At 28.7% G+C, this 57,671-nt stretch carries 52 protein-coding genes and 1 riboswitch (2 of these 53 running past the window's edge); of the genes, 3 read left to right on the plus strand and 49 right to left on the minus strand.

Annotated elements, in window-relative coordinates; all coding sequences use genetic code 11:
* The 8 genes from NG901_RS05925 to NG901_RS05960 form a co-directional block, all read right to left on the minus strand.
* On the minus strand, positions 1-1,479 hold the 5' portion of the coding sequence (locus NG901_RS05925) for a solute:sodium symporter family transporter (protein ID WP_252212823.1). 114 nt of this gene lie to the left of the window's left edge; the window shows 1,479 of its 1,593 coding nt (coding positions 1-1,479); it begins with the start codon at positions 1,477-1,479; the stop codon falls past the left edge of the window.
* 117 nt (positions 1,480-1,596) lie between these two features.
* Positions 1,597-2,493 carry a myo-inosose-2 dehydratase gene (iolE, locus tag NG901_RS05930; protein ID WP_252212824.1) on the minus strand — a complete coding sequence of 299 codons (897 nt, stop codon included), beginning with the start codon at positions 2,491-2,493 and terminating at the stop codon, positions 1,597-1,599.
* A 95-nt stretch (positions 2,494-2,588) separates the two neighbouring features.
* Positions 2,589-3,602, minus strand: coding sequence for an inositol 2-dehydrogenase (gene iolG, locus NG901_RS05935; protein ID WP_252212825.1), 1,014 nt, complete (start codon positions 3,600-3,602; stop codon positions 2,589-2,591).
* Between the two features lie 16 nt (positions 3,603-3,618).
* Complete coding sequence (gene iolD / locus NG901_RS05940) at positions 3,619-5,550, minus strand: 3D-(3,5/4)-trihydroxycyclohexane-1,2-dione acylhydrolase (decyclizing) (protein ID WP_252212826.1); 1,932 nt, start codon at positions 5,548-5,550, stop codon at positions 3,619-3,621.
* A 153-nt stretch (positions 5,551-5,703) separates the two neighbouring features.
* The gene (locus tag NG901_RS05945) at positions 5,704-6,495 is read right to left on the minus strand and encodes a 5-deoxy-glucuronate isomerase (protein ID WP_252213061.1); all 792 of its coding nucleotides are present in this window, start codon (positions 6,493-6,495) and stop codon (positions 5,704-5,706) included.
* Between the two features lie 13 nt (positions 6,496-6,508).
* Positions 6,509-7,528, minus strand: coding sequence for a 5-dehydro-2-deoxygluconokinase (gene iolC, locus NG901_RS05950; RefSeq protein ID WP_252212827.1), 1,020 nt, complete (start codon positions 7,526-7,528; stop codon positions 6,509-6,511).
* A 77-nt stretch (positions 7,529-7,605) separates the two neighbouring features.
* Positions 7,606-8,451: a class II fructose-bisphosphate aldolase gene (locus tag NG901_RS05955; protein ID WP_252212828.1), complete on the minus strand. Its 846-nt coding sequence runs from the start codon at positions 8,449-8,451 to the stop codon at positions 7,606-7,608.
* Positions 8,452-8,456: 5 nt separating this feature from the next.
* The gene (locus tag NG901_RS05960) at positions 8,457-9,611 is read right to left on the minus strand and encodes an iron-containing alcohol dehydrogenase (RefSeq protein WP_252212829.1); all 1,155 of its coding nucleotides are present in this window, start codon (positions 9,609-9,611) and stop codon (positions 8,457-8,459) included.
* A gap of 231 nt (positions 9,612-9,842) precedes the next feature.
* Between NG901_RS05960 and NG901_RS05965 the strand changes: the two genes are divergently transcribed.
* Entirely contained in the window at positions 9,843-10,604 is a 762-nt protein-coding gene (locus NG901_RS05965; protein WP_252212830.1) for a DeoR/GlpR family DNA-binding transcription regulator, read from the plus strand.
* 141 nt (positions 10,605-10,745) lie between these two features.
* Here NG901_RS05965 and ribH read toward each other — a convergent pair whose 3' ends face one another.
* The 5 genes from ribH to NG901_RS05990 form a co-directional block, all read right to left on the minus strand.
* On the minus strand, positions 10,746-11,207 hold the full coding sequence (ribH, locus tag NG901_RS05970; protein ID WP_252212831.1) for a 6,7-dimethyl-8-ribityllumazine synthase: 462 nt from the start codon (positions 11,205-11,207) through the stop codon (positions 10,746-10,748).
* Positions 11,208-11,298: 91 nt separating this feature from the next.
* On the minus strand, positions 11,299-12,492 hold the full coding sequence (locus tag NG901_RS05975) for a bifunctional 3,4-dihydroxy-2-butanone-4-phosphate synthase/GTP cyclohydrolase II (RefSeq protein WP_252212832.1): 1,194 nt from the start codon (positions 12,490-12,492) through the stop codon (positions 11,299-11,301).
* 261 nt (positions 12,493-12,753) lie between these two features.
* Entirely contained in the window at positions 12,754-13,404 is a 651-nt protein-coding gene (locus NG901_RS05980; RefSeq protein WP_252212833.1) for a riboflavin synthase, read from the minus strand.
* A 14-nt stretch (positions 13,405-13,418) separates the two neighbouring features.
* Positions 13,419-14,510 (minus strand): bifunctional diaminohydroxyphosphoribosylaminopyrimidine deaminase/5-amino-6-(5-phosphoribosylamino)uracil reductase RibD, encoded by a 1,092-nt coding sequence (gene ribD / locus NG901_RS05985; protein WP_252212834.1) that lies wholly within the window; start codon positions 14,508-14,510, stop codon positions 13,419-13,421.
* A gap of 361 nt (positions 14,511-14,871) precedes the next feature.
* Positions 14,872-14,987, minus strand: a riboswitch (FMN riboswitch).
* A gap of 86 nt (positions 14,988-15,073) precedes the next feature.
* Positions 15,074-16,264: a DUF6398 domain-containing protein gene (locus NG901_RS05990; RefSeq protein WP_252213063.1), complete on the minus strand. Its 1,191-nt coding sequence runs from the start codon at positions 16,262-16,264 to the stop codon at positions 15,074-15,076.
* A gap of 302 nt (positions 16,265-16,566) precedes the next feature.
* Between NG901_RS05990 and NG901_RS05995 the strand changes: the two genes are divergently transcribed.
* On the plus strand, positions 16,567-17,550 hold the full coding sequence (locus tag NG901_RS05995) for an amidase domain-containing protein (protein ID WP_252212835.1): 984 nt from the start codon (positions 16,567-16,569) through the stop codon (positions 17,548-17,550).
* 128 nt (positions 17,551-17,678) lie between these two features.
* On the opposite strand, the gene purB is transcribed toward NG901_RS05995, so the two are convergent.
* A complete protein-coding gene (gene purB, locus NG901_RS06000; protein ID WP_252212836.1) occupies positions 17,679-19,109 on the minus strand; it encodes an adenylosuccinate lyase in 1,431 nt (476 codons plus the stop codon).
* Positions 19,110-19,279: 170 nt separating this feature from the next.
* Between purB and NG901_RS06005 the strand changes: the two genes are divergently transcribed.
* Positions 19,280-19,504, plus strand: a complete 225-nt coding sequence (locus NG901_RS06005) for a DUF378 domain-containing protein (RefSeq protein ID WP_252212837.1) — start codon at positions 19,280-19,282, stop codon at positions 19,502-19,504.
* A 153-nt stretch (positions 19,505-19,657) separates the two neighbouring features.
* Here the strand turns inward: NG901_RS06005 and NG901_RS06010 are convergent, their stop codons facing one another.
* From NG901_RS06010 to topA, 35 genes are all read right to left on the minus strand, one after another.
* Entirely contained in the window at positions 19,658-19,918 is a 261-nt protein-coding gene (locus NG901_RS06010) for an HPr family phosphocarrier protein (protein WP_003373177.1), read from the minus strand.
* Positions 19,919-20,044: 126 nt separating this feature from the next.
* Positions 20,045-20,305, minus strand: coding sequence for a stage V sporulation protein S (locus NG901_RS06015; RefSeq protein WP_252212838.1), 261 nt, complete (start codon positions 20,303-20,305; stop codon positions 20,045-20,047).
* 147 nt (positions 20,306-20,452) lie between these two features.
* Complete coding sequence (gene rny / locus NG901_RS06020) at positions 20,453-21,997, minus strand: ribonuclease Y (protein ID WP_252212839.1); 1,545 nt, start codon at positions 21,995-21,997, stop codon at positions 20,453-20,455.
* A gap of 337 nt (positions 21,998-22,334) precedes the next feature.
* Positions 22,335-23,405, minus strand: a complete 1,071-nt coding sequence (recA, locus tag NG901_RS06025) for a recombinase RecA (protein WP_252212840.1) — start codon at positions 23,403-23,405, stop codon at positions 22,335-22,337.
* A gap of 157 nt (positions 23,406-23,562) precedes the next feature.
* Positions 23,563-24,153 (minus strand): CDP-diacylglycerol--glycerol-3-phosphate 3-phosphatidyltransferase, encoded by a 591-nt coding sequence (gene pgsA, locus NG901_RS06030; protein ID WP_252212841.1) that lies wholly within the window; start codon positions 24,151-24,153, stop codon positions 23,563-23,565.
* The gene (gene rimO, locus NG901_RS06035; RefSeq protein WP_252212842.1) at positions 24,137-25,477 is read right to left on the minus strand and encodes a 30S ribosomal protein S12 methylthiotransferase RimO; all 1,341 of its coding nucleotides are present in this window, start codon (positions 25,475-25,477) and stop codon (positions 24,137-24,139) included. Before rimO ends, pgsA begins: the two co-directional genes overlap by 17 nt.
* 101 nt (positions 25,478-25,578) lie before the next feature.
* Positions 25,579-27,933: an FtsK/SpoIIIE family DNA translocase gene (locus NG901_RS06040; protein WP_252212843.1), complete on the minus strand. Its 2,355-nt coding sequence runs from the start codon at positions 27,931-27,933 to the stop codon at positions 25,579-25,581.
* A gap of 118 nt (positions 27,934-28,051) precedes the next feature.
* Positions 28,052-28,750, minus strand: a complete 699-nt coding sequence (locus NG901_RS06045; protein WP_252212844.1) for a ClpP family protease — start codon at positions 28,748-28,750, stop codon at positions 28,052-28,054.
* Between the two features lie 64 nt (positions 28,751-28,814).
* The gene (gene dapG / locus NG901_RS06050) at positions 28,815-30,014 is read right to left on the minus strand and encodes an aspartate kinase (protein WP_252212845.1); all 1,200 of its coding nucleotides are present in this window, start codon (positions 30,012-30,014) and stop codon (positions 28,815-28,817) included.
* Between the two features lie 139 nt (positions 30,015-30,153).
* Entirely contained in the window at positions 30,154-30,435 is a 282-nt protein-coding gene (locus tag NG901_RS06055) for a YlmC/YmxH family sporulation protein (RefSeq protein WP_252212846.1), read from the minus strand.
* A gap of 68 nt (positions 30,436-30,503) precedes the next feature.
* Positions 30,504-31,811: a M16 family metallopeptidase gene (locus NG901_RS06060; protein ID WP_252212847.1), complete on the minus strand. Its 1,308-nt coding sequence runs from the start codon at positions 31,809-31,811 to the stop codon at positions 30,504-30,506.
* 258 nt (positions 31,812-32,069) lie between these two features.
* A complete protein-coding gene (locus NG901_RS06065; protein ID WP_252212848.1) occupies positions 32,070-34,175 on the minus strand; it encodes a polyribonucleotide nucleotidyltransferase in 2,106 nt (701 codons plus the stop codon).
* Between the two features lie 81 nt (positions 34,176-34,256).
* Entirely contained in the window at positions 34,257-34,520 is a 264-nt protein-coding gene (rpsO, locus tag NG901_RS06070) for a 30S ribosomal protein S15 (RefSeq protein WP_003373351.1), read from the minus strand.
* Positions 34,521-34,636: 116 nt separating this feature from the next.
* Positions 34,637-35,563: a bifunctional riboflavin kinase/FAD synthetase gene (locus NG901_RS06075; RefSeq protein WP_252212849.1), complete on the minus strand. Its 927-nt coding sequence runs from the start codon at positions 35,561-35,563 to the stop codon at positions 34,637-34,639.
* A gap of 16 nt (positions 35,564-35,579) precedes the next feature.
* A complete protein-coding gene (truB, locus tag NG901_RS06080) occupies positions 35,580-36,455 on the minus strand; it encodes a tRNA pseudouridine(55) synthase TruB (RefSeq protein ID WP_252212850.1) in 876 nt (291 codons plus the stop codon).
* Positions 36,452-37,429, minus strand: a complete 978-nt coding sequence (locus NG901_RS06085) for a DHH family phosphoesterase (RefSeq protein ID WP_252212851.1) — start codon at positions 37,427-37,429, stop codon at positions 36,452-36,454. Before NG901_RS06085 ends, truB begins: the two co-directional genes overlap by 4 nt.
* Positions 37,429-37,779 (minus strand): 30S ribosome-binding factor RbfA, encoded by a 351-nt coding sequence (gene rbfA, locus NG901_RS06090; RefSeq protein WP_003374634.1) that lies wholly within the window; start codon positions 37,777-37,779, stop codon positions 37,429-37,431. The genes NG901_RS06085 and rbfA overlap by 1 nt, the downstream gene beginning before the upstream one ends.
* Positions 37,780-37,792: 13 nt before the next feature.
* The gene (infB, locus tag NG901_RS06095) at positions 37,793-39,856 is read right to left on the minus strand and encodes a translation initiation factor IF-2 (protein WP_252212852.1); all 2,064 of its coding nucleotides are present in this window, start codon (positions 39,854-39,856) and stop codon (positions 37,793-37,795) included.
* Between the two features lie 19 nt (positions 39,857-39,875).
* Complete coding sequence (locus tag NG901_RS06100; protein WP_252212853.1) at positions 39,876-40,196, minus strand: ribosomal L7Ae/L30e/S12e/Gadd45 family protein; 321 nt, start codon at positions 40,194-40,196, stop codon at positions 39,876-39,878.
* A complete protein-coding gene (gene rnpM, locus NG901_RS06105; protein ID WP_252212854.1) occupies positions 40,189-40,455 on the minus strand; it encodes an RNase P modulator RnpM in 267 nt (88 codons plus the stop codon). Before rnpM ends, NG901_RS06100 begins: the two co-directional genes overlap by 8 nt.
* Before the next feature lie 14 nt (positions 40,456-40,469).
* The gene (nusA, locus tag NG901_RS06110) at positions 40,470-41,624 is read right to left on the minus strand and encodes a transcription termination factor NusA (RefSeq protein WP_252212855.1); all 1,155 of its coding nucleotides are present in this window, start codon (positions 41,622-41,624) and stop codon (positions 40,470-40,472) included.
* Positions 41,625-41,641: 17 nt separating this feature from the next.
* The gene (gene rimP, locus NG901_RS06115) at positions 41,642-42,103 is read right to left on the minus strand and encodes a ribosome maturation factor RimP (RefSeq protein WP_252212856.1); all 462 of its coding nucleotides are present in this window, start codon (positions 42,101-42,103) and stop codon (positions 41,642-41,644) included.
* Positions 42,104-42,385: 282 nt separating this feature from the next.
* Complete coding sequence (locus NG901_RS06120; protein WP_502800120.1) at positions 42,386-46,744, minus strand: PolC-type DNA polymerase III; 4,359 nt, start codon at positions 46,742-46,744, stop codon at positions 42,386-42,388.
* 105 nt (positions 46,745-46,849) lie between these two features.
* Complete coding sequence (gene ispG / locus NG901_RS06125; protein ID WP_252212857.1) at positions 46,850-47,899, minus strand: flavodoxin-dependent (E)-4-hydroxy-3-methylbut-2-enyl-diphosphate synthase; 1,050 nt, start codon at positions 47,897-47,899, stop codon at positions 46,850-46,852.
* 11 nt (positions 47,900-47,910) lie between these two features.
* Positions 47,911-48,930, minus strand: a complete 1,020-nt coding sequence (locus NG901_RS06130) for a M50 family metallopeptidase (RefSeq protein ID WP_252212858.1) — start codon at positions 48,928-48,930, stop codon at positions 47,911-47,913.
* A 16-nt stretch (positions 48,931-48,946) separates the two neighbouring features.
* Positions 48,947-50,104: a 1-deoxy-D-xylulose-5-phosphate reductoisomerase gene (dxr, locus tag NG901_RS06135; RefSeq protein WP_252212859.1), complete on the minus strand. Its 1,158-nt coding sequence runs from the start codon at positions 50,102-50,104 to the stop codon at positions 48,947-48,949.
* A 51-nt stretch (positions 50,105-50,155) separates the two neighbouring features.
* Positions 50,156-51,124: an AI-2E family transporter gene (locus NG901_RS06140; RefSeq protein WP_252212860.1), complete on the minus strand. Its 969-nt coding sequence runs from the start codon at positions 51,122-51,124 to the stop codon at positions 50,156-50,158.
* A gap of 142 nt (positions 51,125-51,266) precedes the next feature.
* Positions 51,267-52,061 carry a phosphatidate cytidylyltransferase gene (locus NG901_RS06145; RefSeq protein ID WP_252212861.1) on the minus strand — a complete coding sequence of 265 codons (795 nt, stop codon included), beginning with the start codon at positions 52,059-52,061 and terminating at the stop codon, positions 51,267-51,269.
* Positions 52,062-52,075: 14 nt separating this feature from the next.
* Complete coding sequence (gene uppS, locus NG901_RS06150; RefSeq protein ID WP_286673995.1) at positions 52,076-52,834, minus strand: undecaprenyl pyrophosphate synthase; 759 nt, start codon at positions 52,832-52,834, stop codon at positions 52,076-52,078.
* A gap of 100 nt (positions 52,835-52,934) precedes the next feature.
* Positions 52,935-53,492, minus strand: a complete 558-nt coding sequence (gene frr / locus NG901_RS06155) for a ribosome recycling factor (protein WP_252212863.1) — start codon at positions 53,490-53,492, stop codon at positions 52,935-52,937.
* Between the two features lie 10 nt (positions 53,493-53,502).
* On the minus strand, positions 53,503-54,216 hold the full coding sequence (pyrH, locus tag NG901_RS06160) for a UMP kinase (RefSeq protein ID WP_012425060.1): 714 nt from the start codon (positions 54,214-54,216) through the stop codon (positions 53,503-53,505).
* A 109-nt stretch (positions 54,217-54,325) separates the two neighbouring features.
* Positions 54,326-55,237: a translation elongation factor Ts gene (tsf, locus tag NG901_RS06165; RefSeq protein ID WP_252212864.1), complete on the minus strand. Its 912-nt coding sequence runs from the start codon at positions 55,235-55,237 to the stop codon at positions 54,326-54,328.
* Positions 55,238-55,418: 181 nt separating this feature from the next.
* Positions 55,419-56,120 carry a 30S ribosomal protein S2 gene (gene rpsB, locus NG901_RS06170; RefSeq protein ID WP_252212865.1) on the minus strand — a complete coding sequence of 234 codons (702 nt, stop codon included), beginning with the start codon at positions 56,118-56,120 and terminating at the stop codon, positions 55,419-55,421.
* 231 nt (positions 56,121-56,351) lie between these two features.
* Positions 56,352-57,128 (minus strand): GTP-sensing pleiotropic transcriptional regulator CodY, encoded by a 777-nt coding sequence (gene codY / locus NG901_RS06175; RefSeq protein WP_252212866.1) that lies wholly within the window; start codon positions 57,126-57,128, stop codon positions 56,352-56,354.
* A gap of 193 nt (positions 57,129-57,321) precedes the next feature.
* On the minus strand, positions 57,322-57,671 hold the 3' portion of the coding sequence (gene topA, locus NG901_RS06180; protein ID WP_252212867.1) for a type I DNA topoisomerase. The gene runs 1,738 nt beyond the window's last position; the window shows 350 of its 2,088 coding nt (coding positions 1,739-2,088); its start codon lies beyond the right edge, outside the window — the gene reads right to left on this strand; it ends in the stop codon at positions 57,322-57,324.

Consider the following 57,671-nt stretch of genomic DNA (forward strand, 5'->3'; position numbering starts at 1 on the left):
TTTATTTTCTTGTACAAAATCGGTTTCTCTAGGATTTAATTTTCCTATTATAAGCATAACGATTACACATGTTGGGAATAAAACTCCCAATACGTAAAGAAAATGAACATCTTTTATTAAAAATTTTGATAATGTATATAAAGCTATATGAACAAAAAATGCAATTTTAGGTGCAATCTTAGGAACTCTTTTAGAATAAAATCCTACAACTACAGCTGCTAAAATCGGTACATTATAAAAACCAAAACATTCTTGTAAAAATCCATATAATCCCGTAGGTGCATATAATATAAATGGTGCAACACATGTAGCTATTATTGCAATTATTATATTAAATTTTCTACCAATATGAACTAATTCTTTATCACTAGCTTTTGGTTTCATAAGTGGTTTATAAAGATCTAATGTAAATAAAGTAGCCGAACTATTTAACGCTCCATTAAATGAACTCATAATAGCTCCAAATAAAACTGCAGCGAAAAATCCTAATAATGGTTTTGGTAATACATCTATTAATAATGTAGGATATGCCATATCTGCATTTTCTAATCTTGTTCCATACTTAGCAAATGCAATTACACCTGGTAATACTAAAAAGAAAGGTCCTATTAATTTTAAAAACCCTGCATATATAGCGCCTTTTTGTGCTTCTTCTAAATTTTTAGCACCTAAAGCTCTTTGAACAATTGATTGGTTTGTACAAAAATAGAATAAATTATTAAATAATAATCCAGTCATTAAAACTGGCCATGGAACTAGTGGAGATAGGGAATTTGCTGGATTTATTGCATTTAATTTTTGAGGATTGGCTAGTAAAACATTAAATCCATCTACAAAATTCCCATGTCCAACTGATATTATTCCAAGTACAGGTACCATTAATCCACCCACAAGCAGACCTATTCCATTAATGGTATCTGATACAGCACATAGTTTTAATCCACCATATACTGCATATATACAACCTATTACTGATATCATAAATCCAGTTATTGCTATTGCTTGAAAAGTTGTTATTCCTAAAATATCTGATATTCCAAATATTTTATTTATAACTATAGCACCTGAATACAATACTGTAGGAATGTATGTTACTATATATCCTAAAAGAAGCAACAACGATACTATTCTTTTTGTTGTTGAATCATATCTTTCCTCTAAAAAATCTGGTATTGTTGTAATTCCACTTTTAAAGTACTTAGGTAAAAATATTAAAGCTAAAATTCCTAATGATACACAAGCCGTAGCTTCCCATGCCATTGGTCCCATATTAGTCATATAACTTTGTCCATTTAACCCTATTATTTGTTCTGTTGATAAATTTGTAAGCATTATTGAACTGGCTATTACAACACCTGATAATCCTCTGCCAGCTAAAAAGTATCCATCTGCTGATTCAGTGTTAGAACCTCTAGTCTTATAGAATGATATTACACCTACTAAAACTACAAAAAATATAAAGGTAATTAACGTAAACATATTCAATCCTCCTTCTATTTTAAGATAAAAGGATTCCATATTATATATATTTATAAAATACTAATTATTATAAAATATAACATGGAATCCTAAAGATAAAATGATAAATTAAATGCTTTAAATACTAGCTTTTTCTTTTATATACTGTCTTCCTTTAATTGCGTATTCAAGAGGATTTGCAATAGATGGATCTTGTTCTGCTTCTATCATTAACCATCCTTCATAATTATTTTCTGCTAATATCTTAAATATTGGTTCAAAATCTATTGAGCCATCTCCAGGAACTGTAAATGCTCCAGCTCTTACACCTTTTAAGAAACTTAATTTTTCATTTTTAACCTTACTCACAATTTCAGGTCTTATATCTTTTAAATGAACATGTTTTATTCTGTGAACATACTTTTTTAGTATTTCAACTGGATTTTCACCTGAGTACACTAAATGACCTGTATCAAATAATAAATATACTAAATTTTCATCAGTAACACTCATTAACTTATCAATTTCTTCTGTTGTTTGCACTCCAGTTCCCATATGATGATGATAAACAATCTTCATTCCTTTATCAGCTGCTAATTGTCCCAATTTATTAAGTCCATGGGCTAATAGCTTCCATTCTTCTTCATTAAAATGATGCTTTCCATCAAATATAGGAGTTTCCATTTGTCCTTGAATGCTATGACCTTGTTCTGAAACTACTATAACTTTAGAACCCATTGCATGTAAAAAATCTCTATGAGCTATAAATTCTTTTTCAGTTTCTTCATAAGGTTTAGTAGTTAAAAATGAGCTAAACCAAGCACTTGCGATTTGAAGATTTCTCATTTCTAAAGCCCTCTTTAAAACCTTTACATCTTTAGGATATTTATTTCCGATTTCAGTACCCTTAAATCCTGCAAGAGCCATTTCGCTTACGGCTTGTTCAAATGTATTTTCTTTTCCTAAGTCTGGCATATCATCATTAGTCCAACCAATTGGACATATTCCTATTTTAACTTTGTCCCTATTAAACATATTAATTCCCCCTAAAATTTCACGAAATATTAAACTATTCTTTCATAAATTATATACAGAATTTTTAAGTGTTAAATATATATTTTCTTTTAATATTAATATTGAATTTCTGATATCTTAACAGGTCTATTTTCTTTTAAAGATTTTGTTGCTGCCTTACCTATTAGAACAGCTTTTAATCCATCATCAGCATTTACACAAACTTCTTTATCATTTACAATTGCATCAATAAATTCAGTTATTTCTTCTGCATAAGCTTGCATATATCTTTCTAAGAAGAAGAATAGTGGTTTTTCTCCATTTACTCCATCCTTTGTTGATACAACTGCACTTGAAGTACTATCATTAGCTACAGCTACTTGTCCAAGTGATCCAAATACTTCTGCTCTTTGGTCATATCCATAAGCTGATTGTCTTGAGTTATCAATTACAGCCATTGCTCCATTTTCCATTTTTAATGTAACTATTGCAGTATCTATATCTCCTGCTTCTCCAATAGCTTTATCTACTAATACATTTCCAGCTGCATAAACTTCTTCAACATCATTTCCTAAAAGATATCTTGCCATATCAAAATCATGAATAGCCATATCAAGGAATAGTCCACCTGAAACTTTAACGTAATCAATTGATGGTGGTTCTGGATCTCTTGAAGTTATTTTAAGAATGTGTGGTTCTCCAATTTTACCTTCTACAACTGCTTTTCTAACTGCTTTAAAATTATGGTCATATCTTCTATTAAATCCTACTTGATATTTAACATTTGATTTCTTAAGTTCATCTATAACTTCTTTAATTCTACTTAGCTCATGATCAATTGGTTTTTCACAGAATACATGCTTGCCAGCTCTTATAGCTTCTATAGAAATTGGTGAATGAGTATCTGTTGATGAACATATAAGTACCGCATCTATTTCTGGATCTTCAAGAATTTTCTTGTAGTCATTATAAACATTATCTATTCCCATTTCTTTAGCCCATTTTTTAGTATCATCATTTAAAAATACATCTGCTATTGCCTTTACTTCTGCATTTTTAACGTACTTAGAAATACTTTCTCCATGAACTTTACCTATTCTTCCTGCTCCAATGATTCCAACTTTTAACATAAAAAACATCTCCCTTTTAATATTTTCTTGCACTTTTTAATACTTTTTTATTATTTTCAAAAGCTTTATTAACAGATTCTTTTTCTGATACTTCAGCTAATCCTACATGCCACCATGATTCATATCCATCAGTCATAGTTTTAGGTAATACTTTAATATCAATTAAAGTAGAAACCTTTTGTTTTTTTGCATCTATTAATGCATTCTTTAATTCTTCTAAGTTTTTAGCTGTGTATGTTTTTAAACCATATCCTTCAGCTGCTTTTGCAAAATCTATTGGTATTAATTTACCATTAAGTTTATTTGTTTCATCATTTCTATATCTAAATTCAGTTGCTAAATTTCCTATTCCATTAGACATTTGTAGATTATTTATACAACCAAATCCACAGTTATCAAATAATAATACATTTACTTTTTTATTCTCTTGAATTGAAGTTATAAGTTCTGAATGTAACATTAAATAACTTCCATCACCTAAAATTGAATAAACTTCTTTTTCTGGATCTGCTAACTTTGCACCAAATCCTGCCGCTATTTCATATCCCATACATGAGTATCCGTATTCCATATGATAAGAATTTAAATATTCTGTTTCCCACATTCTTTGAAGATCTCCTGGTAAACTTCCTGATGCTCCAACAATAATTGCATCATCATCAATACATTCTCTAATTAATCCCAATGCCGATGTTTGAGTTATTGTTGTATCAGTTAATTTTTTAAATTCTTCTAAGCTTTCTTTATTTCTAAATTTTATAATTGGCTCAAAATTCTCTTCATATTTTATATTAGTTAGTCTTTTCATTTCTTCTTTCCATACAATTTTTGCATTTTTTATCTCATCTTTATATGAAGAAATATAATTTTCTTTTTCAAGTAATTTATAAAGATATTCTAAACATTCTTTAGCATCTCCAACCATCTTACATGAGTCCAATTTACTAGCATGAAATTTTGATAAATTAATTGTTACAAATTCTACATCTGGATTTTTAAACAATGATTTTGATGCAGTTGTAAAATCTGAAAATCTTGTACCAACTCCAATTACTAAATCAGCATCTTTAGCTATGATATTTGCAGCTAAATTTCCTGTAACTCCAATACCACCTAAATTCATATGATCGCTTGATTTTATTGAGCTTTTTCCAGCTTGTGTTTCACCTATAGGTATATTAAATCTATTAGCAAATTTAGATAAGGCATCTCCAGCTTCTGAATACCTTACTCCACCGCCACAAATTATTATAGGTTTCTTTTTATTTTTCATTATATTTAAACATTCATAAAATTCCTCTTCTACAGCTAAAGGTCTAGTAATTTTGTGAACACGTTTTTTAAAGAAGTATTCTGGAAACTCAAAACTTTCTCCTTGAACATCCTGTGGAAGTGCTATACATACTGCTCCTGTTTCAGCTGGATCAGTTAATACCCTCATTGCATTGATCATTGCAGACATTAATTGTTCAGGTCTATTTACTCTATCCCAATACTTGCATACAGGCTTAAATACATCATTTGTAGTGATTCCAAGGTTATAAGATTGCTCAATTTGTTGAAGTACTGGATCTGGTTGTCTAGTTGCAAATGAATCACCTGGAAGTAAAAGTAATGGTATATTATTTACTGTTGCTGTTGCTGCTGCTGTGACCATATTTGCAGCTCCTGGTCCTATTGATGAAGAACAAGCTATAATCTTTCTTCTATTATTTTGCTTAGCAAATGCTGTTGCTGCATGTGCCATACCTTGCTCATTTCTTCCTTGATAAACTCTTAAACCTCTTGGATTCTCATCAAGCGCTTGTCCTAAACCAACCACTATTCCATGACCAAAGATAGTAAATATTCCATGAACAAACTTTTCTTCTTTTCCATCAAATGAAACATATTGATTATCTAAAAATTTAACTAACGCTTGTGCTGTTGTCATTTTTGTACTCTTCATAAACTCACCTTCTCATAATTATTTAGACACATAAACATAAATAACAAGTCTAAAATTGCAATGTATATTTTCAAATTGCCATGGCCTATTAGGTCAATTTTCCGACGCAACATGATGAAAAATAGGCGGCAAATGAACTTGTTACTTTTCTGATTATGCCTTATCCGGCCATATTTTAACGTCTTTATCCCAAAGCCATTTGTGTTCTTCTACATCTATCCTGTCAGTCCATGGATTATTTTCAAGATGTCTAATCATCCAACAATAATACATTGCATATCCTGGTGCTGATGTTTGTGGATGAACATCTCCACCTGTTATTGTTGAAAAACTATTATTAGAGATCTTATATGCATTATCTCCATTTAAACAAAATCCAAAGCCTTGTTCTTTGTTAAATTTATAAAAATATACTTCTGGTTGTGGATGATAATGTGGTGGATAACTTGACCACTTTCCTGGAAATGTTATAACTTCTCCAATTACCATATTAGAATATGGTGCATTGTTATAATCAAATACGGTTCTTACAATTCTTCTTGCAGTTCCATTCCAAGTTCCTTCACCAAAAATATCACTTCTACACTTATCCGGTGAATATAATTTTGCTTCAAAATCATTTTGATTATCTGTGCTTTGTATTATTAATTCACTTTCTTCTAAACATTCAACTGTTACTTTTATATTCTTAGGTACATGTAAACACCATGGATCTTCATCAAAAACAGATTTTCTCTCTATTATTTCAGAATCTTTATTCCAGGCTATTTTAAGCTTTCCTGTTAAAAGAAGTACTGCTATTTCTTTATCAGCATTGTGGTACTCTTTTATTTCATCTTTTCTTAATTTTTCAACTACAATATCCATTAGCATTTCTTTATTTTTACCGCTAATTTCACATAATACGTTTTCACCATATTGTAAATCATGTAATTCATGAATCATCATTAATCCTCCCTTATCCTCTTGCTATCATTTCTCCATATTGTTTTTTCTTCTCTTTTATAAATTCATTTATCTCTTTTACAGTTGGCATATCTTGTGAACAGCTATGACTTGCTACTAACATAGCTGCTGAAGCACTTCCAAATTCTAATGCATCCATAATATCCCATTCTTCTAATATTCCATATATAAATGCTGAAGCGTATGCATCTCCACCGCCAAATGATTTTAAGAGTTTTACTGGAAATGGCTTTATTTTATATGATTTTCCGTCATTAGTATAAGCTGTAGAACCCTCTTTTCCATGTTTAATTACAACTATTTTATTACCAAAATCTAACCATCTTTTAGCACTTTCTTCATCAGTGCTTTTTTCCTTAACAATTAGACTTTCCATCAAATCAAATTCTTCTCTTGATCCCATAACAATGTCACTTTGCTTTCCAACTATTGAATAATAAATAGCTATTTCATCTTTATTTTTCCAATTATATTCTCTATAATCTACATCAAAAATTACAACTGTATTATTCTTTTTGGCAAACTCTAATGCTTTTAATGCAGCTTCTCTAGATGGACTTTTAGCAAGTGCTGTTCCTGATATTACTATTGCCTTTGTATTTTTTATATATTCTTCATCTATCTCATTAACATCTAACTCTAAATCAGCTATTCCATTTCTATACATCAAAATACTGCTTTCTGTTGGACTTGCTATTTCTGTAAATGTAAGTCCCAAAGACTCGCCATTTTCTGCATACTTTATTTGTGAAGTATCTATTCCATCATTATCAAAGTAATCAACTACAAACTTTCCAAATTGATCCTTTGAAACCTTACCTATAAAGCCAACTTTTTTGCCAAGTCTTGAAAGCCCAACTGCTATATTAGCTGGTGATCCCCCTAAATATTTTTTGAAAGTCGTACTTTCTGAAAGTGGTCTATTTATATCTATTGGATTAAAATCAATTGCTACTCTTCCAATAGGAACTATCTCAAATTTTCTATCTTTTTGAAATTTAATATATCCCATGTTTTAAAACCTCCTTGTTTAATGTTTCTGTAATATTTAATGCAAACATTATCTGATTCTAGCTAAAATTACATTTATTATGCTTTATTCTCACTGCCAAAAATTTTTATATGTTTCTTTACATTCTCATATGCCCCTTGTATTTCAGTCTCATGTAAAGTAAAGTAATCATAGTCTTTTGAATTACTATTTAGATTTTTTACAGAATCTCTTACTTTATTAAAAGTAGCAGTTGCTATATTTATTTTTCTTATTCCCATAGTTGCACATTTTTTAAAGTCATCTTCTGATATTCCTGATCCACCATGTAATACTAATGGTATTTTTAAGTTATCATTTAGTTTTGTTAAAATATCAAATCTTAATTTAGGTTCACCTTTGTAAACCCCATGGGAATTTCCTATTGCTACCGCAAGAGCATCTATTTCAGTATCGTTTATAAATTTCCTAGCCTCATCTAAATCAGTAACTTTTATATTTACCTTTTCACTACCATCTTCACTACCGCCAACATGGCCAATTTCGCCTTCCACAGCAGCTCCATAATCTCTAGCCAATTTTTCTACTAAGCTCGTTATTTTTATATTTTCTAAAAAATCTAGAGATGATCCATCTATCATTACTGAAGTAAACCCTAAGCTTAATGCTTTTTTTATATTATCTATTGTTAAGCCATGGTCAAAGTGAACAGCTACAGGTACTTTAGCTTTTTCTGCTGCTTTTATCATTGATGGCCCTATTATATCTAATGGTGAATGTTTTAATCTCACTTCTGCTATTTGTAATATAATTGGAGAATTTAATTCTTCTGCTGCTTTTATAGCACCAATTATCATTTCCATATTAGCTACACTAAAACTTCCAACTGCATAATTTTCATTGTCTGCTTTTAGTAATAGTTCATTCATATTTACTAATGGCATCTTCATCACCTCCAAAGTGATTTATAAACTTCGACAATATCATCATATTTAACTGTTTTTAAAGTATTTTGAGGACTTCCACTTTCCAGTGCATCCTTAGCCATTTTATCTAAATTATTGAAAAACTTTTCTTTATCTATTCCATACTCTTTTAAAGTAGGTATAAATAAGATTTTACAAAGCTTATCTACTTCTTCTACAAATTTTCTAGCTGCTATTTCATTCTCTTCATCTTCATTAGATATTCTAATGGCTCTAGCAAGATCTGCAAATTTAATATAAGCCCCATCTAATACAAAATTAAAACATTCCTTTAATAACATAGCATTTGATATTCCATGAGGTACATGGAATAATGCTCCTATTGGTCTACTCATACCATGTACTATTGTTACTGATGAGTTATTAAAAGCGATTCCTGCTTCTAATGCTGCAATTGTCATTTGAGTTCTAGCTTCTTCATTCTTTCCCTCATTAAATGCTATTGGCAAATATTTAAATATCTTCTTTATTGCTGATAGTGCAAATGTGTCAGAAAGTGGTTGAGACTTTTTAGATGTATAAGCTTCTATAGCATGTGTTAATGCATCTAATCCTGTTGCAGCTGTTATTTTAGGTGGTGCTGTCATAGTAAATCTTGAATCTATAATTGCTAATGTTGGCATTAATGAACTTCCCTTTATTAACATCTTTACATCAGTTTTAGTATCAGAAATTATAGTAAACTTTGTTGCCTCAGATCCTGTTCCAGCAGTTGTTGGTATTGCAACTATTGGTGGTAATTTGTTTTCTATTTGTTTTCCCATATAATCAGATATTTTGCCTTCATTATTTACCATCATTGCTATTGCTTTAGCTGAATCTATTGAACTTCCCCCTCCAACAGCTACTAAGTAATCACAATTTTCTTTTTTATATAAATCTACACCTCTGTCTATCATCACATCTGTTGGTTCACCATTTATTTCGTCATATATAAAATAATTAATTTTTTCTTTATCTAAAATATCAATTACAGCTTGTACATTACCTAACTTAACCATAATGTTATCTGTAACTATTAAAACTTTTCCACCAAATAATTTTAAATCTTCTACACTATCTTCTAATGAATTTTTCCCTGTTAAAATTTTATTTGGAATTATGAATTCATTTGACATTTTACCGTCTCCTTTCAGGTATATTATGATTAACTTCTTGTTATCTTATGGTTATATTATAAGTACCTGTTTTCTGATTGTCAATATTTTCCTTGTATATTTTTTACTTTTTTTAAATTTTAAGGATATTTATGGTATAATGATGATAATGTCTTTTACTTTATAATTTCATAGTTTATAATTAATATTAGATTCCATATTTTTGAAATAAAATAAAAAGGGGGTATTTAGATGCGTTTAAAAAGACTTGATTTATTAGAAGAATTTATTTATAAACATAGAACCGTATCAATAGATAAACTTTGCGAAGAATTTAAGATGTCAAAAAATACAATTCGTAGAGATATAGATGCCTTAGTTGATAAAGGCGTAATAAAAAAAGTATATGGGGGCGTTACAGTAAATACTCAAAGTAATGAGCTGCTTCCATTTGAAGAAAGAACAATAAAAAATAACAGTGCTAAAATAGATATTGCTAAAAAAGCTGCTGAATTTATTGAAGATGGGGATTCTATATTCATAGATTCTGGTACTACCACATTAAATATAATTGATTATTTAAATGATAAAGATAATATAACGTTATTTACCAATAGTATTAATGTTATTTTAAAAGCAATTCCTCATGATAATATTGATATAATATGTTTATCTGGTAGGTTTAATAGAACTACTTTTTCTTTTACTGGGCTAACTTCTAGTGATGTCTTATCAACTTATAATATAAATAAATCTTTTATGGCTTGTACTGGAATTTCATTAGAAAATGGCCTTACTCACACCTCACCTAATGAATTTAAAATAAAGAAAGTAGCTGTTTCTAAAAGTCATAAAACATTTTTACTTGCAGATAGTTCAAAATTTAATATAGTCTCTTTAATGACCTTTTGTGATGTAAAAGATCTAGATTATCTAATTACAGATAAGTGTCCTTCAGCCAAATATATTGATTATTTTAATAATTATAATGTTGAACTTATAGTTCCTAATTAAATTAAAGAATATTATTAGATATGGTTAATAAAAAATAACAAAAAATCACCTCGTTAAATATATTAAGCTTTTTATTTTTAGCTTGTATATATTTAACGAGGTTGAATTATTCTATTCTGTATATATTAATTTGTCATCTCATTATAGTTCTTTTATTAAATTAGCCATTTCAATTGCACCAACTGCACATTCATAGCCTTTATTTCCTGCTTTAGTTCCGGCTCTTTCTATGGCTTGTTCTATATTATTTGTTGTAAGCACTCCAAACATTACTGGTTTTCCAGTTTCTAATGATACATTTGCAATTCCTTTAGAAACTTCTGAACAAACATAATCGTAATGTGATGTTGATCCTTTTATTACTGCACCTAAACATATAACTGCATCGTATTTAGGACTTTTTGCCATTTTCTTTGCTATTAATGGCATTTCAAATGCTCCTGGTACCCAAGCTACGTCTATATCTTCTACATTTACTCCATGTCTCTTAAGTCCATCTATAGCTCCATCCAAAAGCTTACTACCTATAAATTCATTGAATCTTCCTACTATTATTCCAACTTTTAATCCTTCTGCAACTAATTGTCCTTCAAAAATATTCATTATTAATTCCTCCTAATTTTTTACTTTTTTAATTACTTCGCCCACTTTACTTATGCATATATCAACGCTCTGCTAAAACATAGCCTAATAATTATATATTTAATAAATGATTCATTTTTTCTTTTTTAATCTTTAAATAAAATTCATCATTTTTGTTTAATGGCATTTCTATAGAAATTCTTTTTACTACATCAATATCATTTTCTCTAAGTCCATCTATTTTTTCCGGGTTATTTGTTATTAATTTAATTCTATTTATCCCTAAGTTTTTTAACATATCTGCACTAGATTTATATTCTCTTAAATCTGGTGCAAATCCTAAAGCTAAGTTAGCTTCAACTGTATCTAATCCTTCATCTTGAAGTGAATATGCTTTTAATTTGTTTAAAAGACCAATACCTCTTCCTTCTTGTTTCATATACAGTAAAATACCTCTTCCTTCTTGTGCGATCATTTTCATAGCTGCATCATATTGTTCTCCACAATCACATTTTTTTGATCCTAAACTATCCCCGGTTAAGCATTCTGAATGAACTCTAACAAGTACTGGTTCTTCTCCTGAAATATCTCCCTTTATTAAAGCTAAATGACATTTTTCACTATCATTTTCTTTAAATCCTATAACCTTAAAGTCTCCATATTTTGTTGGAAGTTTTGCTTCCACTTCTTTAGTAACACTTCTTTCATTTCTTAGTCTATATCTTATTAATTCTTCTATAGTTAATATTTTCAAATCATGTTCCTTAGCAAATTTTATTAAATCATCTCTTCTTGCCATACTTCCATCATCTTTTATTATTTCACATATTGCAGCAGCTCCTTTAAAGCCTGCAATTTTCGCTAAATCTACTGAAGCTTCTGTATGTCCTGTTCTTTCTAATACACCTTTTTTCTTTGCTATAAGAGGAAATACATGTCCAGGTCTTCTAAAGTCCTGTGGTCTTTCACTTTGTACTAACATTTTTATAGTGTCAGATCTTTCGAATGCTGAAATTCCAGTAGTTGTATCTATGTAGTCAACAGCTACTGTAAATGCTGTTTCATGATTGTCTGTATTTTTTTCAACCATAGGATTTAATCCTAATTTTAATGCTATTTCTTCTTCTACAGGTGCACACAACAGTCCTCTTGCATATTTAATCATAAAATTCACATTTTCAGGAGTTGCTTTCTCTGCTGGAATAACTAAATCACCTTCATTTTCTCTTCCCTCATCATCAACAATAATAATCATTTTTCCATTTCTTATATCTTTTACACATTCTTCAACAGTACTAAATTTCATCTTCTCTCACCTCATACATAATTTTATTTTAGGATTTGTTTTAAAGTTTTAAATATGTATTGATATCTGCAATAGGCAAAATGGCGTTGTAATTGGACTTTGAGAATTCTTAATGAGTATTGTCACATTTACTGCTTGTCTCAATTTTATATTGGGAGCAAGCTAAAATGGGACTATAGTCATTTTAGTATTCCTAAGTTCAATTGCTCTGTCCAGTTTGCTTATGCATATATCAATACCCCCTTAAAACGCATTTTATTATTAAAAACCATTTTCTCTTAAAAACTCCATGGTTACATTGCTTTCATTTTTTATTTCTTCATCCTTGTTATTTACTAATTTTTCAATATATTTTCCAACCACATCACATTCTAAATTTACAACTGACTGAACTTTTTTCTCATATAAAATTGTATTTTCTAAAGTATGCGGTATAACAGATACTTTAAACTTTTCATCATCAACATATGCAACTGTTAGACTTATGCCATCAATGGCTATTGAACCTTTGTATATAATATATTTCAAAATCTCTTTTGATGCAGATATAGTAACCCATGTACCATCGACCTTTTTTTCTATATCGGTTATTTTACCTACTCCATCTATATGACCACTTACTATATGTCCACCAAATCTATCTTCTAATTTCATTGCTCTTTCAAGATTAATTTTATTTCCTGATTTCAAACTTCCCAGTGAACTTTTTTCTAAGGTTTCTCCCATTACATTAGCTTTAAATGAAGATTTAGTCATTTCCAAAACTGTTAAACATACACCATTTGATGCAATACTATCTCCTATTTTAGTATTTTCCAGTACCTTATTGGCTCTTATTTCTATTACTCCAAAGCCTCCCCCTAATGTAAGTTTCTCTAAACTACCTACTTCTTCAACAATTCCAGTAAACAATTAATCACATCCTTTTACTTCAATTTATTTATATATCCTTCTATAACTATCTCCTCTGATAATTTTTCATAAGTTAAATCTCTAAGTTTTACAGCATCACTTAATTTAGAAAATCCCTGTCCACCTATACTACTTTTACTTGTTTCACCACCTAATATTTTAGGTGCTATATAAAATCTTACCTTATCAACTATATTTTCTTCTAATGCAGAAAAGTTTAATGTTCCTCCACCTTCAATTAATATAGAATCTATTTTTAAATTACCTAAATATATCATCAATTCTTTTAAATCAACTTTTTTATTTTTATCAATTATTTCTATTACTCTTGCACCTTTATTAACTAATTTTTGTTTTTTTAATTTGTCAGCATATTTAGTTGTTGCTACTATGGTTAATCTATCAGAGTTATTTACTATCTTTGAATCTAATGGAATTCTTAAGGTGCTATCAACAATAATTCTTATTGGATTTCTCCCATTTTCTATTCTGCATGTAAGTTCTGGATTATCCTTAATAACAGTATTTACCCCTACCATAATAGCTGACAATTTATTTCTTAATAAATGCCCATCTCTCCTTGCTTCTTTTGATGTAATCCACTTTGACTCTCCTATAGCTGTAGCTATTTTCCCATCTAATGATATTGCACTTTTTAAAATAACAAATGGTAAATTTGATGTTATATATTTAATAAATGATTCATTTAATTTTTTACATTTCTCTTCTTCTATACCAACTATAACTTCTATATCATTCTCTTTTAGTTTTTTTACACTTTTTCCTGATACCATTGGATTTGGATCCAACATTCCTATTACTACTTTTTTTATTTTTTTCTCTATTATTAAATTTACACATGGAGGAGTTTTTCCATAATGTGCACATGGCTCTAATGTTATGTATATCGTACTTCCTTCTAATAACTTAGTAGCGTTGTTAATGGCATTTACTTCTGCATGTGGTCCTCCATACTGCTCATGATATCCTATTCCAATTATCTCATCGTCCTTTACAATTACTGCACCCACTAAAGGGTTTGGATTAACCTTTCCTATTCCTTTTTTAGCCAATTCTAATGCTAACCCCATATACTTCTCATTCACTAAATTCACCTTCTTCTTAATATAAAAATCATAGCAACCACTTATAGGCATGAGTTATTTATTTTCATTTGCCTAAATTAATTATGATTTGAATTTTTATGAAATTTTCCTTTTTTACAATGTTCTAAAGAAAAAAATCCCTGAAGTGTAATACTTCAGGGATTAATAATAATCTTATTTATAATGAATTATGATTTTAACGTATCAAAATAAAGATATATGATTTTAATATTATTTAGATATAATTAAAAATCATATTTTATCTTATAAATTAAAAAACCCTGAACTAAAATATAAGTTCAGGGTAAAAATCAATTTAAATAATACGAATTAAAACCTAATAATCATTAGATCAAATAAGTAATTTCTTCTTTCATCCAGACTTTACTGTCGGCTTCGGAATTTAACCGAATCTGCTATTTCTAGCTCGCGGGCTTTACCGCCGGTAGGGAATTTCACCCTGCCCTGAAGATTAATATTTAATTTATATTTTTATATTATCATATTCTTCTAATTATGTAAAGGTCAACACGTAATCTTTTTTCATATTTTACAATAATCTATTAATTTGATTTTTGAATTTTAAAATTTATATTCATTTCCTTTATCCAGTTAATAGTTTCTTTAGATTCATTCCATGCTTCTAAACTATATTTTATATAATGCATAGCTTCTGCATCACTTCCAAATCTAGATATTCTAGGTAATACTTTAGGAATTTTCTTTTGTTTCAATATATATGGTATTACAAATGAATTTTTCTTGTATGCTTTTCTTATAGCATCTTCTGCTTCTTTTATTTTTCCTGTTTTATAACGTAATAAAGCCTTATTATATGATACTGCTGCTAAATAATCATTATCATATTTTTTAAATAACTTTTCTGCATCATCATATCTTTTTTCAATTAATAACCAACTAGACAATATTCCTCTTACCATTAAGTTGTCTTTTTCATTAAATTCTAATATTTCAAATGCATTATCTATAGCATCATTTTTTTTACCCATTTTCCATAATTGAATAGCCAAAGTATATTTAGCTCCAAAAAATGGTTGAGCTTCTTTTTTATTAAAACATTCTTTAGATGCAGTTTTTAAACTGTCAATGCCCAATATGTATTTACCTGAATCAACTGCTTTTTCTAATAACTCTTTCTTATCATTATGAGTTAAACTTACATCTTTAGATAAAATTATATATGCATCTGAGCAATACTCACAAACACTTAAAGCCTCTTTTGCAAGTTTTACCTTCTTATTAAAATTCTTTTCAGACCATGCTTTTCTCATTATTTTTTGAGCTTTTATAAATTCTTCAGTAATTCTAATATTTTCTTCTTTCTCAGCTTCTACTTCTTTTTTATCATTTAAAGAATCGCTCTTATCATTAGAATTTACTATCCATATTTCATCATCTTTTGATATATTTAATAAGTTTCTTATTTCTTTTGATTTCATAGAGCCCGTACTATTACTTACTCCAAATTCTTTATATAAATCAAGAGCTTTAATATATGGCTCCTCTTTAACATCAAATAAATTATTTACTGTTCCAATTGCATGAACAACTCCTGCTGCCCATGAAGAGCTTTTCCCTTTTTTCAATGAATCTTCATGGCTCATTCCTAAGTCATGTAACGCTTTTATACAAACTTTTTCATATTGTTCATTAAGATATTGATTTGAAAAGACTTTTATCTTTCCAAGAATTTCTTCATATTTTTCAACTATTGAGTTAGGTAAATTTTGCATTATTTCTATAACTCCTTTTTTTAAATCTCTCATAAGGTTTCATTATTCACTAATATAATTAAAATATCTTATAATTAAAATATTATTCTTTATTTTTTAATACCTTTATATTATATATTTTAATTATATTATCAGCAAGTGTTATACGTAATAGAACCACTTAATTATATCACATTATATGAGAATATATATTTTAATACTTTTTAGCAATATATATAAACTTTGTTCATATATATCTGTAAACGTATTTTTATAAATTAATTATAATTTATAAAAAACTACTTTCTTTAGGCGGTGATATATTGTTATCAATAGATTTATATTATTTTCATAAAATTTTATCTACTACATATGATAAATTCAATTTAATTCAAAAAGAAAAATGTAATGTAAACGACAATATTTTTGAAGATTTATATTTAAAAAAATGCTTTAATTCTTTATGGCTAAAAAAATTGAACTTACAAATAAACAATATAAAAACTAAATATAAATTTAACATACTTGAAAAAAATCACAATTTACTCAAAATAAAATTTAACTACCTACAATCCTTCACTTTAAATAATTCACCCAAAGGTATAATATCATATTCATTAGATGAATATATACTTATATCAAATAAAAGTAATCACAAATTAAAAATAATGTTTTTAGTTAATAAAGAGGAAGATCCTAATTTATATGAAGATATACTAAAAAAAGATTTACTACAAATAATGAATATTATTTCATCTAATAAAATAGGTATTTGGAGTTCTAAAATAAAGGTTTTAGATCGTCTATATAAAAAATATCTTGAAAGTAATAATTGTTACAGAACACCTTATACTTCTGATAGAAGTTTTTCTTATGATCCATTAAAAGCTTGTGAATACGCCGAAAAATTTGCTTTGACTCCTAATAAAGATTATACATCCTTTGATGGTATAGGTGGAGATTGTACAAATTTTATTTCTCAATCAATTCATTTTGGTGGGTTAAAGACTTCAAATTCATGGAAACCCTATAGTAATGCTTGGGTTAGAGTTGAAGAGCTACATTCATATATTATAAAAAATAAACTTGGATTTGAAATTAATAAAAATTCTCCTTTAAAGAAGGGTACTATAATACAATTTTATACACCTAAAATAGGTCGATTCTTCCACTCAGGTTTAATAACTCATATTCTTCCAGATGGAGATTACTTATACTGCTGTCATAGCTATAACAAATTAAACTATCCTTTAAGTTTAACCTACCCTATATTATATCCTAGAATAAGAAACTTAGAAATATATTAAAATTTGTTCTTAATTTTGCACTTTGTTTTAAGTATAACTTTATGTATGTACTAGGTTAAATAGACTTCTCAATAATATAGGATACCTTAGAATGATTCAAACTAAGATATCCTATATATTTAAATTATTTAAACTGTTATTTCACTCTTAATTTTTAAAGCTTTTTCATTACTTTCTATAATAGGATTTACATATTCATCAATAAATTCTACTACTTGACTTGGTGCTCTACCAACAAATTTTTTAGCATCTATTATTGATAATATTTCATCCTTAGTAAGTCCAAAAGAATTATCATTTATTATTCTTTCTATTAAATCATTATCTAATCCTTCACCTTTAACTCTTTGAGCTGCTGCCATAGAATGAACTCGTATTTTTTCATGTAATTCTTGTCTATCTTTTCCTCTTTTTACTGCTTCCATCATTATATTTTCAGTAGCCATAAATGGCAGTTCACTAGCTACATGTGATGCTATGACTTTATCATATACTACCATGTTTTCAGCTATGTTCATATAAAGATTTAATACTCCATCTAAAGCCAAGAATCCTTCTGCAACTGATAATCTCTTATTAGCTGAATCATCTAACGTTCTTTCAAACCATTGAGTTCCTGCTGTTATTGCTGGATTTAAAGCATCTACTATTACGTATCTAGCTAGTGCACTAATTCTTTCACTTCTCATAGGATTTCTCTTATAAGCCATTGCTGATGATCCTATTTGATTTTTTTCAAAAGGTTCTTCCATCTCTTTCATACTTTGAAGTAATCTTAAGTCATTACTAAATTTATAAGCACTTTGTGCAATTTCTGATAATGTATTTAAAACTATTGAATCAAGTTTTCTTGGATAAGTTTGACCTGTAACGCCAAAACTCTTATCAAATCCCATTTTTTCTGCTATCATTTTATCTAATTTTTTAACTTTTTCTTCATCACCATCAAATAATTCCATAAAACTAGCTTGAGTTCCAGTTGTTCCTTTTACTCCTCTTAGTTTTAAACTATGTATTACAAAATCTATATTTTCAATGTCCATAACTAAATCTTGCATCCATAAAGTCGCTCTTTTTCCTACTGTAGTTAATTGAGCTGGTTGATAATGTGTAAATCCTAATGTAGGTAAATCTTTATATTCAATGGCAAAATTCTTTAAGTGATTTAATACTGTTACTATCTTATCTTTTATTAATAAAAGTGCATCTCTCATTATTATTACATCTGTGTTATCGCCTACGTAACAAGAAGTAGCTCCAAGATGAATTATACCCTTAGCAGCTGGACATTGTAACCCATATGCGTACACATGACTCATTACATCGTGTCTTACTTCTTTTTCTTTTTTTATAGCTTCTTCATAATTTATATTATTAATATTTGATTTTAATTCATTTACTTGTTCCTCTGTTATATTTAAGCCTAGTTCTCTTTCACCTTCAGCAAGAGCTACCCATAGCTTTCTCCAAGTTGTAAATTTCATATCATCTGAAAAAATAAAACTCATTTCTTTAGATGCATATCTTGAATTTAATGGTGTGCTATATAAATTTCTCATACAAAAACCTCCACACGAATATATTTTATTTTTTTTATTTCAACATTCGTATTATAACATATTTTTTATATTTTCATAGTATTTTATTGAAAAATTTACTTAATGTTATTATTTTTTATTTTAAATCATATATATAAACATAATGTATTCTAAAGTTAGGAGTGAATAAAATGTATAAATTAAATATATTCGATAAAATTTCTTTTATTTTAGTTATTCTAGGTGCCTTTAATTGGGGATTAATAGGTTTACTAAATATTAATTTAGTAACTATATTTTCTTTTGGAATACCTATAATTCAAAGAATAATATATATAATAATTTTTTTATCATCATTAAATTTACTGTCATTGCTATTTAAATGCAATAATAATTTAAATAAAAAAATTAATTAAAATACCTATTATAATATTTTCCCAATAAGTAAATAATATTATTCTTCTATTTGCTTATGGGGAAAATTATATTTTAATTAGAATATTATACATAACAAAAGAGATGTCTCCTAAATTTATATACTTTTTAGGGACATCTCTTTTTAATAAATATTAATCGTCTAAAGATTGAACTAAACTTACTAATTCTTCAACTGCTAGAGCTTCATCATCTCCAGATGCTGAAATTTTTATTGCAGCATCTTTAGTTACAGCTAAAGATAAAACTCCTATTAAGCTCTTAACGTTTGCTTTCTTACCATTGTATTCTATGCTAACGTCTGACTTAAATCCTGAAGCTTTCTTAACTAATAATGTTGCTGGTCTAGCATGAAGACCTGATGAACTTTTTACTATAACTTCTTTTGATACCATTATATCCACCTCTTTACAAAAAATTAATTAATAAATATAGCATCCAACCATTTTAGTATATACTGTTTTGTAATTAATTTCAACTTAAAAATAATTAAGATGCCCATTACCAAGCTCTTCTTTATCTTATCTAGGTTGTACTATAAGTTTTATTGCTGTTCTCTCTTCTCCATCTATTTGTATATCCGTAAAAGCTGGTACACAAATAATATCCTTTCCACTTGGTGCCACAAATCCTCTAGCTATTGCTATAGCTTTAACTGCTTGATTTATTGCTCCAGCTCCCACTGCTTGTATTTCCGCTATGTTCTTTTCTTTTATTATTGCCGCTAATGCGCCTGCTACCGAATTAGGATTTGATTTACTTGATACCTTTAATACTTCCATTTTTATTATTCCTCCTAGAATCATTATACAAAATCGTTTACATTAATATATATTCTATACAATCTATTAAATTCCTTTTATTTAGTATAATATTTTATAAAGAAAAAAGATAAAATGTATAATAATTATACATTTTATCTTTTAATTTTATTTAGCAAAGTCTACTGTTCTAGTTTCTCTTATTACATTAATCTTAATTTGTCCTGGATATTCAAGTTGTTCTTCTACGCTCTTCACTAAATTTCTAGCTAATTCAGCAGTACCAGCATCGTCAACTTTATCTGGTTTAACAATAATTCTTATTTCTCTTCCAGCTTGAATGGCATATGACTTTTCTACACCCTCATAAGAATTTGCGATTTCTTCTAATTTTTCCAATCTCTTAATATATGCTTCTAATGTTTCTCTTCTTGCCCCCGGTCTAGCTGCTGATATAGCATCTGCCGCTTGAACCAATACTGCTTCTAAAGATTGCATTTCCACATCTCCATGATGGGCTGCTACAGCATTTATCACCAATGGTTGCTCATGATATTTCTTAGCAAGGTCTCCTCCAATTAGTGCATGAGGACCTTCTTGCTCCTGATCTACAGCTTTACCGATATCATGTAGTAATCCTGCTCTTTTAGCTAGAGTAACATCTAAACCTAATTCTGAAGCCATTAAACCAGCTAAATATGAAACTTCTATGGAATGTTTTAATACATTTTGACCATAACTAGTTCTATACTTTAATCTGCCAAGTAGTCTTATAAGTTCTGGATGTAATCCATTTATTCCAGTTTCTAGGGTCGCTTGTTCCCCTTCTTCTTTTATATCATTTTCTACATCTTTAACTGCTCTTTCGACCATCTCTTCGATTCTTGCTGGATGTATTCTACCATCCACTATCAACTTTTCAAGTGCTATTCTTGCAACTTCTCTCCTTATTGGATCAAAGCTTGAAAGAATAACTGCTTCTGGAGTATCATCTATTATTAAATCTACTCCGGTTAATGTTTCTAGAGTTCTAATGTTTCTTCCTTCTCTACCTATTATTCTACCCTTCATTTCATCATTTGGTAGCGCAACAACATGCACAGTAGTTTCAGACACATGATCCGCAGCACATCTTTGAATAGCAGTCGTGATTATTTCTCTTGATCTTTTGTCTGCTTCTTCTTTTGCTTTGCTTTCGATTTCTTTTATCATCAATGCAGCATCATGTGAAATTTCTCTTTTAATTTCGTCTAAAAGAATTTTACGAGCTTCTTCACTAGAAAGAGATGAAATTCTTTCCAATTCTTCTCTTCTTTGAGTATATATTTCTTTTACATTGGCTTCTACTTGATCTATATCAAGCATTCTTTGATTAATTTTTTCTTCTCTTTTTTCTAGCGTATCACTCTTTTTATCAAGTGATTCTTCTTTTTGAATAACTCTTCTTTCAAGTCTTTGAATCTCATTTCTTCTTTCACGAGATTCTTTTTCAAAATCATTTCTTAACTTATGAACCTCTTCCTTAGCTTCAAGTATTGTTTCTTTTTGAAGAGCTTCTGCTTCTCTTTTAGCTCTTTCTAAAACATCTTGTGCCTCATTTTCAAGAGATTCAATTTTATCCTTCGATACTTTTTGTATCATTTTATAAAGTAGTATTCCTAATACTAATAATATAATTAAATTTACTATTATTATTAAAATCCAAAATTTCATATAAACACCTCCTAGCTTGTTAAGCTATCTATTTTTGTAAACAAGAAATCATAGTAGGTGTCATATTATTCTCACTGTATTGGGAATATGATAAACCAGTATTCCTTTTTATTCTATATTAAAAATAAAATTATGTCAAGCTTGCTATGATATTGTTATCATGCTCATATTTACTGAGTTACAAGAGTTTTTTTTATTTGTATTTGCTATAAAATTTTAGTAATAACAACATATATAATCATAAAAATATTTTCATATAACAATATTTATATATATCATCCTTTTTATTGTAAAAAAAGCAAAAGAAATAATCCTTTTGCTTTTTATAATTATCTATTTATTTATCTGATTGTTCCTTATTTTCTTTATTTTTAACTTCAGATGATGTTTCATTTATAACAGCATCCATCAATGGAAGATTATGTTTTTCTCTTATTTGATTTTCTACATCTAATGCAACTTCTGGATTTTCTTTTAAGTATTGTTTAGCATTTTCTCTACCTTGACCCAACCTTATGTCTCCATATGAGAACCATGCCCCACTCTTTTGTACTATTTCTTCCTTAACTCCAACATCTAATATGTTTCCTTCTCTTGAAATACCTTCGTTATACATTATGTCAAATTCTGCTTGTTTAAAAGGTGGTGCTACTTTATTCTTTGTTACTTTTATTCTTGTTCTATTACCAACAATACCATCACCTTGTTTTATAGAGTCTATTCTCCTTACATCAAGTCTTACTGATGCATAGAACTTTAATGCTCTTCCTCCTGTTGTTGTTTCAGGTGAACCAAACATTACTCCAACTTTTTCTCTCAATTGGTTAATGAAAATTGCTATGCAATTTGTTTTACTAATTGTACCTGCTAGTTTTCTTAATGCTTGTGACATTAGTCTTGCTTGAAGTCCAATATGAGAATCTCCCATTTCTCCTTCAATTTCAGCTTTAGGAACCAATGCTGCAACAGAGTCAACTATAATTACATCAATTGCACCTGAACGAACTAATGCTTCTGCTATTTCAAGACCTTGTTCTCCTGTATCTGGCTGAGAAACTATAAGATTTTCTGTATCTACCCCTAAGTTTCTTGCATAAGATGGATCTAATGCATGTTCTGCATCTATAAATCCTACTGCTCCACCTTTTTTCTGTGCTTCTGCAGCTATATGAAGAGCTATTGTTGTTTTACCTGAACTTTCAGGACCATAAATTTCAATAATTCTTCCCTTTGGAACTCCACCAATTCCAAGTGCTATATCTAAATCTAAACATCCAGTAGAAATTGAATCAATATTTAAAACACTGTCTTCACCTAATTTCATAACTGAACCTTTACCAAATTGCTTTTCTATTTGTCCCATTGCATTTTCAATTGCTTTTAATTTATTTACATCTATATTAGCCATAATGTTACCTTCCTCTCATCGAACTTATGTTCTGTATATAATTATAATTTAACTATTATTATTAGTCAACAGTATTGATAAAAATTCCCCCTTTAAAATACATCTTAAAGAAGGAATTTATTATAATTATATCCATGTTATATTATTTTAAACTTATCTATTTATTAGTAGATATTGAATCTTTGTTTTTCTTAAAATATTCATATCCTGAAATTATAGTTATTATAACAGCTGCTATTAGCATTATATTTGGAACTGTACTAAAGAATCCTTTCCAAAATTCACTATTAATAACTAAATTAGTTAAATACTTTGAGTCACCTATACTAACTTGTAATAGCAATAATACTATAGCTATTATTTGTATTACTGTTTTTATCTTTCCCCACCAACTTGCTGCTATAACTCTTCCCTCAGAAGCAGCCAATGTTCTTAAGCCTGATACTGCAAATTCACGTGCTATTATTATAACAGCAGCCCAACTTGGAACTATATGCATTTCAACTAATGTAATTAGTGCAGTTGTCACTAATAGTTTATCAGCTAAAGGATCCATAAATTTTCCAAAGTTAGTAACTTGGTTTCTACTTCTTGCAATATATCCATCAAGCTTATCTGTTAAAGCAGCTAAAACAAATATTATAGTAGCTATAAAACTACCATATGGTATTCCTTTAACAACTATAAATATCAGAAAAATAGGTACCAAAAATATTCTAATTAAAGTCAACTTATTTGCAAGATTCATCTTCAACAACTCCTATTAAATCGTAATCCATATTTTTGATTATTTTTACTTTAACGAATTCACCTATCTCCAATGGCTTAGGAGATTCAAAAAATACATTTCCATCTATATCAGGTGCCATCTCAAAATTTCTACCTTTATAGCATTCACCATCATATTCTTCAATTAGAATATCATATTTTTTGCCAACTTTCAATTTATTTATATTATTAGAAATCTTTTCTTGAGATAACATTAACTTTTCTTCTCTTTCGCTCTTTATCTCTTCATCTATTTGTCCATCCATTCTTGAAGCCGGTGTATCTTCTTCTCTTGAATATTTAAAAACTCCTACTTTATCTAATTTATATTCTTGTAAGAATTCTAAAATTTCTTGAAAGTCTTCTTGTGTTTCTTGTGGAAATCCTACTATGAATGTTGTTCTAATTGTAATATTTGGTGTATTCTTTCTAAGTTTTTCTATTTTATCAGTTATGTCTTTCTTGCTTGTTTTTCTTCCCATAAGCTTTAATACATGATCACTTATGTGTTGTATAGGTATATCTAAATATTTTACTACTTTATCATTAGATGCGATTTCTTCTATTAATTCATCATATATGGCTTCGGGATAGCAATATAATACTCTAATCCACTTTATTCCTTCTATTTTAGATAACTCTTTTAATAATACATGAAGATTTTTCTTACCATAAATATCACTACCATATTGTGTTGTATCTTGAGCTATTAATATTAACTCTTTAACACCTTTACTTGCTAAGTCTGTAGCTTCACTAATTATATTTTCCATCCTTCTACTTCTAAATTTTCCCCTTATTTTAGGAATTATACAATATGTGCAAAAATTATTACAACCTTCTGCAATTCTTATATATGCACTTTCCTTTTGTGTTGTAAGAATTCTGTCTCCTTCATTTATGTTTTCATCAGAATAATTTAATAATTGAGAAGCTTCTTTATCTCCTTCAATAAGTTCTGTAATAACTTTATCTATTTTATTATAATCATTAACTCCTAACATTATGTCTATTTCAGGTATAAGATTTTTTAATTCATCACCATATCTTTGTATTAAACATCCTGTTGCTATAAGAAGCTTACACTTGTAATTATTTTTATATTCAGCCATTTCTAAAATAGTATCTATTGATTCTTGTTTAGCCGACTCTATAAACCCACATGTATTTACAATTATAACATCTGCTTCTTTTGCATTATTAGTTATTTCATATTCATTACTCATTTTTCCAAGGATGATTTCAGAATCCACTCTATTTTTATCGCATCCTAAACTCACCATTCCAACTTTGTACTTAGTCAAGTTTTTGTCCTCCTGTATTTTAATGTTTTTAATTATACCAAATTAATTATAATATTTATAGCTATATTATCAACTATAATTAATTATTTAAGTTTTCTTTTTTAATTCTCATCTTTATCATCATATAATTCTTCTTTGGTAATCAATATCTTTCTTGGTCTACTTCCATCTTTTTCAGATATTATACCTCTTTCTTCTAACTGATCCATTATTCTAGAAGCCCTATTAAATCCTATCCTAAGTTTCCTTTGAAGAAAAGAAGTTGATGCTTGCTCGTATTCAATTACCGCATTTATGGCATCATTAAGTAGTTCATCAACATCATCACCATTTTCTGATATTGATGATTGAGCTTCATTATTTATATGCTCTATTATTTCTTCTTCATAATTACTAGTACCTTGACTTGATTTTACAAAGGATATAACTTGTTCTACCTCTTCTTCTGATATAAAGCAACCTTGTACTCTAAGTGGTTTACTTTCACCAACTGGATAATATAACATATCTCCTTTACCAAGAAGTTTTTCTGCACCAGAACTATCAAGTATTGTTCTAGAATCTATTTGAGACGAAACTGCAAATGATATTCTAGATGGTATATTAGCTTTAATTACACCTGTTATTACATCTACTGATGGTCTTTGAGTTGCTATGACTAAATGCATACCTGCTGCTCTAGCCATTTGTGCTAATCTACCTATATAATCTTCTACATCATTAGGGCAAACCATCATTAAATCTGCCAATTCATCTACTATGATTACTATATAAGGAAGTTTTTCTTCTATTACTCCTTTATTAAATAATTCATTGTATGATTCCATATTTCTAACACCCATTTCAGCAAAAAGCTTATATCTTTTTGTCATTTCATTTACTGCCCAATTAAGTGCTGCTGCTGCCTTTTTAGGATCAGTAACTACTGGAATTAAAAGATGTGGTATTCCATTATAAACATTGAGTTCAACAACCTTAGGATCTACCATAAGCAATTTAACTTCATTTGGACTATATTTATATAATAGACTTATTATTAAAGAATTTATACATACACTTTTTCCTGAGCCCGTTGCCCCTGCAATTAATGTATGTGGCATCTTACTTAAGTCTCCTACAACACATTTCCCTGAAATATCTTTTCCAAGAGCAAAAGCTAATTTTTTACTTGAATTAATAAATTCTTTTGATTCTAAAACTTCTCTTAAAAATACTGCTACTTGATGTGAATTAGGAACTTCTATTCCTATAGCTGCCTTTCCTGGAATAGGTGCTTCTATTCTAATTCCTGACGCTGCTAATCCAAGAGCTATATCATCTGATAAATTAACTATTTTACTAACTTTAACCCCAGGGCTTGGTTGTAATTCAAATCTTGTAACTGATGGACCTTTTGTTACTTGAGTCACTTTTGCATCCACCCCAAAATTTGATAATATTTCTTCAAGCTTACTAGCATTTTCTATCAATTCTTTTTTATCAGAACCCTTAAGTTTTTTGTTAATCTTTAAAAGTTCTAAACCTGGATAAAAATACGGCATATCCTCTTTATTTTGTTCGTGATAAAGGTTTTCTTCTATTTCACTGCTCATATTTTGTTTTTCTTCACTATTTAATTTTATTTTTTTATGAGTGGCTTTCTTCTCTTCTACAATATTTTCAGTAATTTGATTTTCTATATCAGACGAGAATTCACCTTCTACATCATCTTTAATATTATCATTTTTCATAAAATCTAAAATCTTTATTTTTTTATCTACAGTTGATAAAAATGCATCTTTTTCTTTACTAATTATTGGAACGTCTTCATCTTTTTCAACCACGTTTACAAATGTATTATCTAAAACTTTAACATCTTTTTTAGATTTAGATTTTACATTTCTCTCGCTTTTTATTTTTTTTCCTTTGTCTTTGGCTACAATCACTAAATCATATAAATTGATATCAAATATTAATATAAGTGAAATAACAGATAAAGTAAAAAATAATATATAAGTCCCTATTGCCCCCATAAACCTATATAAAGGGTAACATATAAAATAAGCTATTAATCCACCATGTAAACTTCCCTTATTATCAATAATAAATCTAATGTTATCTCCAAAACTATCTGTATCATTCATCATTTGAATATTTATAACTGAACAAGTTAATATTAATATTAATATTAACATTAATATCCCTAAAAATCTTTTCCCGAACTTTACATTGCCTCTAGTTTTGATATATTGAAAACCAAAATATATTAGATATATAGGTATTGCATAAGAGCCTACACCTATTAATAAATAAGAAAAATTTTGTGCTAAAGAAGATAGTAATCCTGCTAAAGAAGTGTATATAGCTATGGCAAGTATTACGCCTATTGCCATATATATTATTCCTAATATATCATTATTTATATTGCTTTCTTTTTTAGTTTTTTTATTACTTCTTTTAGTTCCACTTCTGCTCACATTTAATCACCTCATTGTTAATTATTTCTACATAGATAAAACTTCTCCTTTAATAAGATACCACTAAAAATAAAAAACAGCTATAATTTTTTTCTATAGCTGTTTAAATACTTAATTATTATTCAGTTAATTCTTTTAATTTTGCTAAGGCTTCTTTTATTCCTCCAACTTCATCTATAAGTCCACAATCAACTGCTTGCTTACCAATAAGTATTGTTCCCACATCATTTAATAATTCATTTGTTTGTAGCATGAATTTTTCCAATTCTTCTTCTTTAATATGTGATGTCCTTGTAATAAATTCATTTATTCTTTCTTGCATCTTTTTAAAGTATTCAAAAGTTTGTGCTACTCCTATTATAAATCCATTCATTCTAACTGGATGAACTATCATTGTTGCAGATGGAGTGATAAAAGAATAATCTGAAGCTGTTGCAAGAGGTACTCCTATTGAATGACCTCCGCCTGTTACTATTGATACAGTTGGCTTAGATATACTTCTTATCATTTCTGCAATAGCAAGACCTGCCTCTACATCTCCACCAACAGTATTTAATACAATTAGAATACCTTTAACATTATCGTTTTGTTCTAGATCTATCAATTGAGGTATAATATGCTCATATCTTGTTGCTTTAGTCTGAGGTGGTAATACCATATGACCCTCTATTTGACCTATTATAGACAAAACTTGTATACTTTTATTTGGCGTTACAGGGGCTGTATTTCCAAATTCCCTTATAGATTGCATTTTATTTTCGGCTTCACTGTTGTAATTTTTTTCATTATTATTTTCACCATTGAATATATTGTTCATAAAAACATTCCTCCCATACAATTATTTTGTACGGAAGGAATTATTATATACCTACTTATTTCATCTAAGATAAATTAAAAGTTTTATGAAGTACATTTATAGCTTTTTTAGTATTTTTTGAATGGATTAAACACCAAATTGTCATATTAGAATCAGCTGTCTGTAATACTTCTATATTGGCTGTAACTAAAGATTTAATTATTTTAGCCATAACACCTGGTCTTCCATTCATTCTAGAGCCTATAACTGCTATAGTGCTGCACTCTTCTATTAAATGATATTTTAAATTAAAATTAGTCAATATATTTTCTACAGTTTCTTTAACTTTAGAATTTATTGTAAATACTTGTCTATCAGGAAATATATTTATTAGATCCAGACTTATTTTATTTGCAGCTAATAAGTCCAATACATCTTGATATTTCATGTTTCCTTCATTTTCAACAAGCTTAATTAAAACTTGAATTCTATCTTTTTGATGTGTTATTCCTGTTATAATTCTTTCATTTTCTTTATCACCAAAGTTATTTATTAATGTTCCTTTGCAATTACTCATTGTATTCTTAATAATTAAAGGAATATTAGCTTTCATTGCTAGTTCTATTGCCCTTGGATGAATAACACTAGCACCTTGATCAGCTAATTGAAAAACTTCATTATAGCTTATTACATCTATTAAACTAGCGTCTTCTACAAGTCTTGGATCAGCTGTCATAATACCATCTACATCAGTGTAAATCTCTATACTTTCTGCTTGAAGTGCAACTCCAAGTATTGATGCTGTTGTATCACTTCCACCTCTTCCTAGTGTTGTAAAATATCCATCTTCACACATTCCTTGGAAACCTGTAACTACAGGAACTCTACCTTGAGATATTAAGTCTAATATTTTCTTTGGATTAGTATCTATACATTTTGCATCAGTAAAATTGTTATTAGTTATAATTCCAGCTTGCCCACCTGTTAATGGAACTGCATCTATTCCTGCAGCATATAAATCATTACTCATTACAACCGAGCTAATAAACTCACCACAACACATAAGTAAATCTTGAGCTAGTTTATTGGATATTTTAAAATCTTCATTTACTAAAGATAATAATGTATCAGTTGCATAAGGCTCACCTTTTCTTCCCATTGCAGAAACAACTACAACTGGATTATATCCTTCTTTTTTTGCTTGTTTTACTTTTTCAATTACTCTTTGTCTTTTTTCTGGTGTTGAAACCGAAGTTCCTCCAAATTTTTGAACAACTATCTTCATGTGTTTAATTATTTATCAAAATAGTTAAATATAAGTCTTTATACTTAATTTATTTTAATAAATATCCTCCCTTCATGATTACAAATATTACATCCTTAATAATATAATATTTGCATACCATTTTAAAGTTTAACTTTTTTTAAAGTTTAATTTTTTTTACTATTTCATCATCTGCATCAAGTATTATTGTTTTAGACCCTATTTTTTTTACACATTCCCAAGGAATTTCTAAAAACTCTTTGCTACCAAACATGCTAAATTTGCTAGTACTTGTATTAATAATTAAAAATTTAAAGTTTCCATCATCATCTATTATTAAATCATTATTTGCCAAATAATCGTATTTTTCACCATCATTTATATTTATCAACTCATATTTCTCTATATCACTTAAATATTTTATATTATTTAATTCTCCCATAATATATATCCTCCTTATTTGCTCATAACATAATATGATTAAAGAAGTATATTTATTACAAAATAAATTTATATGTTAACTTTATCTCTATTTGAAGAATTATTATATGCTTTTGTATCTGCCAATATTATTCTACTTAACTCATTGTAATTTACCTCTTGACCTACATAGCCAGCATTTAATATTCCTGGTTTAAAACATTCATCTAAAACGTTTTGTATGTCATTTTGGTTTATAGCATCTATTCTTCTTATAACTTCCTCTTCTGTAAATACCTCATTAGTAAAAAGATAACTTTTAGCATTTGCAAACATTCTTGAACTCGTACTTTCTAGTCCTAAAATATACGTAGCTTTTATTTTCTCTTTACTAATTTCTAATTGATTCTTTGTTATTCCATTATTTGAGAATTCTATTACTTCTTTATTTATAACTTCAAGTGCTTTATGTGCATAATTTTTGCTCAGACCTGTATATATATTTATAGTTCCTATACCTTGAAACGGTTGCAAATAAGAACAAATTGTGTAACATAGTCCTAATTCCTCTCTTACTTTTTGAAAAAGTATAGAAGAAGCTCCTCCCCCCAAAACATTGTTTAAAAGTACTAATGGATAACTATTTTTATCTCTATATGGTAACCCCTTTAACCCTAAAGAAATATGTAATTGCTCTATTTCTTTATTCACATATCCTGATTTACAATGTATTATTGGTGTATTATACTCAGGTATGTATTTTTCTTTACTTTTCCAACTACCAAAACAATCTTCTATTAATTTTTTCAATTCATTCTCATCAAATTTTCCACAAACTGATATTACTGAATTGTAAGGAGTATATTTTTCTGATATGAAATTTAAAATTTTTTCTCTAGTAAAAGATTTTATTTTAGGTATAGTTCCAAGTATAGGATATGATAATGGATTCTCTCTAAAAACAGCCCTTGAATGTTCATCATCTAATACATCTTCTGGCGAATCCTGACTCATATTAATTTCTTCTATTACTACACCTTTTTCCTTTTCTATTTCTTCTTCATCAAAATTTGAATTTAATATCATATCTGAAAGTACATCTAAACTTAAATCTAAATGAGTATTTAACGCTTTTATATAATAGCAAGTTGCTTCTTTACTAGTAAATGCATTTATTTGTCCACCTACATTTTCTATTTCTTCTACTATTTGTTTTGCACTTCTTTTTTTAGTTCCTTTAAAAAACATGTGTTCAATAAAATGAGATATTCCATTTACTTCCTCAACCTCATTTCTAGAACCATTTTGTATCATTATTCCAACACTTACTGAATTTAAGTGATCTATCTTTTCTGTTATAACTCTAAGTCCATTATCTAAAGTATACGTATTATACATAATTATTGCTCTCCTTCCATCTATGAATTACTTAAAATCATGCAGGTATAAAAATATTTTTCCCATAATAAATTTTAATATGAAATTTTTTTATTATTATATTTATATACTAACAATTACAATCCATGCTATATGTTAAGGGGAAATTTTAAATGATTATAATAAAAAAATCGCCAAAGCGATTTTAAAGTCATTAATTTATATATATTTATATAAAAAACATATGAAAAAAGAATAAAAAGGCAATTTAATTGCCCTTTATTTTTCTTCTTTGTTTTCTTGATCTAAAAGAACATCTTTTCTTGAAAGATTTATTCTACCTTGTGAATCAATTTCAGTAACTTTTACTAAGATTTCATCTCCTACAGAAACAACATCTTCTACTTTATTAACTCTTTCTTTATCTAATTTAGATATATGAACTAAGCCTTCTTTATTTGGAAGAATTTCAACAAAAGCTCCAAATGTAGTTATTTTAGTTACTTTACCTAAATAAATTTCTCCAGCCTTAACATCTTTAGTTAATCCTTCGATTATCTTTATTGCTTCTTTAACACCTTCGTGATCACTTGAACTTACAAATACAGATCCATCTTCTTTTATATCAATTTTAACGCCTGTATCTTGAATTATCTTATTGATAACTTTACCACCTGCGCCTATTACAGATCTTATCTTGTCTGGATCTATTTGAATTGTTTCTGTCTTTGGAGCATATAAAGAAACATCTTCTCTATGTTCTGATATACATTCATTAATTTTATCTATTATAGTTAATCTAGCTTTTCTAGCATCGCGAATTGCATTTTCTACTACATTAAAACTAAATCCTTTAAGCTTAGTATCAACTTGGATTGATGTAATTCCTTCAGTAGTACCTGCTACCTTAAAGTCCATATCTCCGAAGAAATCTTCTATTCCTTGAATATCAGTTAATACTTGTTCTTCTGATAAGTCTTCTGAAGTAATTAATCCCATAGCAATACCTGCTGCTGGTCTTTTTATTGGAACACCTGCATCTAATAATGCTAATGTTGAACCACAAACTGATGCTTGTGAAGTAGATCCATTTGAACTTAATACTTCTGATACTAATCTAATTGTATATGGGAATTCTTCTTCAGATGGGATTAATGGTTCAAGTGCTCTTTCTGCTAAAGCTCCATGACCTATTTCTCTTCTACCTGGTCCTCTTAAAGGTTTTACTTCTCCTACACTATATCCTGGGAAGTTATAGTGATGCATATATCTCTTTGATTGAGCCTCATCTATTCCATCTAAGATTTGTATATCTCCTACAGCACCTAATGTTGCTACTGTCATTACTTGAGTTAATCCTCTTGTAAATAATCCTGTTCCATGAGTTCTTGGAAGTAATCCAACTTCACAGCCTAAAGGTCTCACCTCATCAAAAGCTCTTCCATCAGGTCTTCTCTTGTCTTTTAATAACATATGTCTTACGACTTTCTTTTGCATGTTATAAAGTACTTCTTTTATATCTCCAAATTTATCTTCATATTTTTCGCCAAATTCTTCTTTAACTTTTTGATTAACAGCATCTATAGCTGCATTTCTTTCATCTTTATCAGTTATATACATGGCTTCTTTTATCATATCTGAAGCAAATTCTTTTATATCTTTTTCTACTTCTTCATCAACAGTAAATAATGTTGGAACATCTTTTTCCTTACCAAATTTACTAACTGCTTCTTCTTGGAAGTTAATTATTTTTTGACATTCATCAAATCCAAATTTAATAGCAGCAATCATAGTATCTTCAGGAATTTCATTTCCACCTGCTTCTATCATCATTACTCTTTCTTTAGTTGCACAAACTGTTAAATGAAGAGTACTTTCTTCACGTTCAGTTGCATTTGGATTAACAATAAAATTATCATCTATAAGTCCGACTTGAACAGCTGCAACTGGGATTGTAAAAGGTATGCTTGATAAGCATAATGCCATTGATGCTGCATTAATAGCTAATATTTCTGGTAAATTATCCTTTTCTACAGAAACAACAGTACAAACTACTTGAACATCATTTCTATATCCTTTTGGGAATAAAGGTCTTAGAGTTCTATCTACAGCTCTACCATTTAATATAGCTTTTTCTGACGGTCTTCCTTCTCTCTTTATAAAACCACCTGGTATTTTACCTACCGCATATAATCTTTCTTCATATTCAACACTTAGAGGGAAAAAATCAATTCCTACTCTTGGCTCACTTGATGCATTAACATTAGTTAAAATAACAGTATCTCCGTAGCTCATGAATGTAGCTGCATTTGATAGCATACCTATTTTCCCGAATTCAACTTTCATTTCTTTTCCAGCAATGTTAGTTGATAAAACGTTATTCATCTTTGAAACCCTCCTTTCAAACTCTCTTTATATTTTTTATAATTTTTTTAAAATAATAGAGCGGAAGATCCGCTCTAAAAATTATCTTCTTAAACCTAATTGTTTTACTATTGTTCTGTATCTTTCGATATCTTGATCAGCTAAATAGTTTAGAAGACCTCTTCTATGTCCAACCATCATTAAAAGACCTCTTCTTGAATGATGATCTTTTTTGTGAACTTTTAAATGTCCTGTTAATGAGTTAATTCTTTCTGTTAATAAAGCGATTTGAACTTCTGGTGAACCAGTGTCTCCTTCACTTCTTCCGTATTGTTTAATAATTTCTAATTTTCTTGCCTTATCCATAAGTGCACCTCCGTGTATTTTATCCCCTTATTTCCAAGTAAAAAGATGGCACCTTCAAACTTAGAAGTAGGTTCAATGTGTATTATATCAAAACTAATGATTATTGTAAATAAATATTATTTAACAACTATTTCTTCTTTCTCTGCAAATAATTTATTGTTTTTAAGTTCATTTACTAAATCATCTACAGAATCAAATTTCTTTTGATCTCTTATTTTTTTTATAAAATTAACTTCCATAATCTTTCCATAAATGTCATCATCAAAATTTAAAATATTAGTTTCTAAAGTAATCTCTTTGCCATTAACTGTTGGATTATTTCCTATGTTAGTGATTCCTCTATATATTTTATTATTGACTCTAACATTAGTATAATATACACCTATTTTAGGTAAAATAATGTCTTTATTATACTTTAAATTAGCCGTCGGAAATCCCATCATTCTTCCAATTTCTCGACCATGTACAATTTCGCCTTTTATAATATATGGTCTATTTAACATGATACTAGCTTCTGAAACATTACCAGCTTCTAATTCTTTTCTAATTCGAGTACTACTTATAACTTCATCTTTATATGTACATGAATCCATAACATGTAATTCGTATTCATATTTTTTTTCAAGTTCTTTTAAAAGTTTAGTATCACCTGAATTTTTATATCCAAATTTATAATTAAAGCCTACTACTATTCCTTTTATATTTAAATTAATACATAGAAATTTTATAAATTCTTCTGGTGTTATTTTCATAAATTCTTCATTAAAATTTGCAAAATATGCTATATCAATACCCTTATCTTCTAACATCTTTATCTTGTCATCATTTTCCATCAAAAGTTTAAGAGTATTACTTGGATTTATAAATTTTCTTGGATGATTTTTGAATGTAAAGACCATACTTTTACCATTATTTTTTTTTGCTATCCTGGTAACTTCATCTATTAATGATAAATGTCCTATATGTAATCCATCAAAACTTCCAAGAGCAACATAATTATCATAAGTTTGTACATCTTCAAAGTTGTTTTCTATAATAATCATCTTTATTACTCCCACTTTAAAATAATAACTTTTGTATCTTAAATCCTTTGCTATCTTTCATGCCAAGTCCTATAAAAGTATTTTCTTTATCATATACTCTATACAAAATATTATTTTCTATAACTTCATCGCTTAATCTTTTATCATATACCTTTACTCCATTGACTAATAATTTTGTAAATGAAGTATTCACTGTCAATTTAGGATAAGATGAAAGTGCCTCTTCTATACTTATTATATAGCTTTCAATATTTTCTGGTGTTAAATCTTCAATATTAATACTATCTTCTTCTTTAAATACAGAAGTTTCAGTTCTTATTAAATTAACCATGGTTGCTCCTACATTTAGTTTTTCACCAATGTCATAACATAAGCTTCTTATATATGTACCTTTTGAACATGTAACTTTAAAAGACACATACGGTAAATCATAATCAATCTCACAAATATCATAAATAGTAATACGTCTTGCTTCTCTTTCAACTTCAATTCCTTGTCTTGCAAGTTGATAAAGTCTTACTCCATTTTGTTTCAATGCACAATACATTGGTGGGACTTGATCATATTCCCCCATAAAAGAAAGTATACTTTCTTTTACATCATTTTCTTTTATATGAGAAGTGTCTCTTTCTTTTACAACTTCACCTTCCAAATCATAGGTAGTTGTATTTTTACCTAGCAACAATTTTACCTTATATACTTTTCTAGAATTCATTATATAATCTATAATCTTAGTTGCTTTTCCTAGACAAACTGGTAAAACACCTTCAGCTTCTGGATCAAGAGTTCCTGTATGTCCAACTTTTTTTTCTTTTGCTGTAAATCTTATTTTTCTAACTACATCAAAAGAAGACATTCCCTTATTTTTAAATACGTTTAGTACACCATTCATAACTTCATCTCTTCTTTTATTGTTTTTAGTAAATTATTTTTAGCTTCTTCTAAATTTACACCTTTTTGAAGGGCACCTGCTGCTTTAATGTGTCCACCACCACCGTATATTTCTGCTACTTTTCTTACATCAACATTGTTTTTTGATCTTAAACTAGTTTTAATTCCTTTTTCTGATTCTTTTAATAATATAGCAACTTCTATGCCCTTTATTCCAAGACCAAAAGAAATTATATCTGAAGTATCTGTTGTTAATAAATCAAATTTTTCTAGTATATGATACGGTATTTCCATTACTGCTACTTTATTATTTAATGCTAATTCTAAATTTGATAACACATAACCCATTAATTTTATTTTATTAAATTCCCTATTATCAAAAAGACTGCTGTGTACTTTACTATTGTCTAATCCTAACCCTATAAGTTCTGAAGCTATTGCGTGTGTTCTCTTTGTAACATTAGAATGCCTAAAAGACCCCGTATCTGTAACTAAAGATGTATAAATTGCTTTTGCCATCTCTAAATTATTCTCGTCTTTTTTACTAAGATCAATACCTAATTCTTTTATAAGTAAATATGATATTTCTGCTGTGGCTGCTGCTTTAGGATCTACATAATTTATATATCCATATTGTTCATTTGATAAATGATGATCAATATTTATAATTTTTCCATTATAATTATCTAAATTTGCAGAAATTCTCTCTACATTACCACAATCCATTACTATAACTAAATCAGTGTATTGGTCTGGTTCTAGTGTATTTCCATCAACTTCTTCAGATAAAGAAAGGAAAGAGAGGTTATCTTGGATAACATCTCTTGAAATAATATAAGCATCTTTTCCTATAGTTCTAAGTGCTTTAAGAAGTGATAAAGTACTTCCTATAGCATCTCCATCAGGAGATGTATGAAAAGATAATCCAATCTTTTTAGCTTTTAATATCTCTTCCTTTATACTTTGTAAAGACATTATTTATCTTTTACCTTTTGAATTAACTCATCAATATGCATTGCATAATTTATTGAGTCATCTAATTCAAATAATATTTCTGGGTTGTGTCTTACATTTATTCTTTGACCTAGGATTTTTCTTATAAATCCACTAGCACTCTTTAAAGCCGTAAAGTTATCCTTTTTTTCTTCCTCTTTTGTTGAGAATATACTTACATATACCTTAGCATATCTTAAGTCTTTAGTAACCTTAACGTCTGTAACAGAAATCATAGCAGTAAGTCTAGGGTCTTTAATTTCATTTTGAATAATGTTACTTATTTCTCTTTTAAATTCTTCGTTAATTCTGCCGCCTCTATAGTTTGGCATTTACATCACCTCTTTATAGCTCTTTTCTCTTGATTGCCTCCATCATAAAGCATTCAAGGATATCGCCTTCTTTAACGTCATTGAATTTTTCTACTGTCAATCCACATTCATATCCAGTATTAACTTCTTTAACGTCATCTTTAAATCTCTTTAATGATGATAAGCTTGATTCAAAAATAACTATACCATCTCTTATAACTCTTGTTTCAGCATTTCTTTGAAGCTTACCATTTAGTACATAACAACCAGCAATTGTTCCAACATTTGAAATCTTATAAGTTTCTCTTACTTCTGCTGATCCTAAAATAACTTCTTTATATTCTGGTTCAAGCATTCCTATCATAGCTGATTTAACATCTTCTATAGCATCATAAATTATTCTATAAGTTTTTATCTCTACATTTTCTTTATCAGCTTGTGCTACTGCATTATTATCAGGTCTTACATTAAATCCAATAACTATTGCATTTGAAGCAGTTGCTAAAGTTATGTCAGTTTCTGTTATTGCACCAACACCACCATGAATTACTCTTACTTTAACATCATCTGTTGAAAGTTTTTCTAGTGATTGATTAATAGCTTGAACTGATCCTTGAACATCGGCTTTTACTATTATACCAAGTTCTTTAACTTTTCCTTCTTTAATTTGACTATATAAATCTTCTAAAGAAACTCTATTACCACTCATTAATGAGTCAGATTTTTCTTTATCTTTTCTCTTATCTGCCATTATTCTAGCTGTTTTTTCATCTTTTACTTGATTAAATCTATCTCCAGCTTCTGGAACTTCTGAAAGACCTAAAACTTCAACTGGAATTGATGGACCAGCAGATTTGATTTTTTTACCTGTATCATCAAACATTGCTCTTATTCTACCATATGTAGATCCTACAATAATTGCGTCACCAACATGTAAAGTACCATTTTGAACTAATAATGTAGCAACTGGACCTCTACCTTTATCAAGCTTAGCTTCGATTACTGTTCCTTTTGCTTTTCTTTCTTTGTTAGCTTTAAGTTCAAGCATTTCAGCTGTAAGTAATACCATTTCAAGTAGTTTATCAATATTTAAATTACTCTTTGCAGATACTTCTTCACATATAACGTCTCCGCCCCACTCTTCTACTACTAATCCATGTTCTGTTAATTCTTGTTTAACTCTATCTGGATTTGCACCTGGTTTATCAATTTTATTTATAGCAACAACCATAGGTACGCCAGCAGCTTTACAGTGATTAATTGCTTCTTTAGTTTGAGGCATAATTCCATCATCAGCTGCAACAACTAATATAACTACATCTGTTACTTGTGCTCCACGTGCTCTCATTGCTGTAAAAGCTTCATGGCCTGGAGTATCTAAGAATGTAATTTCTTCACCATTTATATTTATAGTATAAGCTCCTATATGTTGAGTTATACCACCTGCTTCTGTATCAGTAACTTTTGCTTTTCTTATAGCATCAAGTAACGATGTTTTACCGTGGTCAACATGACCCATAACAGTTACTATTGGTGGTCTTTTTGCAAGATTTTCTTCATCATCTTCTTCAACTTCTACTGCTTCAAGTTCTTCTGTAACTTCTAACTTTTCTAGTATTACACCATAGCTTTCACATACTTTTTCAGCTGTTGCGAAATCTATTTCTTGATTTATTGCTGCCATAACTCCTGAGAAAATTAATGTTCTGATAACATCATTTGAAGGTTTATTTAATTTTTCAGCTAATTCCTTAACTGTAATAGTTTCTCCAATTTCAATTACTTCAGTCTCAAGTTCTTCATTTTCATCGTCTTTATCTTCTCTTTTATTCTTTTTCTTTTTCTTTTTAGCTTTGTTAAGCTCGTTTTGTAGAATTTCTTCATATTCATCAACTAAACTTTTTGCTTCTTCTGAACTTCCTTCAGCATATTCTGGTTTAGTTGCTAATAATTCTTTTATTAATTGAGCTTCTTCATCCTCAATAGCACTCATATGATTTTTAACTTCCACACCAAACTCATCCATTAATAATGTTATTAAATCTTTTGAACTTACATTAAGTTCTTTTGCTAATTCGTATACTCTTATTTTTGACATAAAGTCACCCCCGTTATTATTATCTACTCATATATTGTTTCTCCTCCTCATATATTTCAAGCAATTTTTTTGCCATATTTTTATCTAGGATTCCTAGTATCATAATTTGATCACGACCAATAGGACTTCCTAATTCTTCTTTGGAGAAACTATTAATATATGGTATATTTCTTTGAACACAATGTTTTATAAATTTTTCTTTTGAAGACTGTGATAAATCATTAGATATTATAAACAAATAAATATCAAGTTTATTTCTTAAATCGTCACATTTACTATAACCCTCTAACAAATTTCCTGATTTTTTGGCAATACCTAAAAAATTATAGAACTTATTCATTTTCTATTTCATCCTTTAGTCTTTCATATATTTGTTCACTTATAGAGCTATCTAAGTTTCTACTTAATCTTTTAGCTTTAAATGCTTTTTCAAAACATTCTATATCTCTACAAATGTAAGCACCTCTTCCTGATTTTTTACCAGTTAGATCAACTGATATATCACCTTCTGGGCTTTTAACTATTCTTATTAGTTCTTTCTTAGGTTTCATTTCCATGCAACCAGTGCACATTCTTAGAGGAATTTTCTTAACTTTCATTAAAAACACCTCTCCTATTCTTCTATATCTTCACATTTAAGATCTAATCCAGCCACATTTTCTATAGTTTCTTCTGACATATCTACATCTTGATCTATAGCCTTTTCTTCTTCTGCTTCTAAAGCTTCTTGTTGTGACTTGCTTTTTATATCTATTTTCCAATTAGTAAGTTTTGCTGCAAGTCTTACATTTTGGCCTTCTTTACCAATAGCCAATGAAAGTTGATCATCAGCAACTACTATTTTAGCTGATTTGCTATCTTCATTTATTTCTGAACTTATTACTTTTGCTGGACTTAATGCATTAGAAATAAATTCTGCTGGATCTTTACTCCATTTTATTATATCTATTTTTTCATTTTTAAGTTCATTTACTATATTTTGAACTCTAACACCTTTAGGACCTACACAAGCTCCCATTGCATCTACTTCTTCATCGTTAGAATACACTGCTATCTTACTTCTTGATCCTGCTTCTCTTGAAATACTCTTAATTTCAACTACACCATTAAATATTTCTGGAACTTCTAATTCAAATAATCTCTTAACTAAACCTGGATGTGTTCTTGAGACATGAACTTGAGCTCCTTTTGAAGTATTTTTAACTTCAACTATATATAGTTTTAATTTTTCATTAAATCTATAGTCTTCATTTGACATTTGTTCATTAGGACCTATTATACCTTCAATCTTGCCCAAACTAACAAAAACCATACCTTTATCTTTTCTTAATATAGTACCTGTTATTATATCAAATTCTTTTTCTTTATATTCACTATAAATTATATTTCTTTCAGCTTCTTTAATTCTTTGTGTAACTACTTGTTTAGCAAGTTGAGCTGCTACTCTTCCAAAGTTTTTAGGAGTTACTTCTAAATCCACAATATCATCAACTTCATACTTAGGGTTAATTGCTTTGGCTTCTTCTAATGAAATTTCTGTTACTTCATCATAAACCTCATCAACAACCATTTTTTGAGCATATACGTGAATTTCCCCATTTTCTCTATTTATACTTATCTTAACATTTTGTGCTGATGTATTTAAATTTGCATAATTCTTTTTATACGCAGCAACCATTGCATCTTCAATAGTAGTAAAAAGTAAATCTTCTGATATTCCTTTTTCCTTTACTATCTCTTTAAGAGCCCCTACAAACTCTTCATTCATTTTAATCTCCTCCTTATTTATATTTCTCCCTCTAAGTTTGCACCTTTTATTTTTTCAGTTGGAATTTTTAATTCTTTTTCTCCCTGAACTGTTATAAACTCATTGTCAGCTTCTTTTAATATACCTTGTATTTTCTTCATACCTTCTAAAGATCCATTAAATCTTACTAAAACTTCTCTTCCAATAAACTTTTTAAAATGTTCTTCTTTATAAAGTCCTCTATTTAATCCTGGTGAAGAAACTTCTAAATAGTATGAATCTTCAATTGGATCTTCAACGTCTAGTATTTCACTAACTCTTCTTGAAACTTTTTCGCAATCGTTTAGTGATATACTATCTTCTTCTTTATCAATATAAATTCTTAAATAATATTCGCCATTTTCTTTTACATATTCCAAATAGTATAACTCATATGATAATTCTTCTACTATTGGTTTAACTAATTCTTCTACTTTTTCAAGTAACATATCTTTTCTCAAATTTATGAAACCTCCTCTGCTATATTCAGTTTTAAAATTAATGCATTCGTTTTTAATTATAAAATCATAATCAAAAACGCAACTATATTAAAGTAGTTGCGTTACAAATAGAAAGAGCGGGTAATTTCCCACTCCACTTTTATAGCCTATTGACATTAAAAACTAAGTACATAATATCATAAATAATAGATAAATACAAGAGTTATAAATAAAAGCTTGAATTTAGATATTAATTCATTCTTTTGTTTTATGCTAAAGGTATATTTTTAAGTCTTAGTATTTCTAGAATAAAGATAATTGATTCGTTTCTGATAAACCATCTAAGCATCCATGACTGCTTAAACTTTCTATAACAGTTTTTGAAACCCCTGCTCTTATTCTTAAATCTTCTTTAGATATAAATTCACCTTTTACTCTTGCTTCAACTATATTTTTGGCTGCATTATCCGCAACTCCAGGCAAAGAATTCAATGGTAAACGAAGTGCTCCATCTTCAATTTTAAATTTTATTCCTTCTGATTTATATAAATCTACTCGTAAGAATTTCACGCCTCTTTTATAAGCCTCAAAACATAATTCTAATACAGTTATTAATCCTTTGTCTTTTACACTTGCATTATTTCCAAGCTCATATAATTCTTGAAGTTTTGTATGCACAGCACCGTCTCCAAGACACACTAAGTTCGCATCAAAATCATCAGCTCTAACTGTAAAATACGTTGCATAATATGCTTCTGGATAATATACCTTGTAATATGCTATTCTAACAGCCATCATTACATATGCAACAGCATGACCTTTAGGGAACATATATTTTATCTTTTTACATGATCCAATATACCATTCTGGTACTTCATGTTCTTTCATAAGTTTTTCATCATCTTCTGAAAGACCTTTTCCTTTTCTTACTTTTTCCATTATTGTAAATGCATTCTTTGGTGGTAGTCCTTTATACATTAAGTAAACCATAATATCATCTCTTGTTGCTATACAATCTCTTAATGTAGTAAAGCCTTCTTTTATATAATATTGAGCATTATTAAGCCAAACATCTGTACCATGGGAAAGTCCTGATATTCTTACTAAATCTGCAAAAGTCTTAGGCTGTGTATCAACAAGCATCCCTCTTACAAATTTGGTACCAAATTCAGGTAGTCCATAACTTCCAACTTCACATTCTAGTTCCTCTTTTGTAACGCCTAATGCTTCTGGTGATGTAAAAAGACTAAGAACTTTTTCATCATTTAAAGGTATTGTTTTCGGATCAAGTCCTGTTAAATCTTGTAACATTCTAAGAACAGTAGGATCATCATGTCCAAGTATATCTAATTTTAATAATCTACCACTTATTGAATGATAATCAAAATGTGTTGTTACAACATCTGTATCATTATCATCAGCTGGATGTTGTATAGGACAAAAATTATAAATTTCATTATCAGCTGGTACAACCATTATTCCACCTGGATGTTGTCCTGTAGTTCTTTTTATTCCTGTACAACCAAGTGTAAGTCTTTCTATTTCAGCTGAAGAGGTTATAATTTCTCTTTCATCTAAATATTTTTTTACATATCCATAAGCTGTTTTTTCTGCTATTGTTCCAATTGTTCCTGCTTTAAATGTATGACCCTTACCAAATAGTACTTCTGTATACCTATGTACTACCCCTTGATACTCTCCTGAAAAGTTAAGGTCAATATCAGGTTCTTTATCTCCTTCAAACCCTAAGAAGGTTTCAAACGGTATATCATGACCATCTTTTATATATGGTACATCACAATCAGGACAATTTTTATCTGGTAAATCTGCCCCTGAACTTATTGAACCATCTAAAAAGAATTCTGATTTCTTACACTTAGGACATACATAATGCGGTGGCAATCCATTAACTTCAGTGATATCAGACATAGTTGCTACAAATGAAGACCCAACGGATCCTCTTGAACCAACCAAATAACCATCTTCCGTAGATTTAGCAACTAGTTTTTGAGCTATTAGATATAATACGGCATATCCATTGTTTATTATAGAGTTAAGTTCTTTATCTAGTCTTTTTTGAACTACCTCTGGAAGAACTTCTCCATAAATAGCATGAGCTTTATTCAATGTCATATTCTTTATATCTTCTTCTGCACCTTCAATTTTAGGTGGATATGTTTCATCTGGTATTGGCTTTAACACATCTATACTATCAGATATTTTTTTAGGATTATCAATAACAACTTCTTTTGCGATATCTTTTCCTAAATAAGAAAATTCTTTTAACATTTCTTCTGTTGTTTTTAAATAAAGTGGTGGCTGATTATCTGCGTCAGAAAAGCCTTGCCCTGCCATAATTATTCTTCTAAAAGCTTCATCATTAGGATTTAAGAAATGTACATCTCCCGTAGCAACAGTAGGTTTATTGCATTCCTTACCCAATCTATATATTTTTCTATTAATCTCTCTTAATTCTTCTTCATCTTTAACTGACCCTTTTGCAATAAGGAAATTATTATTAGCTATAGGTTGAATTTCAACGTAATCATAAAATTCTATAATTTCTTTTATTTCATCATCACTTCGTCCTTCTAATACAGCTTTATATACTTCTCCTGCTTCACATGCAGACCCTATAATTAAGCCTTCTCTAAATTCAGAAAGTAGAGTCTTTGGTGTTCTTGGCCTTCTAAAGAAATTATCTATATGAGATTTAGATACTAATTTATATAAATTTTTTAATCCTGCTTGCGTCTTAGCTAAAATAATAATATGATAAGTTGGTTGCTTTCTTATATCCACTTTTGATAAAAACAAATCATTTAAAGATTTCAAATCATTTATTTCAAAATCCTCTTCTATTTTCTCAAAAGATTTTAAAAGTATATCTGCTGTTGCTTTTGCATCATCTACTGCTCTATGATGATTTTCAAGAGAAATTCCCAAGAATTTAGCAACTATATTTAGTTTAACCTTTTTTAATTCAGGATATAAAAATCTACATAATGTAACTGTATCCAATATTGGAAGATCAAACCTTATATTTAAATCTCTGCAATTCTTTTTTATAAAACCCGTATCAAATGCTGCATTATGTGCAACTACTACAGTATCTTCACAAAACTCCATAAATTTCGGAAGTATATTTTCTATTATGTCTGCATCTTTAACCATATTATTATCAATGCTTGTAAGTTGTGTGATTTTATATGGAATATCTCTTTTTGGATTAACAAAACAGCTAAATTTATCTATAATTTCACCATTTTTAATCTTAACTGCTCCAATTTCTATTATTTTATCATTAACAGGAGAAAATCCGGTTGTTTCTAAATCAAAAACAACAAATGTATCATCCAATGTATAACCTTTTTCATTTATTACAAGAGGAACCCCATTATTAACTAAATAACCTTCAACTCCATACAATATCTTTATTTTATTTTTTTTAGAAGCAAGTTGTGCTTCTGGATATGCCTGAACTACACCATGATCCGTTATTGCAATTGCTTCATGCCCCCATTTTGCAGCAGTCTCTATTATTTTAGATGCAGATGTAATACCGTCCATACTACTCATATTAGTATGAAGATGAAGTTCTATTCTCTTTTCCTGAGCTCCATCCATTCTATCAATTTTTTTCATTCTAGCTATATCTCTACCCATTATTACTACTTCTCTTGCATAAGTATCAAATACAGCTTCACCTCTAACTTTACAATAAAGTCCTTTTTTGACTTCATCCAATACCGCTTCTTTTTCTTGAGGTTTTAAGAAACACTTTACAGTGATAGAACTTGTATAGTCTGTAATATAAAAAGTTAATATTGTTTTTCCTGTTTTAGTTTCTATAATATCTGTTTTGAAAATTTCACCTATAATAGCTACATATCCAGTTGTTTCATCTATATCTTTTATAGGTGTAGATTCCATCCTTATACCTCTTCCAAGAATAGTATTTTCATCCTTTGGTTCTTTCTTGTAAGAAGCATAATTTGGCTTATTATCATTTTTTCTATAATTATTTTCACCGGATTTTTGTGATTTAGATACTTTTGAACTAGAACCATCTGAACTTATAGTTCTATTACTCATAACTTCTTTTATTATTTTAATATTTTCTTCTTTTTTACTTGCTTCATATTCTTCACCAATCATTAATTTTGAATCAAAACTAAAATTAACTTTTGTTGAAATACTAAAAATATCTTTTATATTATTCTGAAGTAATTTATCTATTTTCTTATTTAAAGCATGATTTATTAAAGTTTCATTTCCTGAATATATATTTATAACTTTTTCATCAACTTTTCTGTTCTTGGAATATAATATAGAACGACATAGAGGGTATTTTTTTGCTATTTCTTCTGCAATATTAATCCAATATTTTGAATTAATTTCTTCTAATGATGTATTACTAACATCTAGATAACACAAAAATTCTATATCTATATTAAATCCTAAATTATCTATAATTAACTTTTTCAAATATTCTTCTTCTTGACTTGTAAGTGATTCTAATGATTTCAGCACTATTTTTAATATTTGACTTTTTTTATAAAACTGAAATCTTAATAGTCTTATTTCTTTATTTTCTAAAATTTCATTCTTATTAATTTCTTTTGTTAATTGTTTTATAAAGTCTTGACTAATAAGAACCACTCTCCTCTCTAAAGAATAAATAGAGGGATTTTCATCCCCCTATACTTATTCTTATATTATAATGCTTAATTTATAAATCACAAAATATCCTTTTTATCTTCTAAACTAAATATTATTTATTTCTTCCATCAAAGCATTTATTAACTCTTCTTCTTTAACTTTTTTAATTATTTCGCCTTTTTTAAAGATGATTCCTTCACCTTTACCTCCAGCAATTCCAATATCTGCTTCTCTTGCTTCTCCAGGACCATTTACAACGCATCCCATAACAGCAACTTTAATATCTTTATTGCAATTTTCTAATCTTTTTTCAACTTCATTTGCTATCTTAATAAGATTAATTTGAGTTCTTCCACATGTAGGACAAGATACAAAGTTTACTCCACCTTTTTTTAATCCTAATGACTTAAGTATTTCTATTGCAACTTTAATTTCATCAACAGGATCACTAGTTAAAGACACTCTTATAGTATCACCTATTCCCTCAGCTAAAAGAGTTCCTATACCTATGCTTGATTTAATTGTACCTTTAGTTACAGTTCCTGATTCTGTAACCCCTAAATGAAGAGGATAATCACATTTATCTCCTATTAATCTATAACAATCTATCATCATCCTTACATCTGATGATTTTATTGAAATAACTATATCGTTAAAATCTAATTTTTCTAAAATCTTAACATGTCTTAGAGCACTTTCAACTAAACCTTGTGCTGTAGGTTTTCCATCTCTTTCTAATATATCTTTTTCTAAAGATCCAGAGTTAACACCTATTCTTATAGGTATGTTTTTTTCTTTACATTTTTCTGCAACTATCTTTACTTTTTCTTCACTTCCAATATTGCCTGGATTAATTCTTAAAGCAGATACACCACTTTCTATTGATTCAACTGCTAATCTATAATCAAAATGTATATCTGCAACTACTGGTATCGGTGATTTAGTTGTTATTTCCTTTAGTGCTTTTGCTGCATCCATATCTAATACTGCACATCTCACTATATCACAGCCAACTTTGTACAGTTCATTTATTTGATTTAATGTATCTTCCACATTTCTTGTATCAGTAGTAGTCATTGATTGAATAGTTATTGGTGCATCTCCACCAACATAAGTATTTCCGACTTTAACTTTCTTTGAAATTCTTCTTTCCATATTTTCATCTCCTAAAACTTAACAGGGAATATGATATCTTTAATAGTTACTAAAATCATAAGACCTATAAGTAACATAAATCCTACATAATTTAAATTTTCAACTATCTTATTTGGAACTTTTCTTCTTGTTATTAATTCAATTAATAGTATTACTGTCCAACCTCCATCTAAAGCTGGGAATGGTAACATATTAAACACAGCTAAACTAACACTTATAAAACCAACAAAATACATTAGATCCCAAATACCACTTTCAGCAGTTTTAGCTGACATTTTAATTATTGTAAGTGGACCTCCCACATCTGTCTTTAAATTTGATTTTCCTGTAAATATCATTTTAAGACCTTTAAATGTTTGAGACACTAAAGAAGCTGTTTGATTAACACTATGTTTCAAGCTAGCACCTATACTTGGATTAGTTTCTACTCCAAAACCTATACCTACGATATATTCATTTTCTTTATTTAATTTTGGCGTTATAGTTAAATTTTTAATTTCTTCTCCTCTTTTTACTGTAAGATCAACAGGCTCACCTTTTGCCATAATTATTCCAACTCTAATATCATCCGCTGTAAAAACTCGTGAACCATCTATTTTTAAAAATTTATCGCCTTCTTGTAAGCCTGCTTCTATTGCTGGATGATCCGGAAGAACAGTTGCTATCTCTGGCACTTTGTATCCAAATTTTCCTGCAATACACGCAAATATTACTATTGCCAATATATAATTCATTGCAGCTCCAGCTATTATAATACTTATCCTTCTAAGAGGCGATTTTTCTGAAAAACTCCTCTCATCTTGAACTGCCTCTTCTTCACCCATCATATTTACAAAACCACCAATAGGAAATAGACGTAATGAATATGTTGTTTCTTTTCCTTTTTTAGAAATCACCTTAGGGCCCATTCCTATAGCAAATTCCTCTACTCTTACTCCATTTAATTTTGCTAATGTAAAATGGCCAAGTTCATGTACAATTATTAAAACACTAAACGCTAAAATAGCCCCTAATATAGCTACTAGATTCATATTTTTTCATCCTTTCCTATTTCATATCTACTACATATTTTTTAACTTTTCTATCTATTTTAATTATATTCTCTAAAGTTAAAGGCTTTTTACTTTCTTCTTCAAATGCATTCATACAATTTTCTATAATATTAAAAATATCTAAAAACTCAATTTTTTCGTCTAAAAATAATGCTACTGCCGCTTCATTAGCACCATTTAATATAGTTGGCATAAGTCCACCTTGTTTACCTGCTTTAAACGCTAATTTTAATGGCTTAAAAGTTTCTAAATCCGGTTTTTCAAAAGTTAACTGTGATACTTCATAAAAATCTAATGTTTTTGCTATTAAATTTTTTCTTTCTGTATAATTAAGAGCATATTGTATTGGCAGTCTCATATCTGCTGCTCCAAGTTGTGCTATTATACTTCCATCACAATATTCAACCATAGAATGTACTATGCTTTGAGGATGAATAACAACTTGTATATTATCATAATCACACTCAAAAAGCCAATGTGCCTCTATTACTTCAAGACCTTTGTTCATTAAAGTAGCTGAGTCAATAGAAATCTTTCTTCCCATATTCCACTTAGGATGATTTAAAGCATCATCGACACTTATATCATTTAAATCACATAATTTCTTACCTCTGAAAGGTCCACCTGATGCTGTAAGTATTATTTTATTTAAAGTATTTAAATCATTTCCTCTTAAAGATTGATAAATAGCACTGTGCTCTGAATCAACAGGAAGTATTTTAACATTATTTTTTTTAGCTTCACTCATAACAAGTTCACCTGCAACAACTAATGTCTCTTTATTTGCAAGTGCTATATCTTTTTTTGCCTTTATCGCTTCTAATGTTGGCTCTAAGCCTATCATACCAACTAAAGATGTCAAAACTATGTCAATTTCTTCTAGAGATGCTATTTTATTAAGACCCTTCATTTGAGATAAAACTATTGTTGGCTTATTTCTTTCTTTGCAGTATTTTTCTAATTTCTCTGCAGAAGTCTTATCCATCATACCTACATATTTAGGATTAAATTCTTCAATAATTTCAATCATTTTATTTACTGAAGAATTAGCGGTTGCTCCAATTAATTTTAATTCTCCATTTGATTTTTTTATTACATCTAAGGCTTGAGTTCCTATTGAACCTGTAACCCCTAATATAGATAGCTTTTTCATTTCTTTCCTCCTAAAGTACATTATAAAATGCTACTAATTTTTATAAATTGTTTAACTAGAACTATATACTATTTCTTTTGCCAAAATACTGTACATAGGTCCAACTAGTATTCCTAAAATCCCAAATACTTCTACCCCAATATATATAGAAATTAATACAATTAAAGGATGTATATCTAGTTTATCACTTAAAAATTTTGCTTCTAAAATTTCTCTTATGACTTGAACTAATATATATAAACACATAAGTCCAAATGCAGTAAGATAATCTTTCATTACAATATTGTATATTATAATTGGAATAAATACAATTATAGTTCCTACATAAGGTAACACATCTAAAATACCACAAAGTATTCCTAATATAAAATAATTAGATACATTTAATATAAAGAATCCTCCTATAATCTCAAGTGTTGATATCAAAACTAAACTTATTTCTATCAAACACATTTGACTAAAATTTTCTTTTTGTTTTTTTATTTTTTTAATCATTTCACTTGGAAATAACATTAAAACTAAACTTTTTATTTTTTCCCCATCTACTAATATAAAGAAAGCACATATATTTCCTATAAAATAAGCTATTATTCCTTCACCTGTAGTTAGTGCCCCTCTTCTTATACTTTCTTGATTTATTATGGATATTACACTCTTACCCAAATCAAGCTTTTTTAATTGCAAATCAAGTTCTAATGAAATATCTTGTATAATTCTATTTATTGTGTTTACATTACTCAAATATATCTTTTGAAATACATTGAATATTTCATTTCCTAAATATAATATAATCAATATTAAAAGTATATTAACTAAAACAATACTTAGAGCTCCTGAAATCTTATATGGAATATTTAATTTTATCATAAGCTTATATAGTGGAGCAGCTATTATGGATATAAATATCATTGCTAAAAAAGGTTTAAAATAATATTTTATAATATATGTAATTATAACTATTATAAAAAGTAATACTGTTAAAGATATTATTTTTTTATATTTCTCAAAAATACTATACACCACCCTAAAATCACTTTTTATAATATATGCCCTAAGTAACAATTTAATTATTATTTATCTTTAACAAAATCTATATTTTTAAATTTTACAACAAAAAAAATCTGCAGACTTAAATTTAAATCTACAGATTTTTTAATAAATATTAAATTCCAACTATAAAATTTAAGTAATAAAATACAACTGTTGATGAAAAAATTATACTATCAAATCTGTCTAATATTCCACCATGACCAGGTATTAAATTGCTGTAATCTTTTATTCCTACATATCTTTTTATTGAAGAGGCTACTAAGTCTCCAAACTGGCTAAACACACCACACAAAGCTCCTATAATAAAATAATGATATAAAGGCATGACATATACATATTTATTAACTATAATTCCAAATATACCACAACATAAAATTGCGCCTAAAAGACCTCCGATAGATCCTTCAATTGTTTTCTTTGGAGAAACCTTTGGACAAAGTTTATGTTTACCTAAAAATTTTCCTGAGTAATATGCACTTGTATCTGTCATCCATGATCCTATAAATATAAGCCAAACTAAAAATTCTCCATGATGTTTTGCATTAACTAAATATACAAAGCTAAATAAAATACCAGCATATATAAAACCTAAAAATGTTAAAGAAACATCTATAAATGTATAATCTAAATTTATTACTGGAATAATCAACAATATAAACATGGCAAGAACTACTACATACATCATTATATTAAAATCATTATTTAAAAAATAATACATAATTAATAATGCATATCCAAAAACTGATATTGGATTAAAGTCCTTCTTTTTTAAAGCATTGTAGAATTCCCAAAGTCCCATTGCTGATAATAAAATAACAAATGATTTAAGATAAATTCCTCCAAGAAAAATAAATATTATAAATGGAGCAATCATAAGTGCACCTAAGTATCTATTATTAGATTTCAAAAACAGTCACCCCTTTACTTTACTCCACCAAATCTTCTATCTCTATTTTGATAGTCCAATATGGCTTTTTGTAAATCTTCTTCTTTAAAATCTGGCCAAGCTATATCTGAATACCAAAATTCTGAATAAGCACATTGCCATAATAAAAAGTTACTAATTCTTTGTTCACCAGAAGGTCTAATAATCAAATCTGGGTCAGGCATTCCTTTAGTATATATGTAATTTGATATCAAATCTTCACTAATATCTTCTTTTTTTATTTTATCGTCTTCTAAATCATCTATAATTAATTTCATAGCTCTAACTAATTCATCTCTACCACCATAATTTAGTGCCAGATTTAAATTTATTTCAGTATTATTATTTGTTATTTCTATAGCTTTATTTAATTCTTCCTTACATTCTGCTGGGAATTTTAACATATCACCCAATACATTGATTTTAACACCATTTTTGTTAAGTTCTGCAACTTCTCGCTTAAGATAAACTACTAGTAGCTGCATTAATGCACCTACTTCTTCTTTAGGTCTTTTCCAATTTTCAGTTGAGAAAGCATATAAAGTTAAATATTTTATTCCTAATCTTTTAGACTCTTTTACAATTTTTCTTATTGTTTCAACGCCTGCTTTATGTCCCATACTTCTTGGTAATTTTCTTTTTTTAGCCCAACGACCGTTTCCATCCATTATTATTGCAATGTGCTGCGGTATTTTATTCATATCTAGTACAACTTCATTTGTCGAATCTTTTTTTGACTTAAATATACTTAACAAATTTCCCATCCCCTCTCTCTGTTTATAATATAAATCAGCTTAAATATCAATTAAATGAACAAATTAAGGAAAAAAACCTGCTAAATAGCAGGTTTTGAGATTAAATAGCTAGAATCTCTTTTTCTTTATCAACTATTATCTTGTCTATATCTTTTATAATAGCATCTGTCTTCTTTTGAACATCATCTTCGCCTTTTTTAATTTGGTCTTCAGATACGTCTCCATCTTTCTTTAATGCTTTAATTTTATCATTAGCATCTCTTCTAATTGATCTAATTGCTACTTTAGATTCTTCCCCAGTTTTTTTAACTTTTTTAACAAGATCCTTTCTTGTTTCTTCTGTTAATTCTGGAATAACTAATCTTATTATTGAACCATCATTTGAAGGATTTAAACCTAAGTCCGATTTTAAAATCGCTTTTTCAATTTCTTTTAATAATTGCTTTTCCCAAGGTGTTATCATTAATACTCTTGGTTCAGGTGAAGAAATATTTGCTGCTTGTGATAATGGGCACATGCTTCCATAATAATCGATTTGAATTTTATCAAGCATACTTGGATTAGCTCTTCCTGCTTTCATAGTTCCTAACTCTGATTTTAATACAGTTACAGTTTTTTGCATTTTTTCTTCTGCATTCTTAATGATGTCCTTAATCATGATTATCCTCCTATTTTTTAGTTACTAATGTTCCGATATTTTCGCCAGTTATTGCTCTTTTAATATTACCTGGCTCATCTAAACCAAATACAAGTATTGGAATATTATTATCCATGCATAATGAAGTTGCTGTAGAATCCATAACTTGTAATCCTTGATCTAAAACATCTATATATGATAGTGTATCATATTTTTTTGCTTCTGGAAACTTCATAGGATCTTTATCATAAACTCCATCAACTTTTTTTGCTAGAAGTATTACTTCTGCTTCTATTTCTGCTGCTCTTAAAGCTGCAGTAGTATCAGTTGAGAAATATGGATTTCCTGTTCCTGCTGCAAAAATAACAACTCTACCTTTTTCTAAGTGTCTCATTGCTCTTCTTCTAATAAAAGGTTCTGCAACTTCTTTCATTTCTATAGCAGTTTGAACTCTAGTTTTTACGCCTACTTGTTCTAAAGAATCTTGTAGTGCTAATGCATTTATACAAGTAGCCATCATTCCCATGTAATCAGCTGTTGTTCTATCCATACCTTCGCCGCTTCTTCCACGCCAGATATTTCCTCCACCTACAACTGTTCCAACTTCTACTCCCATATCAACTAGTTCTTTAATTTCTAGAGCTATTCTTTTAGCTACATTAAAGTCAAGTCCAAAACCACTTACTCCAGCTAAAGCTTCACCTGAAAGTTTTAAAATTACTCTTTTATATTTACAATTTGTCATTTAAAACTACCTCCTAAATGTGGCATTAGAAGAAAACAATGCCTTATATTCTATTATTTTCTTTAAAAAAAGAGAACACAGAGTGTCCTCTTTAGTTTTTTATATTTTACTATTTTCCTAATTGTTTAGCAACTTCTTCTGCAAAGTTTTCTTCAACTTTTTCGATTCCTTCGCCTCTTTCGAATCTTACGAATCTATTTACTTTGATTGCAGAACCAGCTTCTTTAGCTTTTTCATCTATAAACTTAGTTATAGTCTTATCGCCATCTTTAACCCAAAGTTGTTCAAGAAGACAAACTTCTTTGTAGTACTTTTGGATTCTTCCCATAACCATCTTTTCAACTATCTTTTCTGGCTTTCCTTCATTTAAAGCTTGAACTCTATAGATTTCTTTTTCTTTTTCTATAGAATCTTGATCAACTTCTTCTTTAGATAAGAATAATGGGTTTGCAGCAGCTATTTGCATACAAAGTTCTTTTGCAACTTCTTCAACAGCTGGTGACTCTACATCACAAGCTACTTCTACTAAAACACCAATTCTTCCACCACCATGGATATAGCTTTTAACTACTCCATTATCTACTGCAAATTTAACAAATCTTCTAACAGTCATGTTTTCACCAAGTCTAGCGATTAATCCTGTTAAAGCTTCTTGTATTGTAGCTTCTCCGTCAAATTTTTCATTAACAAATTCTTCTACTGTTGTAACATTTGTTGATGTTGCTATTTTAGCTAAAGCTTCAGCAAAAGCAATGAAATCTTCATTTGCTGCAACGAAATCTGTTTCACAGTTAAGTTCAACGATAGCTCCGCTCTTTTTATCTTCTGAAATATATGTTTTAACTAAACCTTCAGCAGCAACTCTTCCTGATTTCTTAGCTGCAGCCGCAAGTCCTTTTTCTCTTAATACTTCAACAGCTTTTTCGATGTCACCATCTGTTTCTGTTAATGCTTTTTTGCAGTCCATCATTCCTGCGCCAGTTCTTTCTCTTAATTCTTTAACTGATTTTGCAGATATCATTATTAAATTCCTCCTCGATTATATATTGCATTTTATTAATCTATTATATTCATAATAAATTAACTATTTAGAAGAATTATTAAAAACTTAATATAAAGTATTAAATTTTTAATAATTATGGCTTCTAAGTTAGAAGACAAAACAAAATTGTTTTGTCTTCTATTAAAATAGTATATATAAACTATTCAGCTAATTCTTCGCCTTGTCTTCCTTCCATGATAGCATCAGCCATTTTAGCAGTTATTAATTTAACAGCTCTTATAGCATCATCATTACCAGGAATTACGTAATCAACTTCTTCTGGATCACAGTTAGTATCTACTATAGCAACTACAGGGATTCCAAGAATCTTAGCTTCTGATATAGCATTCTTTTCTTTTCTTGGATCAACTACGAACATAGCACCTATGTTGTCACAATCTAAGTTTTTGATACCACCAAGATTTTTTTCTAATTTTTCTAATTCACCCTTTAATTTGATAACTTCCTTCTTTGGAAGAACATCAAATGTTCCATCTTCTTGCATTGTTTCTATTTCAGAAAGTCTTCTTATTCTTTTCTTGATAGTAGAGAAGTTTGTTAACATTCCACCTAACCATCTATTGTTTACAAAGTGCATGCTGCTTCTTATTGCTTCATCTTTGATAGCTTCTTGAGCTTGTTTCTTTGTTCCAACGAATAATATATCTTTTCCTTCTGTAGCTACTTCTTTAATGAAGTTATAAGCTTCTTCAGCTTTTCTAACTGTTTTTTGAAGGTCTATGATATATATACCATTTCTTTCTGTGAAAATGTAAGGAGCCATCTTAGGGTTCCATCTTCTTGTTTGGTGTCCAAAGTGTACACCTGCTTCTAATAATTGTTTCATTGATATTACTGACATTTTGTTACCTCCTTGGTTTTTACCTCCATCATCTTCTTCTTGCAAATAATCCCTTAATAGGGCACCTAATTTACAAATTGGATGATGTGTGTATTTTGTTACCTTAAACAGTATAACATAAGGTATTTAACCTATCAACAAAAAAATTACTTTTTCTCTAAAAATAAATAGAAGAAACCAAATTTCTTGGTTTCTTCTATTTATAGCTCGTCTAATTTTGAAATAAAACTACTATTTTATTTTTTTTAATTCATCTAATAATTTTTCGTTTAATACTCTAATATAAGTACCTTTCATGCCTAACGATCTAGATTCAATAACACCAGCACTTTCAAATTTCCTTAAAGCATTTACTATAACACTTCTGGTTATTCCTACTTTATCAGCAATTTTAGAAGCAACTAATAAGCCTTCATTTCCATTTAATTCTTCAAAAATATGTTCTACTGCTTCTAATTCAGAATAAGAAAGAGTTCCTATAGCTAATTGAACAACAGCTTTTTTCCTAGTTTGCTCTGCTAAATCTTCTTGCATTGCTCTAAGCATTTCCATTCCAACTATTGTTGCACTATACTCAACTAAAACTAAATCATCATCAGTAAATTCTTTTCCAAATCTAGCTAATATTAATGTACCTAATCTTTCTCTACTACCTATTATTGGAATTATAGTTGAAATTTTATCTTTTGCCTTACAATCACCAATTTCTGCAAATACACATCTACCTTGATTATATAAGTTTGCTAATGTTTCATTACTTTCTAAAAGGGTAAGATTATAATCTTCCGGAAATTTTTTATCTTCTATAACTTTCTTTTTCATAGCTTCACATTCAAAGCCTGGAGAAAAAGTATATCCTAAAACTTTACCTCTTTTGCTTACTATATAAGCATTACATTCAAGAACTTCGCTTAAAAGTGTACATATATCTTGAAAAGCAACTGGCTCAGTCCCTGTCTTTTGCAAGATTTTATTTAGTCTTCTTGTTTTATTTAATAGAGATGACATTTCTTATCCTCCTTGTTAACCTCACAATAATCTCTGATTATACAAACAGAATATAATCTTTTTTTAGAAAATTCTTAATTTAATGAATTTTCTCTCATGTCTTGTTGATTTTAGTCTAACATATAAACTAGTGCTTTACAACAGTATTTTTTTTATTTCGACACAATAGAACTGTTAAAATTCATAATTAAAATTATTCGCTTTTATCTTCTTTAAGTTCTTTAGTATAATCACACTCTCCATTAGAACACTTGATATATTTTCCTTTAGTTTTTGAATATTTAAGTACCATATAAGAATCACACTTGGGACATTTTTCCTTTACTGGTTCATACCAACTAACAAAAGTACATTCTGGATATCCTGAACATCCAAAGAATTTCTTTCCTCTTTTGCTTTTCTTAACAACTATAGTTTTTCCGCATTCAGGACATGGTACATCTAATTCTTCTACTATAGGTTTAGCATTCTTACATTCTGGGTATCCAGGGCATGCTAAGAACTCACCATATCGTCCTCTTTTTATTACCATCATGCGACCAC

It is taken from the genome of Clostridium sp. CMCC3677 (genome assembly GCF_023845585.1).
GTDB classification, from domain to species: Bacteria; Bacillota; Clostridia; order Clostridiales; family Clostridiaceae; genus Clostridium; species Clostridium aquiflavi.

Bases quoted from the DNA above. Each gene is read 5' to 3' on its own strand.
- iolE (WP_252212824.1), bottom strand. From the start codon at position 2,493: ATGTTTAATAGGGACAAAGTTAAAATAGGAATATGTCCAATTGGTTGG.
- iolG (WP_252212825.1), bottom strand. From the start codon at position 3,602: ATGTTAAAAGTTGGAATCATTGGAGCAGGAAGAATAGGTAAAGTTCAT.
- iolD (WP_252212826.1), bottom strand. From the start codon at position 5,550: ATGAAGAGTACAAAAATGACAACAGCACAAGCGTTAGTTAAATTTTTA.
- NG901_RS05945 (WP_252213061.1), bottom strand. From the start codon at position 6,495: ATGATTCATGAATTACATGATTTACAATATGGTGAAAACGTATTATGT.
- iolC (WP_252212827.1), bottom strand. From the start codon at position 7,528: ATGGGATATATTAAATTTCAAAAAGATAGAAAATTTGAGATAGTTCCT.
- NG901_RS05955 (WP_252212828.1), bottom strand. From the start codon at position 8,451: ATGCCATTAGTAAATATGAATGAACTATTACTAAAAGCAGACAATGAA.
- NG901_RS05960 (WP_252212829.1), bottom strand. From the start codon at position 9,611: ATGTCAAATGAATTCATAATTCCAAATAAAATTTTAACAGGGAAAAAT.
- NG901_RS05965 (WP_252212830.1), top strand. From the start codon at position 9,843: ATGCGTTTAAAAAGACTTGATTTATTAGAAGAATTTATTTATAAACAT.
- ribH (WP_252212831.1), bottom strand. From the start codon at position 11,207: ATGAATATTTTTGAAGGACAATTAGTTGCAGAAGGATTAAAAGTTGGA.
- NG901_RS05975 (WP_252212832.1), bottom strand. From the start codon at position 12,492: ATGAAATTTAGTACTGTTGAAGAATGTGTAAAAGATATAAGAAATGGA.
- NG901_RS05990 (WP_252213063.1), bottom strand. From the start codon at position 16,264: ATGCAAAATTTACCTAACTCAATAGTTGAAAAATATGAAGAAATTCTT.
- purB (WP_252212836.1), bottom strand. From the start codon at position 19,109: ATGAGAAATTTATATAGCACACCATTAAATTCAAGATATGCATCTAAA.
- NG901_RS06005 (WP_252212837.1), top strand. From the start codon at position 19,280: ATGTATAAATTAAATATATTCGATAAAATTTCTTTTATTTTAGTTATT.
- NG901_RS06010 (WP_003373177.1), bottom strand. From the start codon at position 19,918: ATGGTATCAAAAGAAGTTATAGTAAAAAGTTCATCAGGTCTTCATGCT.
- NG901_RS06015 (WP_252212838.1), bottom strand. From the start codon at position 20,305: ATGGAAGTATTAAAGGTATCAAGTAAATCAAATCCTAATTCGGTAGCA.
- rny (WP_252212839.1), bottom strand. From the start codon at position 21,997: ATGAAATTTTGGATTTTAATAATAATAGTAAATTTAATTATATTATTA.
- recA (WP_252212840.1), bottom strand. From the start codon at position 23,405: ATGGCTAATATAGATGTAAATAAATTAAAAGCAATTGAAAATGCAATG.
- pgsA (WP_252212841.1), bottom strand. From the start codon at position 24,153: ATGAATCTTGCAAATAAGTTGACTTTAATTAGAATATTTTTGGTACCT.
- NG901_RS06045 (WP_252212844.1), bottom strand. From the start codon at position 28,750: ATGAACAATATATTCAATGGTGAAAATAATAATGAAAAAAATTACAAC.
- dapG (WP_252212845.1), bottom strand. From the start codon at position 30,014: ATGAAGATAGTTGTTCAAAAATTTGGAGGAACTTCGGTTTCAACACCA.
- NG901_RS06055 (WP_252212846.1), bottom strand. From the start codon at position 30,435: ATGGGAGAATTAAATAATATAAAATATTTAAGTGATATAGAGAAATAT.
- NG901_RS06060 (WP_252212847.1), bottom strand. From the start codon at position 31,811: ATGTATAATACGTATACTTTAGATAATGGACTTAGAGTTATAACAGAA.
- NG901_RS06065 (WP_252212848.1), bottom strand. From the start codon at position 34,175: ATGAATAACGTTTTATCAACTAACATTGCTGGAAAAGAAATGAAAGTT.
- rpsO (WP_003373351.1), bottom strand. From the start codon at position 34,520: ATGGATAAGGCAAGAAAATTAGAAATTATTAAACAATACGGAAGAAGT.
- NG901_RS06075 (WP_252212849.1), bottom strand. From the start codon at position 35,563: ATGATTATTATAGAAAACAACTTTGAAGATGTACAAACTTATGATAAT.
- truB (WP_252212850.1), bottom strand. From the start codon at position 36,455: ATGAATGGTGTACTAAACGTATTTAAAAATAAGGGAATGTCTTCTTTT.
- NG901_RS06085 (WP_252212851.1), bottom strand. From the start codon at position 37,429: ATGTCTTTACAAAGTATAAAGGAAGAGATATTAAAAGCTAAAAAGATT.
- rbfA (WP_003374634.1), bottom strand. From the start codon at position 37,779: ATGCCAAACTATAGAGGCGGCAGAATTAACGAAGAATTTAAAAGAGAA.
- infB (WP_252212852.1), bottom strand. From the start codon at position 39,856: ATGTCAAAAATAAGAGTATACGAATTAGCAAAAGAACTTAATGTAAGT.
- NG901_RS06100 (WP_252212853.1), bottom strand. From the start codon at position 40,196: ATGAATAAGTTCTATAATTTTTTAGGTATTGCCAAAAAATCAGGAAAT.
- rnpM (WP_252212854.1), bottom strand. From the start codon at position 40,455: ATGAAAGTTAAGAAAATTCCTCTAAGAATGTGCACTGGTTGCATGGAA.
- nusA (WP_252212855.1), bottom strand. From the start codon at position 41,624: ATGAATGAAGAGTTTGTAGGGGCTCTTAAAGAGATAGTAAAGGAAAAA.
- ispG (WP_252212857.1), bottom strand. From the start codon at position 47,899: ATGGAAAGAAGAATTTCAAAGAAAGTTAAAGTCGGAAATACTTATGTT.
- NG901_RS06130 (WP_252212858.1), bottom strand. From the start codon at position 48,930: ATGAATCTAGTAGCTATATTAGGGGCTATTTTAGCGTTTAGTGTTTTA.
- dxr (WP_252212859.1), bottom strand. From the start codon at position 50,104: ATGAAAAAGCTATCTATATTAGGGGTTACAGGTTCAATAGGAACTCAA.
- frr (WP_252212863.1), bottom strand. From the start codon at position 53,492: ATGATTAAGGACATCATTAAGAATGCAGAAGAAAAAATGCAAAAAACT.
- pyrH (WP_012425060.1), bottom strand. From the start codon at position 54,216: ATGACAAATTGTAAATATAAAAGAGTAATTTTAAAACTTTCAGGTGAA.
- tsf (WP_252212864.1), bottom strand. From the start codon at position 55,237: ATGATATCTGCAAAATCAGTTAAAGAATTAAGAGAAAGAACTGGCGCA.
- rpsB (WP_252212865.1), bottom strand. From the start codon at position 56,120: ATGTCAGTAATATCAATGAAACAATTATTAGAAGCAGGTGTACACTTT.
- codY (WP_252212866.1), bottom strand. From the start codon at position 57,128: ATGTCATCTCTATTAAATAAAACAAGAAGACTAAATAAAATCTTGCAA.